Origin of the sequence: Kitasatospora sp. NPDC059812, assembly GCF_042732075.1 — a bacterium.
Classification (GTDB): Bacteria; Actinomycetota; Actinomycetes; order Streptomycetales; family Streptomycetaceae; genus Kitasatospora.
Window position 1 is genome coordinate 4,600 of record NZ_JBHWIO010000050.1, and the last position, 56,623, is coordinate 61,222.

Annotated in this window: 50 protein-coding genes (1 of these 50 cut by a window edge); 24 read left to right on the forward strand and 26 right to left on the reverse strand. The window is 72.0% G+C overall.

Annotated features, from left to right (window positions below; genetic code table 11):
- The first annotated feature begins 1,034 nt into the window (after window positions 1–1,034).
- Window positions 1,035–7,766, forward strand: a complete 6,732-nt coding sequence (locus ACFV6D_RS23595) for an RHS repeat-associated core domain-containing protein (RefSeq protein ID WP_380561030.1) — start codon at window positions 1,035–1,037, stop codon at window positions 7,764–7,766.
- Between the two features lie 175 nt (window positions 7,767–7,941).
- The gene (locus ACFV6D_RS23600; protein ID WP_380561031.1) at window positions 7,942–8,763 is read left to right on the forward strand and encodes a hypothetical protein; all 822 of its coding nucleotides are present in this window, start codon (window positions 7,942–7,944) and stop codon (window positions 8,761–8,763) included.
- A gap of 181 nt (window positions 8,764–8,944) precedes the next feature.
- On the opposite strand, the gene ACFV6D_RS23605 is transcribed toward ACFV6D_RS23600, so the two are convergent.
- The 4 genes from ACFV6D_RS23605 to ACFV6D_RS23620 all read right to left on the reverse strand — a co-directional run bounded on the left by ACFV6D_RS23605 (window position 8,945) and on the right by ACFV6D_RS23620 (window position 11,795).
- Window positions 8,945–9,079 (reverse strand): hypothetical protein, encoded by a 135-nt coding sequence (locus ACFV6D_RS23605; protein WP_380561032.1) that lies wholly within the window; start codon window positions 9,077–9,079, stop codon window positions 8,945–8,947.
- 324 nt (window positions 9,080–9,403) lie between these two features.
- On the reverse strand, window positions 9,404–10,156 hold the full coding sequence (locus tag ACFV6D_RS23610; protein ID WP_380561033.1) for a peptidyl-tRNA hydrolase: 753 nt from the start codon (window positions 10,154–10,156) through the stop codon (window positions 9,404–9,406).
- Between the two features lie 113 nt (window positions 10,157–10,269).
- Window positions 10,270–10,764 (reverse strand): hypothetical protein, encoded by a 495-nt coding sequence (locus ACFV6D_RS23615; RefSeq protein WP_208869117.1) that lies wholly within the window; start codon window positions 10,762–10,764, stop codon window positions 10,270–10,272.
- Between the two features lie 98 nt (window positions 10,765–10,862).
- Window positions 10,863–11,795, reverse strand: coding sequence for a hypothetical protein (locus tag ACFV6D_RS23620; RefSeq protein WP_063349921.1), 933 nt, complete (start codon window positions 11,793–11,795; stop codon window positions 10,863–10,865).
- A gap of 122 nt (window positions 11,796–11,917) precedes the next feature.
- On the opposite strand from ACFV6D_RS23620, the gene ACFV6D_RS23625 reads away from it, so the two are divergent.
- On the forward strand, window positions 11,918–12,289 hold the full coding sequence (locus tag ACFV6D_RS23625) for a YbjQ family protein (protein ID WP_063349920.1): 372 nt from the start codon (window positions 11,918–11,920) through the stop codon (window positions 12,287–12,289).
- Window positions 12,290–12,460: 171 nt separating this feature from the next.
- The gene (locus ACFV6D_RS23630) at window positions 12,461–13,564 is read left to right on the forward strand and encodes an NAD(P)-binding domain-containing protein (RefSeq protein WP_380561055.1); all 1,104 of its coding nucleotides are present in this window, start codon (window positions 12,461–12,463) and stop codon (window positions 13,562–13,564) included.
- A 48-nt stretch (window positions 13,565–13,612) separates the two neighbouring features.
- On the opposite strand, the gene paaE is transcribed toward ACFV6D_RS23630, so the two are convergent.
- The 8 genes from paaE to ACFV6D_RS23670 all read right to left on the reverse strand — a co-directional run bounded on the left by paaE (window position 13,613) and on the right by ACFV6D_RS23670 (window position 22,123).
- On the reverse strand, window positions 13,613–14,785 hold the full coding sequence (paaE, locus tag ACFV6D_RS23635; protein ID WP_380561034.1) for a 1,2-phenylacetyl-CoA epoxidase subunit PaaE: 1,173 nt from the start codon (window positions 14,783–14,785) through the stop codon (window positions 13,613–13,615).
- Window positions 14,786–15,349, reverse strand: coding sequence for a 1,2-phenylacetyl-CoA epoxidase subunit PaaD (gene paaD, locus ACFV6D_RS23640; RefSeq protein ID WP_380561035.1), 564 nt, complete (start codon window positions 15,347–15,349; stop codon window positions 14,786–14,788).
- A gap of 8 nt (window positions 15,350–15,357) precedes the next feature.
- On the reverse strand, window positions 15,358–16,275 hold the full coding sequence (paaC, locus tag ACFV6D_RS23645; protein ID WP_380490391.1) for a 1,2-phenylacetyl-CoA epoxidase subunit PaaC: 918 nt from the start codon (window positions 16,273–16,275) through the stop codon (window positions 15,358–15,360).
- 13 nt (window positions 16,276–16,288) lie between these two features.
- The gene (gene paaB / locus ACFV6D_RS23650; RefSeq protein WP_030056311.1) at window positions 16,289–16,582 is read right to left on the reverse strand and encodes a 1,2-phenylacetyl-CoA epoxidase subunit PaaB; all 294 of its coding nucleotides are present in this window, start codon (window positions 16,580–16,582) and stop codon (window positions 16,289–16,291) included.
- Window positions 16,579–17,712: a 1,2-phenylacetyl-CoA epoxidase subunit PaaA gene (gene paaA / locus ACFV6D_RS23655; protein ID WP_380373088.1), complete on the reverse strand. Its 1,134-nt coding sequence runs from the start codon at window positions 17,710–17,712 to the stop codon at window positions 16,579–16,581. Before paaA ends, paaB begins: the two co-directional genes overlap by 4 nt.
- 228 nt (window positions 17,713–17,940) lie before the next feature.
- Window positions 17,941–19,353 carry a M20/M25/M40 family metallo-hydrolase gene (locus ACFV6D_RS23660; protein ID WP_380424578.1) on the reverse strand — a complete coding sequence of 471 codons (1,413 nt, stop codon included), beginning with the start codon at window positions 19,351–19,353 and terminating at the stop codon, window positions 17,941–17,943.
- A 764-nt stretch (window positions 19,354–20,117) separates the two neighbouring features.
- Window positions 20,118–20,777, reverse strand: coding sequence for a response regulator (locus ACFV6D_RS23665; RefSeq protein WP_380337123.1), 660 nt, complete (start codon window positions 20,775–20,777; stop codon window positions 20,118–20,120).
- A complete protein-coding gene (locus ACFV6D_RS23670; protein WP_380561036.1) occupies window positions 20,774–22,123 on the reverse strand; it encodes a sensor histidine kinase in 1,350 nt (449 codons plus the stop codon). The genes ACFV6D_RS23665 and ACFV6D_RS23670 overlap by 4 nt, the downstream gene beginning before the upstream one ends.
- 215 nt (window positions 22,124–22,338) lie before the next feature.
- Here ACFV6D_RS23670 and ACFV6D_RS23675 point away from each other — a divergent pair, with 215 nt between their 5' ends.
- The 4 genes from ACFV6D_RS23675 (at window position 22,339) to ACFV6D_RS23690 (ending at window position 26,110) form a co-directional block, all read left to right on the forward strand.
- Window positions 22,339–23,223: a class I SAM-dependent methyltransferase gene (locus tag ACFV6D_RS23675; RefSeq protein WP_380561037.1), complete on the forward strand. Its 885-nt coding sequence runs from the start codon at window positions 22,339–22,341 to the stop codon at window positions 23,221–23,223.
- Window positions 23,224–23,348: 125 nt separating this feature from the next.
- Window positions 23,349–24,362 (forward strand): aldo/keto reductase, encoded by a 1,014-nt coding sequence (locus tag ACFV6D_RS23680; RefSeq protein WP_380561038.1) that lies wholly within the window; start codon window positions 23,349–23,351, stop codon window positions 24,360–24,362.
- Window positions 24,363–24,437: 75 nt separating this feature from the next.
- The gene (locus ACFV6D_RS23685) at window positions 24,438–25,025 is read left to right on the forward strand and encodes a TetR family transcriptional regulator (RefSeq protein ID WP_380561039.1); all 588 of its coding nucleotides are present in this window, start codon (window positions 24,438–24,440) and stop codon (window positions 25,023–25,025) included.
- Window positions 25,026–25,162: 137 nt separating this feature from the next.
- On the forward strand, window positions 25,163–26,110 hold the full coding sequence (locus tag ACFV6D_RS23690) for an ADP-ribosylglycohydrolase family protein (RefSeq protein ID WP_380561040.1): 948 nt from the start codon (window positions 25,163–25,165) through the stop codon (window positions 26,108–26,110).
- Window positions 26,111–26,197: 87 nt separating this feature from the next.
- Here ACFV6D_RS23690 and ACFV6D_RS23695 read toward each other — a convergent pair whose 3' ends face one another.
- Window positions 26,198–26,464 carry a GlsB/YeaQ/YmgE family stress response membrane protein gene (locus tag ACFV6D_RS23695; protein ID WP_063349911.1) on the reverse strand — a complete coding sequence of 89 codons (267 nt, stop codon included), beginning with the start codon at window positions 26,462–26,464 and terminating at the stop codon, window positions 26,198–26,200.
- Between the two features lie 192 nt (window positions 26,465–26,656).
- On the opposite strand from ACFV6D_RS23695, the gene ACFV6D_RS23700 reads away from it, so the two are divergent.
- Window positions 26,657–27,901, forward strand: a complete 1,245-nt coding sequence (locus ACFV6D_RS23700) for a glycosyltransferase (protein WP_380561041.1) — start codon at window positions 26,657–26,659, stop codon at window positions 27,899–27,901.
- A gap of 353 nt (window positions 27,902–28,254) precedes the next feature.
- On the opposite strand, the gene ACFV6D_RS23705 is transcribed toward ACFV6D_RS23700, so the two are convergent.
- The 3 genes from ACFV6D_RS23705 to ACFV6D_RS23715 form a co-directional block, all read right to left on the reverse strand.
- Window positions 28,255–29,286, reverse strand: coding sequence for a TIGR03842 family LLM class F420-dependent oxidoreductase (locus ACFV6D_RS23705; protein ID WP_380561042.1), 1,032 nt, complete (start codon window positions 29,284–29,286; stop codon window positions 28,255–28,257).
- Window positions 29,287–29,362: 76 nt separating this feature from the next.
- The gene (gene hydA, locus ACFV6D_RS23710; protein ID WP_380561043.1) at window positions 29,363–30,793 is read right to left on the reverse strand and encodes a dihydropyrimidinase; all 1,431 of its coding nucleotides are present in this window, start codon (window positions 30,791–30,793) and stop codon (window positions 29,363–29,365) included.
- 11 nt (window positions 30,794–30,804) lie between these two features.
- Window positions 30,805–31,647 (reverse strand): nitrilase-related carbon-nitrogen hydrolase, encoded by an 843-nt coding sequence (locus ACFV6D_RS23715; protein WP_380561044.1) that lies wholly within the window; start codon window positions 31,645–31,647, stop codon window positions 30,805–30,807.
- Window positions 31,648–32,050: 403 nt separating this feature from the next.
- Here ACFV6D_RS23715 and ACFV6D_RS23720 point away from each other — a divergent pair, with 403 nt between their 5' ends.
- The 9 genes from ACFV6D_RS23720 to ACFV6D_RS23760 all read left to right on the forward strand — a co-directional run bounded on the left by ACFV6D_RS23720 (window position 32,051) and on the right by ACFV6D_RS23760 (window position 40,725).
- Window positions 32,051–32,128, forward strand: coding sequence for a putative leader peptide (locus ACFV6D_RS23720; RefSeq protein ID WP_106981192.1), 78 nt, complete (start codon window positions 32,051–32,053; stop codon window positions 32,126–32,128).
- A gap of 194 nt (window positions 32,129–32,322) precedes the next feature.
- Window positions 32,323–32,913 (forward strand): cysteine dioxygenase, encoded by a 591-nt coding sequence (locus ACFV6D_RS23725; protein WP_380561045.1) that lies wholly within the window; start codon window positions 32,323–32,325, stop codon window positions 32,911–32,913.
- Entirely contained in the window at window positions 32,907–33,293 is a 387-nt protein-coding gene (locus ACFV6D_RS23730) for a rhodanese-like domain-containing protein (protein WP_380561046.1), read from the forward strand. The genes ACFV6D_RS23725 and ACFV6D_RS23730 overlap by 7 nt, the downstream gene beginning before the upstream one ends.
- 398 nt (window positions 33,294–33,691) lie before the next feature.
- Window positions 33,692–34,861 carry an ABC transporter ATP-binding protein gene (locus tag ACFV6D_RS23735; protein WP_380561047.1) on the forward strand — a complete coding sequence of 390 codons (1,170 nt, stop codon included), beginning with the start codon at window positions 33,692–33,694 and terminating at the stop codon, window positions 34,859–34,861.
- Window positions 34,851–35,519: an ABC transporter permease gene (locus ACFV6D_RS23740; protein ID WP_063351516.1), complete on the forward strand. Its 669-nt coding sequence runs from the start codon at window positions 34,851–34,853 to the stop codon at window positions 35,517–35,519. The genes ACFV6D_RS23735 and ACFV6D_RS23740 overlap by 11 nt, the downstream gene beginning before the upstream one ends.
- A complete protein-coding gene (locus ACFV6D_RS23745; RefSeq protein ID WP_063349905.1) occupies window positions 35,516–36,193 on the forward strand; it encodes an ABC transporter permease in 678 nt (225 codons plus the stop codon). Before ACFV6D_RS23740 ends, ACFV6D_RS23745 begins: the two co-directional genes overlap by 4 nt.
- Window positions 36,194–36,232: 39 nt before the next feature.
- Window positions 36,233–37,174 carry an ABC transporter substrate-binding protein gene (locus tag ACFV6D_RS23750; RefSeq protein WP_380561048.1) on the forward strand — a complete coding sequence of 314 codons (942 nt, stop codon included), beginning with the start codon at window positions 36,233–36,235 and terminating at the stop codon, window positions 37,172–37,174.
- A 133-nt stretch (window positions 37,175–37,307) separates the two neighbouring features.
- On the forward strand, window positions 37,308–37,934 hold the full coding sequence (locus tag ACFV6D_RS23755; protein WP_380561049.1) for a hypothetical protein: 627 nt from the start codon (window positions 37,308–37,310) through the stop codon (window positions 37,932–37,934).
- A gap of 733 nt (window positions 37,935–38,667) precedes the next feature.
- Window positions 38,668–40,725: a glycosyl hydrolase family 18 protein gene (locus ACFV6D_RS23760; RefSeq protein ID WP_380561050.1), complete on the forward strand. Its 2,058-nt coding sequence runs from the start codon at window positions 38,668–38,670 to the stop codon at window positions 40,723–40,725.
- Window positions 40,726–40,884: 159 nt separating this feature from the next.
- Here the strand turns inward: ACFV6D_RS23760 and ACFV6D_RS23765 are convergent, their stop codons facing one another.
- The 6 genes from ACFV6D_RS23765 to ACFV6D_RS23790 form a co-directional block, all read right to left on the reverse strand.
- The gene (locus ACFV6D_RS23765) at window positions 40,885–42,177 is read right to left on the reverse strand and encodes a multidrug effflux MFS transporter (RefSeq protein WP_380561051.1); all 1,293 of its coding nucleotides are present in this window, start codon (window positions 42,175–42,177) and stop codon (window positions 40,885–40,887) included.
- A gap of 264 nt (window positions 42,178–42,441) precedes the next feature.
- Window positions 42,442–42,924, reverse strand: a complete 483-nt coding sequence (locus ACFV6D_RS23770; RefSeq protein ID WP_063349900.1) for a hypothetical protein — start codon at window positions 42,922–42,924, stop codon at window positions 42,442–42,444.
- Between the two features lie 408 nt (window positions 42,925–43,332).
- Window positions 43,333–44,223, reverse strand: a complete 891-nt coding sequence (locus ACFV6D_RS23775) for an alkaline phosphatase family protein (protein WP_363366936.1) — start codon at window positions 44,221–44,223, stop codon at window positions 43,333–43,335.
- A 126-nt stretch (window positions 44,224–44,349) separates the two neighbouring features.
- Window positions 44,350–45,138, reverse strand: coding sequence for an ATP-grasp domain-containing protein (locus ACFV6D_RS23780; protein WP_363366934.1), 789 nt, complete (start codon window positions 45,136–45,138; stop codon window positions 44,350–44,352).
- 116 nt (window positions 45,139–45,254) lie between these two features.
- On the reverse strand, window positions 45,255–45,635 hold the full coding sequence (locus tag ACFV6D_RS23785) for a hypothetical protein (protein WP_380369097.1): 381 nt from the start codon (window positions 45,633–45,635) through the stop codon (window positions 45,255–45,257).
- Window positions 45,636–45,698: 63 nt separating this feature from the next.
- Window positions 45,699–46,877 (reverse strand): acyl-CoA dehydrogenase family protein, encoded by a 1,179-nt coding sequence (locus tag ACFV6D_RS23790; protein ID WP_063349898.1) that lies wholly within the window; start codon window positions 46,875–46,877, stop codon window positions 45,699–45,701.
- A 117-nt stretch (window positions 46,878–46,994) separates the two neighbouring features.
- Here ACFV6D_RS23790 and ACFV6D_RS23795 point away from each other — a divergent pair, with 117 nt between their 5' ends.
- Complete coding sequence (locus ACFV6D_RS23795; RefSeq protein ID WP_380561052.1) at window positions 46,995–47,498, forward strand: GNAT family N-acetyltransferase; 504 nt, start codon at window positions 46,995–46,997, stop codon at window positions 47,496–47,498.
- Between the two features lie 26 nt (window positions 47,499–47,524).
- On the opposite strand, the gene ACFV6D_RS23800 is transcribed toward ACFV6D_RS23795, so the two are convergent.
- Together ACFV6D_RS23800 and ACFV6D_RS23805 are read right to left on the reverse strand one after the other, a co-directional pair.
- Window positions 47,525–47,833 carry an AzlD domain-containing protein gene (locus ACFV6D_RS23800; protein ID WP_380478547.1) on the reverse strand — a complete coding sequence of 103 codons (309 nt, stop codon included), beginning with the start codon at window positions 47,831–47,833 and terminating at the stop codon, window positions 47,525–47,527.
- Window positions 47,833–48,654 carry an AzlC family ABC transporter permease gene (locus ACFV6D_RS23805; RefSeq protein WP_380561053.1) on the reverse strand — a complete coding sequence of 274 codons (822 nt, stop codon included), beginning with the start codon at window positions 48,652–48,654 and terminating at the stop codon, window positions 47,833–47,835. Before ACFV6D_RS23805 ends, ACFV6D_RS23800 begins: the two co-directional genes overlap by 1 nt.
- Window positions 48,655–48,820: 166 nt before the next feature.
- Between ACFV6D_RS23805 and ACFV6D_RS23810 the strand changes: the two genes are divergently transcribed.
- Window positions 48,821–49,402, forward strand: a complete 582-nt coding sequence (locus tag ACFV6D_RS23810) for a helix-turn-helix domain-containing protein (RefSeq protein ID WP_063349894.1) — start codon at window positions 48,821–48,823, stop codon at window positions 49,400–49,402.
- Window positions 49,403–49,423: 21 nt separating this feature from the next.
- Here ACFV6D_RS23810 and ACFV6D_RS23815 read toward each other — a convergent pair whose 3' ends face one another.
- Complete coding sequence (locus tag ACFV6D_RS23815; protein WP_380424738.1) at window positions 49,424–51,250, reverse strand: cholesterol oxidase substrate-binding domain-containing protein; 1,827 nt, start codon at window positions 51,248–51,250, stop codon at window positions 49,424–49,426.
- A gap of 541 nt (window positions 51,251–51,791) precedes the next feature.
- Here ACFV6D_RS23815 and ACFV6D_RS23820 point away from each other — a divergent pair.
- On the forward strand, window positions 51,792–52,550 hold the full coding sequence (locus ACFV6D_RS23820) for a carbon-nitrogen hydrolase family protein (protein WP_380561054.1): 759 nt from the start codon (window positions 51,792–51,794) through the stop codon (window positions 52,548–52,550).
- 258 nt (window positions 52,551–52,808) lie between these two features.
- The gene (locus tag ACFV6D_RS23825; RefSeq protein WP_063349891.1) at window positions 52,809–54,215 is read left to right on the forward strand and encodes an aspartate ammonia-lyase; all 1,407 of its coding nucleotides are present in this window, start codon (window positions 52,809–52,811) and stop codon (window positions 54,213–54,215) included.
- A gap of 125 nt (window positions 54,216–54,340) precedes the next feature.
- Here the strand turns inward: ACFV6D_RS23825 and ACFV6D_RS23830 are convergent, their stop codons facing one another.
- Window positions 54,341–54,811: an SPW repeat protein gene (locus tag ACFV6D_RS23830; protein WP_063349890.1), complete on the reverse strand. Its 471-nt coding sequence runs from the start codon at window positions 54,809–54,811 to the stop codon at window positions 54,341–54,343.
- Between the two features lie 186 nt (window positions 54,812–54,997).
- On the opposite strand from ACFV6D_RS23830, the gene ACFV6D_RS23835 reads away from it, so the two are divergent.
- Window positions 54,998–55,573, forward strand: coding sequence for a PadR family transcriptional regulator (locus ACFV6D_RS23835; RefSeq protein WP_380424746.1), 576 nt, complete (start codon window positions 54,998–55,000; stop codon window positions 55,571–55,573).
- A gap of 95 nt (window positions 55,574–55,668) precedes the next feature.
- Window positions 55,669–56,623, forward strand: the 5' portion of a protein-coding gene (locus ACFV6D_RS23840; protein WP_371520327.1) for an acyl-CoA dehydrogenase family protein. The gene runs 746 nt beyond the window's last position; the window shows 955 of its 1,701 coding nt (coding positions 1–955); it begins with the start codon at window positions 55,669–55,671; its stop codon lies beyond the right edge, outside the window.

The following is a 56,623-nucleotide window of genomic DNA, read 5'->3' on the forward strand; positions in this document are numbered from 1 at the left end:
GTGTGTTTTTTTTACACCACCCCGATTTTCTTGCGGGGGGGGGGGGGGGGGCGGGGGGGGGGGGGGGCGGGGGCGGGGGGGGGGGGGGGCGCCGCCACCCGCAGTGACCTTAGGCACCAAGGTGTGGTCTGGTCCAGCCACAAGTGTGGCGTCCAGAGTGACCCACGCGCCGTTCAACCTGGTCCGCTGTTGGGTCGCGTGCCGGGTCTCGCGCAGATGACCGGCCGGTGTTGCGACCGTCTCGGAGTATTCGGTACTCAGCGAAGGAACGGAAACGTCTGTGCCGGCGCTCTTCGCACTGGCCAAGGCGCTGTCCACCTCGGTCTGGGGATGGCCGACGGCCTTGGCCGCATTGACGGCGGCCACTTCGTCCGAGGTGAGGAAGGCGGTCGACCACGTCTGTGCCTGCGCGAGCGGTGCGGAAAGAGCTGCGCCCAAGGCTAGGGCCGATCCGGCTGCCAAGGTTCTGGAAAGTGTTCGTCGCCTGAATTGGCGCGGTGATGACACGAGATTTCTCCCTTTCGCATGGAGTGCTTGGCCCGTCGGTGCACTGCAGACGGGCATGCTGTTCGACGGGGGACACTGAGGACAAGGGCAATTTCCGCCAGGAAGTCAGAAAACTGATGAATCGTCCACATGGATCGAGCGCATATGGGGCCGTGAGATCCATCACGATCCCATCACCTACGGCGATATAGCTTCACGAGACTGCATGAGGAATCTGTAAAGTCCCCGTTTGCCTGCCGCCTACCTGATGGCAGGTCACTTTTGATTCGGTCATTCGGGACTAACAGTTGATATTTGACAGAACCCCACCTAGCGGCTCAGGCCGCCGCCGGCGAGTGGGGCGCTCAATAGCGTTCGCCGCCACACTGACACTCGCCGCCTCGGCGTTCTCCACCGCGCCAGTTGCGGCAGCTGGCCGGGCGGACTACTCGCGCATCTGGGCACCCCCCGGAACCGCGCTTCCCAAGACGCAGCCTGTCCACGGAGCTGACGCAGCACCGGTCACTGCAGCCAAACCTGCCCATCCGGTGCCGGAGACCTGGAAGCCACAAGCGGCCAAGCACGTTCCGCACGGGCAGGCCACCGTTCAACTGGACCGCGGAACGGCGGGAACGCCCGTCCAGGCCGTCGGTCTTCCCATCAAGCTCTCCGCCGCAGCGTCACCCAGACCCACAATCGACAACGGCGGAAGCCTCGCCAGCGACACGGTTCAGGTCCGGCTCGCTGATACACCCACCGCAGCCAAGGCCGGCGTCTCCGGTGCGGTAGTCTCTCTGGCTCCGCAGGACACTCCCAGCGATCTCCCGGTCCGCATCAGCCTGGACCTGGCCGACCTCGGGTCGACGTTCGGTGGTGACTACGCCTCCCGGACGCAGCTGGTAAGCCTTCCGGCGTGCTCGCTGACTACCCCCGAGGTGGCAGGCTGTCTCACCCGGACCCCAGTGGAAGCCCACTACGACGCGTCCTCCAAGCAGCTGACCGCGGATGTCTCGTTGCCCGCCTCCACAAGCGTCCGTGCGGCTCGCATGAGCTCCTTCGCCAAATCCGAGGCCGCACCGACCAACGTTGTCCTGGCCGCAGTCAGCGGGTCCTCGAGCGGCGCCGGCACGTATTCGGCCAGCAGCCTCAATCCGTCGCAAGGCTGGACGGAAGGCGGCGCTTCGGGCTCGTTCAAGTACGAGTACCCGGTCACCGTGCCCCGGGCTCTGGGCGGCAACACACCCGTCGTCGCCCTCCAGTACGACTCCTCATCCGTGGACGGCAAGACCTCGTCCACGAACGCCCAGGCGTCCTGGGTCGGTGACGGCTGGGACTACAGTCCCGGCTTCGTGGAGCGCGCGTACCGTTCGTGCGGTGAGGCAGGCATCGCCGGCTCCGGCGACGACTGCTGGGCAGGGGCAAACCTGACCATGTCGTTGGGCAGCCACTCCGGCGAGCTGGTCCAGGACGACGCGTCGTGCAACACGGCCGCTCCGCCGGCCATGGAGCAGTCCGACTGCACCTGGAGGCTCAAGGACGACGATGGCACAAGGATCCAGTTCCTGACCGGCGCCACCAACGGCACGCTCAACGGAACGTATCTGAAGGTGACAGACCACGACGGAACGGTCTTCTACTTCGGCCTCAACCACCTTCCCGGCGCAGACGGCAAGCCCACCACTCTAGGGCCCGAGAGCGGATCCGCCTGGACGCTCCCGGTCCTCTCTCCCAACTCGAGCGACCCGTGCTACGCGGGTTCCACCGGACAAGCCTCCTGGTGCCAGAGCGCATGGCGGTGGAACCTGGACTACGTCGTGGACTCCCATGGGAACCTGACCGGCTACAGCTATGCGCCAGAGACGAACTACTACCTCATCGGCGGCGGCCAGAACAACGGCACGGGCACGCTCGGCGCGTACACGCGTGGGGGCGTTCTCTCGTCGATCGCCTACGGGCAGCTGCTCTCCGACCAGTTGAACGCGAACGGAACGTATCAGAGCGCGGCAAAGGTGGTGTTCACCTCGGGTGAGCGGTGCGTCACCTCCGCCGCGGTCTGCGACCCCGCGCAGCGCAACGTCGCGAACGCCACCAACTGGCCGGACGTTCCCGTGGACAAGACCTGTGCCGCCGCGGGCACCTGCGCCAACTACGGCCCGACCTTCTGGTCCACCAAGTGGCTGTCCTCGATCGCCACCCAGGTCAGGGTCAGCGGCCAATGGCAGACGGTGGACACGTACAACCTCGACCACACCTTCGTTCAGGTCAACAACGCCACCGAGAACACCCAGATACCTTGGCTCAACTCGGTACGGCGCACCGGCCAGGACACCGGGGCCTCCGGGACTCCCATCGATCTCCCACCTGTCTCGTTCACGAGCCAACTGCTCGCGAACCGGGTGGACGGAACCAACCTGATCCCGGCCCGGCCGGCCTTCAACCGCCCTCGGATCCAGCTGATCACCACGGAGACCGGCGGCACCATCGGCGTGGACTACGGGACGCCGCTTTGCTCGCGAGACAACAAAGTGATGCCGGCCGCAGCCGACAGCAACACCATGTCCTGCTTCAACGTGAAGTGGCACCCCTCCAACGAGACGCCCGGCTCCGCTCCGGTCGATGACTGGTTCCTGCGGTACCCCGTCAAGTCGGTCACGGTCAGCCCGAACACCCCGAACTCGACGGCGCACCAGATCACCTACGGTTACGGTGACGCGGCCTGGCACCGCAACGATTCGCCCTTCGTCAGCGACATGGACCGCACTTGGGACCAGTTCCGCGGGTACCAGACTGTCACTGTGGTCGAGGGCGACGGGACCGACGGCCCGAAGTCTCAGACGACCACCACCTACTACCAGGGCATGGACGGAGACCGCACGTCGAGCGGCAGCCGCAGTGCGAGTATCACCGGCCCCAAGGGCGGCAAGGTGACGGACTCCGACTGGCTGTCCGGCGACGTGTACGAGACCGATACCTATGATCGGGCGAGCGGCACGATCCAGGAGGCGACCTTCTCCACCTCCAGCGGGCCTGTCACCACCGCCACCCACCACCGCGGCACACTGCCCGACCTGGTGGCGCGCTTCAACAGCACGACGGAGACCGCCAACTCCACGGCTCTCAAGGCCGATGGGACATGGCAGACCAGCACAAAGATGACGACCCGAGACACCGCTCACGGCAACCGGGTACTCACCGTGCTGGACAGCGCCGACGGCCTTCCCGACCTCTGCACCCGCACCGGCTACGCAGACGGCCCTGACCCTCAGGTCTTCGACATGGAGGCGGAGGTTCTCACCGTCAGCGGAGCCAACGCTTGCACAGCCGCGCCGACGGCGGCCAACACAGCGAGCTGGACCAGGAACCTCTACGACGGCCTCGGCTACGGCCAGGCCTCCGTCAAGCAGGACATCACCGCAAACCAGGTCCTGGAGAACTACGACGCCTCCGGCGCACCCGTGTTCACCACAACCAAGACCATCGCCTACGACAGCTATGGACGGGTGACGGCGAGCACCGACCCGAACGTCACCGACAGCGCGAACCCCGGAGGCGCGATCACCACCACCACCTACTCGAGCACGAGCCAGGGTGAGCTTCCAACGAGTGAAACGGTGAAGACCCCCAGTCCAGCAGGAGCGCCTGACGCTGGCGTCGGACGAGTCACGACGACCACCTACGCCCCGGCTCGCGCCCTCCCCCTGACCGTCACCGACCCGAACAACCGGGTGACGGCTCAGGCCTACGACGCACTCGGCCGGCTGGCCGCCGTCTGGCTGCCCGGCCGGACAACCGGCCAAAAGGCGAACAAGACCTTTGCCTACGCCCTTCCCGGCACGGTGAACGGGCAGGTGCAGCCGCCGACGATCAGCGTCTCCGACCTGTTGGCCAACGAGAACTACAAGCTCTCGGTCGAGATCATGGACGGCCTGGGCCGCAAGGTACAGCAGCAGGACACGCCTGGCAGTTCCGCGTACAGCGGCCGACTGATCAGCGACACGGTCTATGACTCCCAGGGTCGTGTCCGGCAGGCGAACGAGTCCTGGTACAACAACGACGCCCCGCCCGGCACGACCATCTACACCACCGCGACCAGCCAGGTCCCGCACCAGACCCACACGGTCTACGACGGTCAGGGTCGACCGATCACCACCGAGTTCGTCGCATTTGGTGTGGTGCAGAGCACGACGACCACGGCGTACCCCGGGGTGGACAGAACGGACGTCACGCCGCCGCAGGGCAGCACCCCGACCACCACCGTGCACGACGCCCGTGGCCGGACAGTCGAACTGTGGCAGTACAAGGGCAGTGCGGCGACCGGCAGCCGGGGCGACGCCGACGTCACGACGTATACCTATACTCCCGACGGCGATCCGGCCACACGCAAGGACGCCGCCGGGAACACCTGGACATACAGCTACGACCTCCGTGGCCGGGAGGTCAGTGTCGCCGACCCGGACACCGGCACGAGCACGAAGACGTACGACATGGCCGACCGACTGGTCGGAACCACCGACGCACGCGGCCAGAGCCTCAGCCTCAGCTACGACCTGCTCGACCGCAAGACCGGCTCGTTCAAGGGAACCGGCACGACCGACCCGTCGAAACAACTCACGGCTCAGACCTGGGACACGGTCGCACTCGGACAGGTCGGCACCACCACCCGGTACTCCGGCGGCAACGCCTACAGCAGCTCGGTGCTCACCTATGACACCGACTACCACCCCACCAAGTCGGCCCTGACCGTCCCCGGCAGCGAGATCGGCCAGAGCACCCCCTTCACCTACACCTACCAAGCCGCGTACGACCCGATCACCGGCGAGCTGCTCCGAGACAACCGGTCCGCGATCGGTGACATTCCTGCCGAGACCATCAACTACACATACGACGTCAACGGGCCCCTCAACAAGATCGCATCTGCGACCACGGGCGCTGTGTACGACCTGTCGTCGGACTACGACGCGTACGGCCGCTCGATCCGCTCCACGGTCAATCCATGGGGCACCCAGATCGTCTCGACAACCACCTACGACGAGTCCACCGGCCACACCCTGCAACGCCTCGTCGACAAGCAAACCGTCAAGAACGGAGCAGTCCAGCAGACCACGTACGCCTACAACACCTCCGGCCAGATCACAGCCATCCGCGACGTCCCGGACAACTCGCCCTCCTCGACCGACCTCCAGTGCTTCACCTACGACTACCTCGGCCGGATCACGGAAGCCTGGTCCGACAACGGTGCGCTCACCCAGCGAGGCGGCTCGACCGTCGGAGGCCAGGGCAACTGCGCCAACGCCTCGCCGACCAGCGGAGTCACGGGTCCCGCCAAGAGCACGGTGGGAGGACCGGCTCCCTACTGGCAAACCTACGCGTATGACCTGACCGGCAACCGAACGAACCTCACCAAGCACGACACGTCCGGCAACCCAAACGCCGACGCAACCACAGCACAAAAGTTTGGCCCTCCGGGACAGGCCAACGCTGGCGCCGGCGGGCCTCACACTCTCCAAGGCAGCCAGACCACCATCGGCGGCGTGGCCAACTCCGCGGGGGGCAACGAGTATGACGCGGCCGGAAACACCACCAAGATCACGAATCCGGCCGGCGACTACACCCTGCAGGTTGGCTTCACCCTGACGCCCGGCCAGAGTGTCGCTTCCAACAGCGCACAGCTAACCATGCAGGCCGATGGCAACCTGGTGCTCAGCTCGCTCCGTACCGGTGTGACCGTCTGGACCAGCGGCACCAATGGCAACCCTGGTGCCAAGGCCACCATGGGAGCCGACGGAAGCCTGGCGGTCGCGCGCCCGGACAACACTGTCCTGTGGGCCAGCGGTACCAGCGGAGCCAACAATGTCGCCGTGCTCCAAGATGACGGCAACCTCACGGTCTACACCGCAGACCGGCAGAAGACGCTCTGGTCAACCAGCACCAGCGGCGCCATCAACGCTGCCGGTGGCGCGAGCCTGACATGGGACGAAGAAGGCAAGCTCAGCTCCCTGACCCAGGCGGGAGCTGGCACGACGACCTACCTCTACGACACCGACGGCCAGCAACTGGTCCGGCACAACCCGCTGGCGACTACCCTCACACTCGGAACCGACGAACTCACCTTCAACGGCATCACCAAGACCCTTTCCGGAACCCGCTACTACCAGATCCCGAACGGGATCACCCTGGTACGCCAAGGCGGCAACCTCACCTACCAACTGGCCGACCCGCACGGCACCAACACACTGTCCCTGGACGCCGTCACCCTGAATGAGACGCGCCGCCCGGTCGATCCCTTCGGAAATCCCCGGGGCATACAGCCCGGAAACTGGGCCGGCGACCACGGATTCGTCAACGGTGTCAAAGATCCGACCACCGGACTGACCAACCTAGGCGCACGCGAGTACCAGCCCGCGACCGGACGCTTTCTCAATCCCGACCCTCTGCTGGATCCTTCCGATCCACAACAGTGGAACGGGTACTCCTACAGCACCAACGACCCGGTCAACAGCTCCGACCCGACGGGCATGCTTCCTCGCCACAAGTTGAAGGGTCCAGGCGGCAGGTTCGTCAAGGATCCCAACCGCAAGCCCACGCCACCGTCGGATGGAAAGCACGGCAACTCCCACAACAGTACCCGCAAGAATTACCTGTACCAGTTGCGCGACAAGGCCGGCAATCTGGTAAAGACTGGAATCACCAATTCCCCTAAAACTCGCTACACGAAGCCCAAGCTAAAGAAGCTCGGCGCAGAGAGCATGACAATTCTCTCCACCGGAAAGCGGAAGGCGATGCAGCGAATGGAGGATGCTTTTCATCGCCTGACACCGGGTCCAGCGGACGACACCAACATTGCCAGAGCCGCAAAGAAGCGAATTGCAGCCGCTGCCGCGAGAGCACTCGATGCGCGGCAGGCCGCAGCCCAATCCGCGGCGAACGCCAGCGCAGCAGCCAGTGGAGACACGGCCGCGGCCGTCGCCCGGGACGCAGGTTCGATTAAAATCGAATCACTCGGTCGACTGTGTATGGTCGGTGCTGTCCTCTGGGGTGCAAAGGAGGTCTACGACGCCCCCAAGGATCAGAAACTCGACGTGGCTGGCCGCAATATCGGGGCCTTGGCAGGCGGCGTCTACGGCGCCGAGACCGGAGCCGCAATCGGCACCATGATCTGCCCTGGGGCCGGAACCGTAGTTGGCGGCCTGGTCGGCGGCGCCGTGGGAGCCGTCGCCGGCAGCAAAATCGGATCCTCCATCGTCAGCGGTGGAAGGAAGCTCTGGCACGCTCTGTTCTAGCAAGTCTGGCGGCACATCGCCATGAGGCAGTAGTACGCCGCCAGGAAACCACTCGTCATCATTGAGGGAGGGCGACAGCCGACCAGTTGGCTGCCGCCCTCCTGCCACCCGATAGCATGCACACCCTCGGCTCCTGCTACCGCTCCCGATCCAACAGAATGCGCGGGTATCATCCGTGACCATCAACCATTTGGTTGTCGAGCTGGAGAACGGCGACGTTCTCGTAAATCCTGACCAGCGGGACCTCATCTCCGCTCTGAACTCGATGAGCGCACCCGACAACGAATTTATGGTGATCTCCTGGGAATCCGACCCAGCGGAGGCCAATTCTGGGGTCTTTATCCAAGTCCTCATGCATGACCCGGAAAGCTGGCAAGTGGAATACCGTGAAGGATCCCATGATCGGTATTTCCAGGCAGCCGACCACCAGCCTCGAAAGCGGACCGAAGAACTGCTCTGGGGGTGGATCTCGGGAGGAACAGAATGGCTTCGTGCCCGACAAGCGATCTCATGGGTGAAGCTCGACCCATCCGACAATCAGGGAGGTTCGGACGAAGACGGGGAGGATTCACAGACCTTCTCCAAATCGCCCCACGAGACACGTCTCGTCAAAGTCGCCCACGAGCCGACATACCGTACCGCCACTATCGGCACATACCGTGAAGGACTGTTCTTCGCAGACATCGTTTCGTCCCCAACCAGCACCGATGAAGTGGTCCTTCTACATCTCTTCGACGCTGACGGGAACCACACTCGATCAGCGCTCAAGCCCGCTGCAGACCTAGAGCAGGCCAAGGCCCTCCTCAAGTCGACGCTGGCCGGCCTGGAGGGGCTCAGGTACGAAGACATCCACATCCGTCCCTTCAGCATCGAGAACGAGGGCCACACCTGGGGACTTCTCGATGAGACAGCGCTGCGCGACGGTGAAGAGTGGTACGAACTGGAACCCCAAGGCCTCGCCTTCCACGCCCCGTGGAACGGCGAGTACGACACCTGATCCATCGACCTCGATTCGTCAGAGTTCGCGAGTCGCCCACTACCTGGCCGGTTCACCCTTTTTGTCCCTCACGGCCTGAGGCGGGGCTTTCGCGTGTCGCTGCGGTTGCGCTCGGGTTCCACGGCACCGAGAGTTGGTGGTTGTCCTCCTTCCTGGCCTCCGTCGGGATAGTGGCGGTGGGTCAGGTTGGAGTGGCCAGTTTACCGAGGCCGTACGAGCAGGTGGTGAAGGCGTCGCGCCGGGGCCAGGTGCGGGACAGGGTCAGCCAGCGGCGGCGGGCGTGCCGGGTGAGCTTGACTGTCCTTCCTGGGTACATCTACCGCCACCACGTGAAGCACCAGTACACCGTCGAGGCAAAGGTCTTCAGACGCCCGCGCCGTGGCACGAACCCGCGACTACCCCGTGAAGGAAATCAACAGTAAAGCGGTCCGCACCTGGGGGGGAGGCCATGAGGACGACCGGCGCCGGAACGACGTCAAAAACCGCGCCTGCACGCCGGGGCACCTACCCGTCTTGCCCAGTAGAAGGAGCGTCATCTTCCCCCGCCCCCTCCGAGAGGACCCGCCGGAGGCACGCGACTGCCGGGAACGCGTGCGCACCTCACCCGCTACGCTGCCGTGTTGGGGTCAGCGTGGTGCGTTCACGGGCGCCGTAGGCGCGGGGTGGGGCAGTAGCGCTCGCCGCCTTCGAGTGCAACAGTTACCCCGGGGGCGATCTCGGTGAAGCCCGCGTCGCGGACCAGCGGCAGACCGCTGGCGACCAGCGCCTCCCACGTCTCCGCCGGGGCCGTCCGCACCGCGAGCGCGAATCCGGCCTCGGCCCACTCCTTGCGCTGCGCCTCGTCCAGCCGCCACCAGGCCAGCTGGGCGGCGTGGCCGGTCTGCGCCATCGTCTTGCCCGCGCTCATCTCCAGCTCCGGGTTGAGCCACAGCACCGGCAACCCGGGCTCAGGGGCGCCGACCTCGGCGGTCTCCTCCAGGTCCGTCCCGGAGACCTGGAGCTTGGCGAGGTCCTTCGGCCAACCGTCCAACGGCACCGGCGGGAACACCCGCACCTCGGCCTCCCGTCCGCTCACCGTGATCCCCGGCAGTTCGCCCGCCCGGCGCCACTCCCCGCCCCGGGCCCGCCGGACCACCTTGCGGATCCGGGCGTCCTCCCAGGCCTCGACCCGCTCCGCCCACTCGCCGTCCGCGTCGGTCACCCGCGAGTCGGACAGCAGGGTGAGCACCGCCCGGGCCGAGGTCTCCAGCGCGTCGGTCCGCCCGGGCGGCGTGGCCTTCTCCAGCCGGACGAGCAGCGGCAGCACGTACTGCGGCCGCGCGTCACGGTCCGCCGGGGCCGGGGAGTCGTCGGAAGCGGGAGCGGGAGCAGGGGTGTCGAACGGAGAAGTCACCCGTCCAGCATGCCAGCCCCGCCACCCCGGTGATCACGCGGTGCCGGGGGCCCGTACGCCCCTGCCCCTGCCAACCCCCGCCCCCGCCCCCGCACACCACCGCACACCACCGCTCAACGCAGCCGCTGCCGCAGTTCGTCGACGGCCGACCGGATGCTCGCGCTGTAGGCGTCCTCGGGGAGCGCGTCCAGGCTGCGCACGGCGCGTTCCAGCTGCTCGCGCGCGAGGTCGGGCTCGCCGAGCTTGAGGTGGTCCGAGGCCAGGTTGAGGTGCAGTGAGGGGTAGAACGCGCGCACCTGGAGGGCGGACTCGTAGGTCTGGGCGCGCTCGGCGGTCAGCGAGTCGGCGGCGGCCAGCGCCCGCCGGTCCCACTCCAGCTCGTCCTGCGGATCGTCCTGCAGGTCGGCCAGGTAGTGGGCGAGGACGCAGCGGTGGAAGACGTCGCCCCGCTCGCCGAGCGCCGCCCAGAGCGCCTCGAAGCTGGCCCGTGCCTCGGCCGTCCGCCCGTGCTGGGCGGCCTGGACGCCGTCCAGTCCGAGCGCGATCCGGGTGAACACCTGGTCGTCCCCGCCTGCCGGACCCGCACGCACATCAGACGTATCGGACATGCCCGCAGCCTAGTCGCCCACCCGTCGCGGCGCCCGAAAAGCCTTTCGAACCACCCCAACCCGGCCCGAAAACCGGACCGGACCAGCCCGGCGGCCGGTCAGCGCCGGTAGCCGCGCTGCGGGTCCCGCGCCTCCGCGTCCTCGTACGTCAGGAACCAGCCCTCCGGGTGCGTGGCCGCCAGCAGCACCTCGGTGCGCTGCTCGGCGCCCAGCTCCGGGTCACCGTCGTCCGGTCCGTAGACGCCGAACAGTTCGTCGTGGCAGCCGTCCCAGTCGTAGTCGTACAGGTCGGCCGGCAGGTCGCCCATCATGTCGGCCACCGACTCGGGCTGCGCGCCGAGCAGGGCCCGGGCGTCCACCAGGGCCATCCGCAGCCCGATGTCCTCGGCCAGACAGCGCGGCAGCGGCCATTCACCGAGCGCGAGGTCGTCGGCCAGGTCGTCGAGGGCCCGGGCCATGGCGCGGCGCCAGTTCCGGTGCAGCCGCCAGGTGCGCTGGGGCAGGCGGGCGTAGAGCGACCAGTCGGCGTCCTCGCCGTCGACGACCGGGTCGTCACCGTGCTCGTCGAAGTCGTCGTAGGCGGCGTCGGCCAGGCCGATCAGCTGGGCGTGCAGGAGGCAGGCGGTGCGCGGGGTGAGGGTCCAGTCCGCGCCGGCGCCGCCGTCCTCGTCCTCGTCGCCCTCCAGCGGGAACAGCTCGGCGAAGTCCGGCGCGAAGTCCTCGGTGACGCTGATCTCCAGCGTGCCGCCGATCGCCTCGACCCCGGGGATCGCGGCCACCAGCCGGTCCGGGTGCAGCAGTGCGCCGAGCGCCGCGTTGGCGTCCTCGGAGACCTCGCGCAGCAGCTCACGGCGCTGGCCGGCCGGGTCGATGCCCTCGAACACCAGCTCCTCGACGGCCCTGATCGCGGCGGCGCGCAGCGCCGGCCAGTCGGTGATCCGCAGGCCCAGCACCACCGTCGCCTCGATCTCCTGCGCGCCGGAGTCCTCCGCCGCGCCCGGCCCCTGTGGATGATCGCTTCGCTCGCCCATGGGGCTACGGTACGGCCTTTCGGCCGCCCGATCACCGGTCTGAACCAGCTTCTGGACCCCTTCTCGGCCATCGCCCGGCCCCGCCTCGATCACTCGGACGTACGACAGGGCAGGATGGGCCCATGGCTGACATCAACGAGTACGGCGGCGGGCAGGGCCCGAACGCCGACGTCCTGGTCGTAACCACCAACGACATCCCCGGCTTCCGGGTCGATCATGTGATCGGCGAGGTCTTCGGGCTGACCGTGCGCAGCCGCCACATCGGCAGCCAGATCGGCGCCGGACTGAAGTCGCTGATCGGCGGCGAGCTGCGGGGCCTGACGAAGACCCTGGTCGAGAGCCGCAACGAGGCGATGCAGCGGCTGATCGAGCAGACCAAGGCGCGCGGCGGAAACGCGGTGCTGATGATGCGCTTCGACGTGACGGAGGCGGCGGACGTCGGCACCGAGGTCTGTGCCTACGGCACGGCCGCGGTGATCTCCCCGGCCGCCTGACCCGGCGCCCGCGCGGGGCGCCACGCGGCGGGACGGCAAGCACCCCGGGACCGCAAGCACCCGCAGACGCGGGAACACCCGCCGCACCCCCGATGTTTCACCGGCGTGACTGTTTACGGTGCAACCAATGGCAGGCAGCGGCACGCGGACGCCCTGGTAGTGGACATCGAGGTGGTGGACGTCCTCACGGTGGACGTCCTGGTGGTGGGCGCCGGACAGGCCGGACTGTCCGCCGCCTACCACCTCAGCCGCCGCGGCTTCGCCCCCTACCGGGCGGACGCCGACGGCGGCTTCGTCGTGCTCGACGCCAACCCCGCGCCGGGCGGCGCCTGGGCGCACCGCTCACCGTCCCTGCGGATGGCCACCGTGCACGGTTTCCATGACCTCCCGGACGCCGAACTCCCCGCGCCCGACCCCGAGGCCCCGGCGCGCGAGGTCGTGCCGGGGTACTTCGCGGCGTACGAGGCCCGGCACGCGCTCCCGGTCGTACGCCCCGTCGCGGTTCGCGCGGTGCGCGCCGAGTCGGACCGCCCGGACTCCCGGCTGCTGGTCGAGACCGACCACGGCACCTGGTCCACCCGCGCGCTGATCAACGCGACCGGCACCTGGACCCGCCCCTTCCTGCCCCACTACCCGGGCCACTTCGCCGGTCGCCAACTGCACTACGCCGACTACCGCGGCCCCGGGGAGTTCGCCGACCGGCGCGTCCTGGTCGTGGGCGGGGGCGCTTCGGCGATCCAGGTGCTGTCCGAGGTGGCGGCGGTCGGCGAGACGGTCTGGGTCACCCGGACCCCTCCCGTCTACCACGAGGGTCCGTTCACCCCCGAGTACGGACGCGCGGTGGTCGCCAAGGTCGAGGAACGGGTCCGGCAGGGCCTGCCGGTGCGCAGCGTGGTGAGCGTCACCGGGCTCGGCCCGTCGGTCGCCTACCGGCGTGCCGAGGAGCTGGGCGCGCTGCACCGCCGCCCGATGTTCGACCGGCTCACCGAGCACGGCGTCGCCTGGGGGGAGGAGGAGCTGACGGTGGACGCGATCGTGTGGGCCACCGGCTTCCGCCCGGAGGTCGGCCACCTGGCCCCGCTCGGGCTGCGCTCCCCCGGCGGCGGCATCGCGCTCACCGGCACCCGCGCCACCGCCGACCCTCGCGTCCACCTGGTCGGCTACGGCCCGTCCGCCAGCACCATCGGCGCCAACCGGGCCGGTCGCGCCGCCGTCAGCGACCTCGTCCACCTGCTCGGCGATCCGGCCAGGCTGCCCGCCCCGGCCGTGGTCTGAAGCAGTCAGGAGGGGAAGCAGGAGGGGAAGGGTGCGGCGGCCGGCCGCTCAGCGGTCGTAGTCGACCGTCACCCGGTCGGTGAGCGGGCGGGCCTGGCAGGTGAGGACGTAGCCGGCAGCCAGCTCCTTCTCCTCCAGCGCGAAGTTGCGGCGCATCTCGACCTCGCCCTCGGTGACCAGCGCGCGGCAGGTGCCGCAGACCCCGCCCTTGCAGGCGAACGGCAGGTCGGGGCGGGAGCGCTGGGCGCCGTCCAGGATCGAGCGGTCGCACGGCAGGGAGAGCGTGCTGCCGCGCCCGTCCAGGACGACGGTGACCTCGCTGTGCGGGCCGTCGGCCGCTCCCGCCGCGCCGTCCCGGTCCTCCGGGCGCTCGGACACCGGCTCGTCCTCGGCGTGGAACAGTTCCTGGTGCACGCGCTCGCCCGGCACGCCCAGCCCGGCGAGCAACTCCTTCGCCCCGACGACCATCCCGAACGGGCCGCACAGCCACCAGTGCCCGACGCTCCCGGCATCCACCAGCGCCGCCAGCAGCGCCCGCACCCGCTCCGGGTCCAGCCGCCCGCTGAGCAGTTCCGCGTCACGGGTCTCCCGGGACAGGACGTGGACCAGCTGGAAGCGGCCGAGGTAGCGGTCCTTCAGGTCGGCCAGCTCGTCCGCGAACATCACGGTGTCGCTGCGCCGGTTGCCGTACAGCAGGGTGACGGTGGAGCTGCGGTCGGCGGCCAGGACGGACGCGGCGATCGACAGCATCGGGGTGATGCCGGAACCGGCCGCGAGCAGCACGTGCTCGGCCGGAACGCCGAGGTCGGGGGTGAACAGGCCCGACGGCGTCAGCACGTCCACCTCCTCGCCCGGCCCCGCGTCCCGCACCAGCCACCGGGAGAACAGCCCGCCGGGCACCTCCCGGACGGCGATCCGCAGCGGCCCGCCGACGGGGGCGCAGATCGAGTACGAGCGGCGCTCGTCGACGCCGTCCACCACCTTGCGCAGCGTCAGGGTCTGCCCCGGCCGGAAGGCGAAGTCCACCGCGAGCCCGTCCGGCACCGCGAAGGTCACCGCCACGGCGTCGTCGCAGAGCCGCTCGACCCGCTCGATCCGCAGCCGGTGGAAGGTCGGGCGGCGGGCGGGGCGCACCGTGGAGACCGCGGCCTCAGCGGGGGCGTCGGCGTCAGCGTGCGCGGCGGCGTCGGCCTGGGAGGCGGCGTGCGAAGCGGCGGGCATTCAGATCTCCTTGACGCGTTCGAACGGCTCCCGGCAGGCGCGGCAGCGCCAGAGCGCCTTGCAGGCGGTGGAACCGAAGCGGGACAGCTCCTCCGTGTCCACGCCGCCGCAGCGCGGGCAGGGCACGGGAGCGGCTGCGGCTGCGGCTGCGGCTGCGGCAGTGCCGGCCAGAGCGGCGGCGGGGGCGGTGGTGCGGGTGGGACCGAGCGCGAGCGGGACCGCGCCGGCCACGCCGGCGGCGGAGGCCGGCCGCGGCGGGGCGATGCCCGCCTCGGCGAGTTTGCGGCGGCCCTCGGCCGTGATCAGATCGGTCGACCACGGCGGATCCAACCGCAGCCGGACCCGGACGTCCCGGTACCCGGCCACGCGCAGCCGGCGGTCCACGTCGGCGGCCATCTCGGCCACGGCGGGGCAGCCCGAGTAGGTCGGGGTCAGCCAGGCGGTCACCGCGCCGTCGTCCACCTCCACCTCGGCCAGCACGCCCAGGTCGGCCAGGGTCAGCATGGGCAGCTCCGGGTCCGGCACGGCCGCCGCGACCTCCCAGGCCGTCCCGCGCTCCGTCACCGCCGCGCTCACCACGTCGCCCCCGGGTGCGCGCGGGCCAGCACCTGGAATTCGGCGAGCAGCGGGCCGAGCGCCTCGGTGTGCACGCCGTCCCGGCCGGCCCGGCCGAGCACGGTGGCCAGCGGCTGCCCGTCCGGTACGGTCAGCCCGGCCTCGGCGAGCACGGCGCCGAGCGAGCGCAGCACCGGCTCGCGCAGCGCCGCCGGATCGGCGCCCGTCCGCAGCTCCACCGGGTGGGCCGTGAACAGTTCCTCCAGCAGCGGCCAGAGCGCGTCCAGCCCGGCCTGCATCCGCGCCGAGGAGTACGGCGTGCCGTCACCGAGCCGAAGCGTCCAGGCGGTGGCGTACTCGCGGTGGTACGCCAGCTCCTTGACGCCCCGGGCGGCGACCGCCGCCAGCACCGGGTCCGGGTGCGCGCTCAACGCCTCGTACAGCGCGCAGCGCGCGGTGGCGAACAGCAACAGCCGGGTGACCGAGTGGGCGAAGTCGCCGTTCGGGACCTCGACCAACCGGACGTTGCGGAACTCGTGGTCCTCCCGCCAGTACGCCAGGTCGTCCTCGGTGCGGCCGGAGCCGTCCGACTGGCCGGCCCGGGTGAGCAGCAGGCGGGCCTGGCCGAGCAGATCGAGGCCCAGGTTGGCGAGCGCGACCTCCTCCTCCAGCTCGGGCGCCCGGGTGCACCACTCGATCAGGCGCTGGGAGAGGATCAGGGCGTCGTCGCCGAGCATCAGGCAGTAGGCGGCGAGGTCTGCGCCGTCCACCCCGGCGGGCACGGCGGTGTCCACGCCGAGCAGCGGGTCGGCGAAGCCCGTCCCGTACGCCCAGCGGCCCTCGCCCTCGGGGCCGGGCGCGGCTTCGGCGAGGCCGAGGTAGACGTGGTCGTCGGGGTCGGCGCCGGCGCCGGCCTGCGTGCTGTGGTCCTGCATGGCGGTTCCCCCGTCAGATGTGCGGGACATCCTCGGGGATGTCGTAGAAGGTCGGGTGGCGGTAGACCTTGTCCCCGCTGGGCTCGAAGAACGGGTCACGCTCGTCCGGGGTGGAGGCGGTGATCGCGTCCGAGCGGACCACCCAGAGGCTGACGCCCTCGTTGCGGCGGGTGTAGAGGTCGCGGGCGGCGAGCAGGGCCATCCGGTCGTCGGCCGCGTGCAGCGAACCGACATGGACGTGGTTCAGCCCGCGTCGGGGGCGCACGAACACCTCGTACAGCGGCCAGCCGGCCTTGGACTCGGTCACTTTCCGTTCTCCTGTTCCGTGGGCTCGCCCGTACGCCCGGGCTGCCCGGGTTCGGCGGACTGTCCGGCTCCGGGCAGCGCGGGTTCGGGCAGCACGGGTTCGGCGGACTGTTCGGCGCGGCGCTTGGCCGCGTAGGCGACGGCCGCCTCACGGACCCAGGCACCGTCCTCGTGCGCCGTCCGGCGGCGTTCGACCCGCTGGGTGTTGCACGGGCCCTGGCCGTGGATGACCCTGGTCAGCTCGGACCAGTCCGGCTCGCCGAAGTCCCAGCCGCCGCGTTCCTCGTTCCAGCGCAGCTCGGGGTCCGGGAGCGTGACGCCCAGGTGCTCGGCCTGCGGGACGGTCATGTCGACGAAGCGCTGACGCAGCTCGTCGTTGGTGTGCCGCTTGATCCGCCAGGCCATCGAGCGGGCGGTGTTCGGCGAGTCGGCGTCCGGGGGCCCGAACATCATCAGAGACGGCCACCACCAGCGGTCCACCGCGTCCTGGACCATCCGGCGCTGCGCCTCGGTACCACGCATCAGTGTCATCAGCAGCTCATAACCCTGACGCTGGTGGAACGACTCCTCCTTGCAGATCCGCACCATCGCGCGGGCGTACGGGCCGTAGCTGCAGCGGCAGAGCGGGACCTGGTTGCAGATCGCGGCGCCGTCGACCAGCCAGCCGATCACGCCGACGTCGGCGAAGGTGAGGGTCGGGTAGTTGAAGATCGAGGAGTACTTCTGCCGGCCGGAGATCAGCTTCTCGGTGAGCTCTGCGCGGTCGACACCCAGGGTCTCGGCGGCGGCGTAGAGGTAGAGGCCGTGGCCGGCCTCGTCCTGGGCCTTGGCGAGCAGGATCGCCTTGCGGCGCAGCGAGGGGGCGCGGGTGAGCCAGTTCCCCTCGGGCTGCATGCCGATGATCTCGGAGTGGGCGTGCTGGGCGATCTGGCGGATCAACGTGGCCCGGTAGGCGTCGGGCATCCAGTCCCTGGGCTCGATCCGCTGCTCGGCGGCGACGACCGCCTCGAACCGGTCCTCCTGCGCCTGCGCGGGGACCGCCTCGGCCACCTCTGCTGTCACCACGATCACCTCTCGTGTCCCGCGCCGGCGCCCACGGCGCCAACCGACTGACCGTTCGGTCGGTACCATTCTGCGCGGCGAGACGGAGGGATGGCAAGGGATGCGGGCGAGGGGTGGGGTTTCGGGCGGTGAGCAGTGGGCGCAGGCGGCGGGCGGGCGACAAACAGATAACAGCTAACAGATTTCATTATCTGTTAGCTGTTATCTGTTAGCTGTTACTTGTCACCCGTCTTCTGTTCTCTGTTTTCTACTCTCTGCTCTCTGCTCGCCGATAGCCCCCGGCCGTCGGCGGCCCGCTCAACCCTCCGTGCGGTCGCGCAGCCTCGGCAGCGGTACGGCGAGGAGCGCGGCCAGCAGGGCGATCCGGGGTGCCAGCTGGTCGAGCCGGATGTGCTCGTGCCGGGCATGCGCACCGGCACCGACCGCGCCGAAGCCGTCCAGCGTCGGCAGCCCGCGCGAGCCCGGCAGGTTGGTGTCCCCCGCACCGCCCGCCGGTCCGCCGTCCAGCTGCTGCCCGAGCACCGCCGCGAGTGAACGAACGTGCCGCAGCAGCGGGTTGCCGGTGCGCTCGGGCCACGCCGGACGGCTGGACAGCACCTCGGTCCGGACCCTGGCCCCCGGACGAAGCGCGGTGAGCCGAGCCAGGTTGTCGAGCGTACGGCGCTGTGCCTCGGCGGTGGAGAACCGCAGGCCGAGCTCGGCCTCGGCCCGGCCCGCGACCACGTTGGCCCGCGAACCCCCGCTGATCCGACCGGCGTTGAGCTCCGTCCCCGGCTGTCCCGCGAGGCCGCGGACGACGACGAGCTGGTCGACGAGTTCGTCGACCGCCGACACCCCGTCGTGGGCGTCGTTGCCCGCGTGGGCCTCACGCCCGGTGACGGTGAGCCGGACCCGGGTGCTGCCGCGCCGGGCCGTCTTCAACCGGCCGTCGGGGTGCGGAGGTTCGAGCCCCAGGACCGCGGCCGCGCCGCGCAACTGGCGCTCGACCAGGCGCCGTCCGTCCGGACTGCCGACCTCCTCGTCGGAGACGACGACCAGCCGGACGGCGCGGTGCGGCCGCTGCCCGAGGTCGGCGAGCAGGGCGAACGCGCCTTCCAGGATGGCGAGTCCGCCCTTCATGTCGACGACGCCGGGGCCGCTGAGCAGACCGTCCTGCTCGGTGACCGGCCAGTCGGCGAGGGTGCCGACCGGCCAGACGGTGTCGTGGTGGCCGACGATCAACAGGTGCGGCAGGGTCTCGTCCTGCCCCTCCCAATCCAGGACGAGGTGGTCGCCGGCCGGCCCGGGCTCGCGTCGCGCGGTGGCACCGGTGGCACTGAACCCGGCGCTCAACTCCTCGGCGAGAGCGTCGAGTCTGGGTACGTCTCCGCTGGGTGACTCGATCCGGGCCAGGTCCGTGCACCGGCGCCGGACGGCCCCGGCCAGCGTACGGGCGCGAGTACTGAGGGCCTGCGGCAGGCCGGGGAGCGCGGCGGTCGCGGCAGCGGTGGCCGAGGCTGTGACGGTGGCCGTGGCCGTGGCCGTGGCCGTGGCATGAGCGGTGGTGGTAGCGCTGGTGGTAGCGGTAGCGGTGAGGGCCTCACCGTCAGCAGCGGCCGGGAGGTCGACGGGGGCGCGGTCCGAGGCAGGGGCGGGCGCGGGGGCGGAGTCACCGTCGGGGGCGGCGGCGGCACTCGGCGCGGCGGGCGACCCGACGATCTGGGGACTCAACGTTCGCCTCCGCGGCCGCTGCCGGTATTCAGCGGCCGGACCGGCCGACCACCCCAACCCGGCTGCCAGGCCCGGCTGGACCGCGCCGATCGACCGGGATGGTGCCCGGCCCTTCGGAACGGACCGTCTGGCCCAAGTGCGGTGGAACGGCTGGGCGGCGTGCTTGGCATTACGTCCTCCTCGCTCGATCCGGTGGCCCCGGTCCGCCCGGGGCCCCGTGGACGGCGGCTTCCTGACGGCGGGCGCAACGGGCCGGACCGCCGCAGGGAAGCCGAGATGTGAGCCTAGAAGAACCGTTCGGCTTCCTGCGAGGTGGCCCTGCTCCCAGCGTGCCGGGACCGGGCCCTCAACCTCGGACACCCGTCGGAGAACAGCGGCGGGCGCGCGGCGCGCGGGCCTGGATCGGCGCGCGGGCGCGGTCGCCGGATCGCGCCCATCTCCACCATGGACCCGCCGCCCGGGTTCGGCAGCGCAAACCGCCAAGGCGCGGGATTTCCACGCCGGATGGGTGACAACGGCTCAGCGCGCGGTACGAACCGGGAGCACGCGACCGGCTCAGGGGGAGCCCGGTCCGACGCCCCGGGAACACTCGCGTGAACACCGGACGACATGACGCCCCACCCGCCACCGTGCGCACCACCGGGCGTCGGGCATCGGCAGGACCAGCGACCACACGAGCCACGACGGCACCGCCCTGCACTGCCCCGCACCGCCCGGCACCAACTGCAGGGCACCGACTCAGGGCACCGCTGGCAGGCTCCGACTCAGGCGCCGTCCTCGACCAGCCCGGCATCGCGCGCGAGCAACGCGGCCTGGACCCGGTTGCCGACGCCCAGCCCGGTCAGGATCCGGCTGACGTGCGCCTTCACGGTGCTCTCGCGCATCCCGAGGACGCCCGCGATCTCCGCGTTGGAGAGCCCGTCGGCGAGTTCGCGCAGCACGTCCGTCTCGCGCGGCGTCAGCCCGGCGACCCGATTGCGGGCGGCGACCGACCGGGGCGCACCGGTGCGGTGGTAGCGGTCGATCAGGCGCCGCGCGGCCGCCGGGTGCAGCATCCCCTGGCCGGCGGCGACGACGTGGACGGCCCGCGCGATCTCGGCGGGCGGGGTGTCCTTGAGCAGGAAGCCGTCGGCCCCGGCGGCGAGCGCCTGGTACACGTACTCGTCGAGGTCGAAGGTGGTGAGCGCGATCACGCGCGGGGCGTCGGGCAGTTCGCGCAGGCGCCTGGTGGCGGCGATGCCGTCGAGCCGGGGCATCCGGATGTCCATGAGCGCCACGTCGATCCGCTGGCTGCGGGCGAGTTCGACGGCCTGCAGTCCGTCGGTGGCCTCGGCTACCACGGTGAGGGCCGGGTCCTGGGCGAGCAGGTCGACGAGACCGAGCCGCACCAGCGCGTCGTCGTCGACCACCATCGTGCGGATCATGCGTCGTCCTTCGGCTTCGGGGTCGGGGAGGGAGCAGGGGTCGGGGAAGGCCCGGATCCGGGGTCGCGTCCCGTGCCTGGGCCCGGCCTTGGGACGGGCCCAGGCACGGGTTTTGGCGCGGGTTCTGGCACGGGTTCTGGCACGGTCTGCGGCGGGCGCTCCGGTGCGGGCAGGCGGGCCGCGAGCCGGAAGCCGCCACCGCCGTCCGGTCCCGCGTCGAGGTGGCCGCCGAGCGCGTCGACCCGTTCGGTGAGCCCCACCAGACCGTACCCGCCGCTGGTGCCCGGCCCGTTCGGCGACGCCTCCCCTGGGCCGTTGCGGACCTCGACGGTGGTGGCCGGGGCGCCGTAACGGACCCGGACGGTGACGGGCGCGGCGTGCGCGTACTTGCGGGCGTTGGTCAGCGCCTCCTGGACCAGACGGTGCACGGCCAGCCGGTGGGTGGTGGGGACGGTCTCCGGATCGCCGGCGAGGGCCAGTTCGACCTGCTGCCCGGCCGAAGTGGCCTCGCCGACGAGTTCGGTGAGATCGCGCAGCGCGGGCGCCGGGACGCGCTCCGCCCGGGGCGGTACGGCCGGCACCTCCTCGGCGGCCGGTGCTGTCGGCGGGTCGGCCCGCAGGGCGCCGAGGACGTCGCGCAGGTCGTCGAGCGAGTGTGCGGCGGTGGTGCGCAGCAGTTCGAGGCGGTGGGTGAGCCGGTCCGGGTCGGCGGCGACGGTGCCGGCGAGGGCCTGGTCGCGCAGCACCCCGGCGTGCAGCACCAGCAGGCTGAGACGGTGGGCGAGCACGTCGTGCATCTCCCGGGCGATCCGGGCCCGTTCGGCGGCCCGGGCCCGTTCGGCGCGCAGTTCGCGCTCCCGGCGCAGCACGTCCACCTGCTCGTGCAGGGTGCGGATCAGCACCCGGCGGCCGTGCAACCACAGGCCGACGGACAAGGTCGCCGCCTGGACGAGGAGTTGGGATCCGGTGGTGCCCGCCCAGCCGACCAGCGAGTCGGCTCGGGTCGCGCTCACCACTGCGATGAGGGCGCCGCCGGCCACCGCCGGGCCGGTCCGGCCGAGGGAGGCGAGGTAGTAGACGCTGAACAGTCCGGGAAAGGCGCGGTTGAACAGGCCGCCGGTGAGCACCGGCAGGACGGCGGAGGCCATCGGGTAGCGGCGGGCGAACAGCAGGGAGAGCGGGGCGACGGCGGCCACGACGGTCCGGGGCATCCTCAACGGCTCGTCGGCGTGGATCCACTGGGAGAGGCCCTCCTCGGCGGTGAGCGCGAGGATGCCGAGCAGCAGCAGGGTGTCGCTCCACAGCCGGCGGTCCGGGCCGTACCAGCCCAGCAGGCCTGTGCGCATCGGGCCGCTCCCGTCCTCTCGCATCGGGCTCCCTCCGCGCTCTCTCCGTCCGTCCGTCGCCCGTTCCTCCGTCCGTCCGGCTCGATTCGATGCTACGGGCGGGCGGCGGGCGGGTGCCCCCTTCTCCCAGGTACCCGTGCCCTCGACTTTCGTCGGGGGTACGCGTCGCTCGTCGGCCGATTCGGGGTGCGGCCAGGCTACCTAGCGTCGACGGCATGACCACCGAAAAGCTCCGCCCCCGCCCCCACCTCGACTCCATTGGCCCGCAGCGTAGTTCACGTTCCGCCGGGGACCACCTGCTGTTCCTCACCGAGGCCCTGCGCACCTTCCACGAGACCGGCGCGCTGGCACCGAGCGGCGAGGACCTGGTGAACGCCCTGGTGGTTCCGGTCACCAGCCGCCCGAATCGGCCGATCTCGGTGCTGGAAGTCGGCGCCGGGACAGGCGTGGTGACCCGCCGGCTGGCCCAAGTACTCCTCCCGGGCGACCGGTTGCACGTCGTCGAGGCGAACCCGCGCTTCGCCGACCGGCTGCGGGAGGACCCGGTGCTGGCCGCACGACGCCCGGGCGTCGCCCTGCGGCTGTCGGCCTGCCGGGTGGAGGAGCTGCCCCAGGACGAGACCAGCGAGACCAGCGAGACGAACCAGACGGGCCGAGCGGGCGGGGCCGGCGAGACGGACGACCGGTACGACGTGATCGTGTCGGGCCTCCCGTTCACCAACTTCGAGCCGGCCCAGGTGCGCCACCTCCTCGACCTCTACCTGCGGCTGCTGCTGCCCGGGGGCGAGCTGACGTACTTCGGCTACCTCGGCACGACGACGGCTCGCACCCTGTCCTCGGGGCCCCGGCAGAGCGCCCGCCACCGGGCAGTGGTGCGACTGCTGCGGCGGTTCAAGGCGGCGTACGGGCTGGGCGAGCGCACGGTGTGGCGCAACCTGCCGCCGGCCCGCGCCTACCTGCTCCGGGCGCCGGGCGGACGGGAGGACTGGGGGCTGGCCTCGCCCCCAGAGCCCCCGGCAGGCGAGGCCACAGCCGACGAGGCGCCCTCGCGTACGAGAACCGCAGCCGGGCGGCCGATCGAGTCGGCAGGTGACAGATAACAGGTGACAGCTTTCAGATAACAGATAACAGACGACAGCGAACAGATTTTGAAATCTGTTCGCTGTCGTGCCATAGTGAACTCCGGGTCACCCCGCCTATCGCCGCACCCACCCCTGGAGTCCCCGTGGCCACGACCTCCCGCCCCACACAGCGCACCCTCGGCACCTCCGGACCGGTCACCTCCACCCTCGGCCTCGGCTGCATGGGCATGTCCGACCTGTACGGCCCGGCCGACGAGGCCGAGAGCATCGCCACCATCCACGCCGCGATCGACGCCGGGGTCACCCTGCTCGACACCGGCGACTTCTACGGCATGGGCCACAACGAGCTGCTGATCCACGAGGCCCTGCGCGGCCGCGCCCGCGAGAGCGTGCAGATCAGCGTGAAGTTCGGCGCCCAGCGCGGCCCGGACGGCCAGTGGCTCGGTTACAACGCGAGCCCCGCCGCCACCAAGACCGCCCTCGCCTACACGCTGCGCCGCCTGCGCACCGACCACATCGACGTCTACCGCCCCGCCCGCCTGGACCCGAACGTCCCGATCGAGGAGACCGTCGGCGCCATCGCGGACCTGGTGAAGGCCGGCTACGTCCGCCACATCGGCCTGTCGGAGGTCGGCGCCGACACCCTGCGCCGCGCCGCCGCCGTCCACCCGATCAGCGACCTGCAGATCGAGTACTCGCTGATCTCCCGCTCGATCGAGGACGCCATCCTCCCCACCGCCCGCGAGCTCGGCATCGGCGTCACCGCCTACGGCGTGCTCTCGCGCGGCCTGCTCAGCGGCCACTGGGACCAGGGCCGCGCCCTGGCCGGCACCGACTTCCGTGGCCACAGCCCGCGTTTCCAGGGCGACAACCTGGCCCACAACCTCGCGCTCGTCGAGGCGCTGCGCGCGGTGGCCGCCGCGAAGGGGGCGAGCGTCGCCCAGGTCGCCATCGCCTGGGTCGCCTCGCGCGGGGAGGACGTCGTTCCGCTGGTCGGCGCCCGCCGCCGCGACCGCCTCACCGAGGCACTGGGCGCGCTGGACGTCACCCTCACCGCGGCCGACCTCGCGGCCATCGAGGCGGCCGTCCCCGCCGGCTCCGCAGCGGGCGACCGCTACGCTGCCGCCCAGATGGCACACCTGGACAGCGAACACTGACCAACCGGAACCGGCCCGACGGCCGGGGACGGCAGCAGCACCCTCGACCGCACGACCCTAAGGACGGACCTCCCCGTGACCACGGACACCACACTCACCGCCGAGCAGATCCTGATCGCGGCGGAGGACGTCCTCCGGCGGTTCGGCCCGGCCAAGGCCACCGTCGTGGACGTCGCCCGGATCCTCGGCGTCAGCCACAGCAGCGTCTACCGCCACTTCCCGAGCAAGGCCGCGCTGCGCGAGGCGGTCACCCAGCGCTGGCTCGACCAGGCGCACCACCAGCTCGCCTTCATCTCGACCGAGCCCGGCTCGGCCGTCGAGCAGCTGCACCGCTGGCTGGTGACGCTGTTCGCGGCCAAGCGGAAGAAGGCGCTGGACGACCCGGAGCTGTTCGCCACCTACATGGTGCTGGTCAAGGAGAACAGCGGCATCGTCGAGACGCACATCGACACCCTGGTCACCCAGATCGCCCAGATCGTCCAGGACGGCATGGAGAGGAAGGAGTTCAAGCTCGCCCACATCCTCTCCACGGCCCGCGCCGTCTTCGACGCCACCAGCCCCTTCCACGACCCGGCGTACGCGTCCTCGTGGTCCGAGCCGACCATCGAGGACCGTTTCGAGGCCCTCTGGAAGCTCATCCTCGGCGGCCTGCTCGCCAAGTGACGGACCTCCGACGCCCGGGCGCCCCTGACCCGGGCACCGACGGCCGGGCCCGCCGACACCGGAGCGAAACCCGGTCGCCGGCGGGCCCGGCCGTCCGGCAGACTGCCGCGCACGGTTGATCTCACCTGGAGGACGACATGCGTCCGGCCCATCCGACCCCTCCGCCCCGCCCGACCCGTCCGGCCCTGGACAGTCTGCAAGGGCTCGCCCTCGGCGACGCCTTCGGCGACCGCTGGTTCTCGGCCCCGCTCGACGAGGCGCCCGCCGCGCTGGCCGCCCGCCGGCTCCGCCCGGCGCCCTGGCACTGGACCGACGACACCGCGATGGCGCTGGTCCTCGTCCGCCACCTGGCCTCCTGGGGCGAGGTCCGGCAGGATGCGCTGGCCGGCGAGTTCGCCGAGGAGTACGCCCGTGAGTACGGGCGCAAGTACGGCCCGTCGATGCACCGGGTGCTACGTGAGATCGGCGCCGGCGGGGACTGGCGCGCCATCACCTCGCGCCAGTTCGAGGGTCAGGGCTCGTACGGGAACGGCGCCGCGATGCGGGTCGCCCCACTGGGCGCCTGGTTCGCGGACGACCTGGACTCCGTCGCCCGGCAGGCCGAGCTCCAGGCGCTCGCCACGCACTTCCACCCGGAGGCGGTCGCGGGCGCGGTGGCGGTCGCCCTCGCCACGGCACTCGCCGTCCGCAGCCGGGGCCAAACCCCGCCCGGCCGTGCCGAGTTGCTGACCGAGGTGGCCGGTCGCCTGCCCGACAGCGAGGTGCGCTCCGGTCTGCGGATCGCCGCCCGGCTGCCCGGACACACGAGCGTCCGACAGGCCGCCAACGTGCTCGGCTCCGGGTTCATGATCTCCGCCCCGGACACCGTCCCGTTCGCCCTCTGGTCCGCCGCCGGGCACCTGGACTCACTGCCCGAGGTGATCTGGCACGCCCTGGAGGGCTGGGGCGACATGGACACCACCTGCGCGATCGCCGCCGGTGTGGTCGCCGCCCGCACCGGCCTCGCCGAGGTGCCGACCGCTTGGCTGGCCGCCCGCGAGGACCTGCCGGAGCGGGTCACGGAGGCGTCGGCACCGACGCGCTGAGCCGAGCCGGCCGCCCCGTGGGCCTGGCCGGCTCGGCTGCGCGACACCGTGTCCGCGTCGGCGCGGGGCCGGTTCCCGGCGCCCGGGCTAGCGTCGGGAACTGCCGAACACCAGCCGGTAGATGATCAGCAGCACCAGGGCGCCGCCGATCGCCGACACCCAGGTCGCCATGTCGAAGAAGTGCGCCGTCACCGACCTGTGCAGGAAGTGCGAGGCGATCCAACCGCCGACGAAGGAGCCGGCGATACCGATCAGGGTTGTCACGATCATGCCGCCCGGGTCCTTTCCCGGCAGCAACAGCTTGGCCAGTGCCCCCGCCAGCAGGCCAAGCACGATCCACGCGACGATGCTCATCTGTCCCTCCCGTCCACGGCGCGACGGCCCCGTTCCGCCGCTCTGCCAGGAAGGACGCCGCCCACCACCGCCCGGTTCCGGCGCCGCGGGAGCACCGGCCCGAACCGGCCACCCCGAACCGGCCACCCCGGGCCGGGCCGCTCCGGGCGAGGCACCCTCCCGGCGGGGCGCCCGAGCCGGGATACTGCGGCCATGCGCATCCTGATCGCCACCGCCGGATCCCGGGGCGACGTGGCCCCGTTCACCGGGCTCGGCGTCCGCCTCCAGGCGGCCGGCCATCAGGTGGCCGTCGCAACCCACACCACTTTCGCCGCCTCGGTGCGGACCGCAGGGCTGGAGTTCCGCCCGCTGCCGGTCGACCCGCGCGCCGAACTCGCCTCCGCCGAGGGGCGGCGCCTGCTCCAGGCCGGCACCGGACCGCTAGCCGTCCTACAACTGCTGCAGCTGGGGCGGAAGTTCATGCCGGAGCTCGCCGACGGCATCGCCGACGCCACGGCACTCGGCACCGACCTGCTGCTCACCACCAGCACCACCAGCCCGCTCGGCCAGGTCGCAGCCGAGGCCGCAGGCATTCCCAGCATCGGCCTGCACCTCCAACCGCTCTCCCCCACGCGGAAGTTCGCGCCCGCCGTCACCGGCGCCCGCTCACTCGGCCGCCCGGGCAACCTGCTCGCGGGGCATGCCGTCCAGGTCGCGACCGACCAGCTCTTCGCCCCCGCCGCACGCAGGCTGCGGCGCCGCCTCGGCCTGCCGCCACTCGACGCCAGTCGTGCCAGGCGCAAGTGCCCCGTCCTGCACGGGTTTTCGCCTGCCGTCGTCCCGCGACCCGCCGACTGGCGCCCGGGGCTGGACGTGGCCGGTTACTGGTGGCCGGTACGGGATCCGGGCTGGCGGCCCCCGGCCCGACTGCTCGACTTCCTCGCCGCCGGACCGCCGCCGGTCTTCGTCGGCTTCGGCAGCCTGGTCGCCCCCGACCCCGGAAGGCTCACCGCGACAGTGGTCGCCGCGGTCCGCGCCGCCCGGGTCCGGGCCGTCTTGCAGTCGGGCTGGAGCGACCTCGCCGCCGGCGAGGCGGAGGACGTCCTGACCATCGGCGACGCCCCGCACGACTGGCTGTTCCCCCGCATGGCCGCCGTGATCCACCACGCCGGAGCCGGCACGACCGCCGCCACCCTGCGCTGCGGCACGCCAGCCGTCCCGGTACCGGCGCAGCTCGACGCCCCGTTCTGGTCTGACCGGCTCACCCGCCTCGGCGTCTCCCCCGGGCCGGTACCACTGCGCGCCCTCACCGCCGCACGCCTCGCCGCCGCCATCCGCCAGACTCTCGACGACCCCCGCTACCGCGACCAGGCCCGGGCGGCGGCCGCCACGCTCGCGGCCGAGGACGGCGCGGCGAAGGTGCTGGCGGCCGTCGACCGGGCAGCGGCCGGCGGATGACAGCGGGCAAACGGCAGTGAACAAGTGACGGCGAACAGATAACAGATAACAGATTTCGAAATCTGTTATCTGTTCGCTGTCATCCGTTTGCTGTTATCCGTTCGCTGTCACTTGTCAGCCGCCCACCCCCATCCGCCCGTCGCACCCGCCCGCCGGGCGCCCGAGGCCGCGCCCAGCGCGAGGTACAGCACCGAGGCCGACCCGGAGCGCCAGGAAGTTGCAGGTGGTCCAGGTGCGCCGTGCCACCGGGACCGGCCACAGGTCGTCGTCGGTGTAGCCGTTGGACGGCAACTCTCCTGCGGCCGGGTAGAGTTCAACCCAGCCATGGGCAACTCCCCTCTGCGCGAATGGCGTTACGCCTGAGGTGGGCGGGACAGGTACGGGATGATGTCGGTCCCGTAGGCGTCGATGGTGGCCTCGACGGCGTCGTGCATGGCGTAGACGGCGAACTGGTCGACGCCGAGGGAGCGGAGGTGCTCCAGGCGGGCGAGTTGGGCCTGCGGCGGGCCGATGAGGCAGAAGCGGTCGACGATCTCGTCCGGCACGAAGGCGGTGTCGGGGTTCCCGGCCCGGCCGTGGTGGCTGTAGTCGTAGCCCTGGCGGCCCTTGATGTAGTCGGTGAGGGCCTCCGGGACGAGGTCGGAGTGCGCGCCGTAGTGGCTGACCAGGTCGGCCACGTGGTTGCCGACCATCCCGCCGAACCAGCGGCACTGCTCCCGGGCGTGGGCGAGCGCGGCGGGCGAGTCGTCGGCGGTCACGTAGGCGGGGGCGGCGACGCAGATGGTGACGGCGTCCGGGTCCCGGCCGGCCTCGGCCGCGGCGGACCGCACCGCCTTGATCATGTACTCGGCGAGGTACGGGTCGGCCAACTGGAGGATGAATCCGTCGGCCTGACGACCGGTCAGGGCGAGTGCCTTCGGCCCGTACGCGCCCATCCAGATGGGGAGTTCGGCGCCGGGGCCGACCCACGGCAGGTGCATCTCGGTGCCGTCCACCTCGACCGTCCGCCCCTCGGCCAGTTCCTTGATGGCGTGCATGGCCTGGGAGAGCCGGGCGAGGGTGGCGGGGCGGCGTCCGGCGACCCGCATGGCGGAGTCGCCACGGCCGATGCCGCAGACGGTGCGGTTGCCGTACATGTCGTTGAGCGTGGCGAACAGGGAGGCGGTGACCTCCCAGGTGCGGGTGGAGGGGTTGGTGACCATCGGTCCGACGGTCAACTGCCGTGTCTCGGCGATGATCCGGCTGTAGATGACGAACGGTTCCTGCCACAGGACGCAGGAGTCGAAGGTCCAGCCGTGGCTGAACCCGGCCTGTTCAGCGCGGATCATCCGGTCGATGAGCAGGCGGGCGGGCGGGTCGGTCTGCAGGACGAGGCCGATGTCCATGGGTGGCTCCGGGGAGGGTGGTTCCGCCGCCCGGGCCATCGTGCGCACGGGCCCGGGCGGCGGTGCGGGAGAGTGGTCAGGTCAGGTACTGACAGGTGTCGCGGCGCAGGAACGTGCCGTGGCCGGCCCGGCCGAGCCAGGTTTCGCCGTCCAGCACGACGGTGCCGCGCGAGAGCACGGTGCGGGCGCGGCCGGTGAGTTGGCGGCCCTCGTACGCCGAGTAGTCGACGTTCATGTGGTGCGTGGCGGCGGAGACGGTCTGCACGGCGGTGGGGTCGTAGACGACGAGGTCGGCGTCGGCGCCGGGCGCGATGGTGCCCTTGCGCGGGTGCAGCCCGAACATCCGGGCGGGCGTGGTGCAGGCGATCTCGATCCAGCGCCGACGGGTGATGTGCCCGTCCACGACGGCCTGGTGGAGCAGGTCCATCCGGTTCTCCACGCCGGGCAGGCCGTTGGGGATCTTCGAGAAGTCGCCGCGGCCGAGTTCCTTCTGCCCGGTGAAGCAGAACGGGCAGTGGTCGGTGGAGACCACCTGGAGGTCGTTGGCGCGCAGTCCGCGCCAGAGCGCCTCCTGGTGCTCGCGCGGCCGAAGCGGCGTGCTGCACACGTACTTGGCGCCCTCGAAGCCGTCGGCACCGGTCTCGGCGAGGTTGTCGGTGGAGAGGAACAGGTACTGCGGGCAGGTCTCGCCGAAGACGTTGAGCCCGGCGTCGCGGGCCTGGACGAGCTCGGCGAGGGCGGCCGCCGCGGAGACGTGGACGACGTAGAGCGGGCTGCCGGCGACCTGGGCGAGCTTGATGGCCCGGTGGGTGGCCTCGGCCTCCAGGAGTTCGCGGCGGACCTCGCCGTGGTAGCGGGGTGCGGTGTGCCCGGCGGCGAGGGCCTGTTCGACCAGGACGTCGATGGCGATGCCGTTCTCGGCGTGCATCATGGTCAGCCCGCCGTTGACCGCGCCGCGCTGCATGGCGCGCAGGATGCGGCCGTCGTCGCTGTAGAAGACGCCGGGGTAGGCCATGAAGAGCTTGAAGGAGGTGGACTCGCCGGAGTCGACGAGGGCGTCCATCTCCTTGAGGACGCTCTCGTTGACGTCGGAGACGATGGTGTGGAAGGCGTAGTCGACGGCGCAGTTGCCGTCGGCCTTGGCGTGCCAGGTGTCCAGGCCCTCGCGCAGCGAGCCGCCGACGGACTGCACGGCGAAGTCGACGATGGTGGTGGTGCCGCCCCAGGCGGCGGCCCGGGTGCCGGTCTCGAAGGTGTCGGAGGCCGAGGTGCCGCCGAAGGGCAGTTCCATGTGGGTGTGGGCGTCGACGCCGCCCGGGATGACGTAGTGGCCGGTGGCGTCGATGACGGTGTCGGCGCTCCAGGCCTCGGCGGCGGAGCTGCCGGTGGCGGCGAGGGCGGCGATGCGTTCGCCCTCGATGAGGACGTCGGCGTGGAGTTCGTCGGCGGCGGTGATGACGAGGCCGCCGCGGACGATGGTGCGCTGGTGCGGGTCGCGGGTGGTCATCGCGCTGCTCCTCAGGCCTCGGCGAGCGGTCCGTAGGCGTCGGGGCGGCGGTCGCGGTAGAACGCCCACTGCTGGCGGACCTGTTCGATCAGGCCGAGGTCGAGGTCGCGGACGACGAGCTCCTCCTCCTTGTCGGAGGCGACGTCGCCGACGAACTGGCCGCGCGGGTCGACGAAGTAGGAGGTGCCGTAGAAGTCGTTGTCGCCGCACTCCTCGGTGCCGACGCGGTTGATGGCGGCGACGAAGTACTCGTTGGCGACGGCGGCGGCGGGCTGTTCCAGCTGCCAGAGGTAGGCGGAGAGGCCTCGGCTGGTGGCGGAGGGGTTGTAGACGATCTGCGCTCCGGCCAGGCCCAGGGCGCGCCAGCCCTCGGGGAAGTGGCGGTCGTAGCAGATGTAGACGCCGACCTTGCCGACGGCGGTGTCGAAGACGGGCCAGCCGAGGTTGCCGGGCTTGAAGTAGTACTTCTCCCAGAAGCCCTTGACCTGCGGGATGTGGTGCTTGCGGTACTTGCCGAGGTAGCTGCCGTCGGCGTCGATGACGGCGGCGGTGTTGTAGTAGACCCCGACCTGTTCCTCCTCGTAGACCGGGACGACGATCACCAGGCCGAGTTCACGGGCGAGATCCTGCATCCGGCGGACGGTGGGGCCGTCGGGGACGGCTTCGGCCCAGCGGTAGTGCTCGGCTTCCTGGACCTGACAGAAGTACGGGGCGTTGAAGACCTCCTGGAAGCCGATGATCTTCGCGCCCTGGGCGGCGGCCTCGCGGGCGTACCGCTCGTGAAGGGCGATCATGCTCTCCTGGTCGCCGGTCCAGCGGGTCTGGACGAGCGCGGCACGGACGATCTGCGACATGGATACCTCCGCAACTCCGCTGCCCGGCCATGGGGTCGGGCCTGCGGTCTGAGGGTTGACGGGGCGGGCGGGTCTCGTCTGCGGACCGCCGGGGATCCGCAGGGGTCTACGTGCGTAGAAAGCGGTCTGTAGACCGTAGGCCGGGCCTCGGTGGCCTGACAATACGTTGGCGGTAACGCATCTGGGGCGATCTCGTGACGCGGACACGCGGAAGGTCCTGGATGGGATGAAACGATCATTTACCCCGCAAGTGGGGTCCTTACGCATGCGAGTGCCGTTCGGCGGTTCCGGTCCAGAACGGCTCGACGGCCGGTCGGCCAGGGTGGGGTAGCGCGGCGCAGCCGGCGGCGGCCGGCCCCATCCGGCTTGACTTCGTCCGGTTGGCTCGGGAAGGATCCGGCGCATGGACACCGGCACCACTCTGGTCTGCCGCCTGCACGTCGATCTGCGACGCCAGGCGAGTTCCATCTGTGCCTGTTGACCCTGACTCTCCCCGCCGCCCCCGCCCTGTGACGTCTGCCAGGGCCCGCGCCGCGCACCCGCACCCAGCGTTCTGATTCCCGCCCCGCCCGGCGCACCCGCGCGTGCCGTGCCGCTCCGTCGGCCCGTGCCCTCGCCCGCCGCCGGACCAGGGCGCACCCCGCCGACGTTCCCGCTGCACCCGAGGACGCCCCCATGAGCCTGAACCTCGCCCCCGACGAACCCGCTGCCGCCCAAGCCCCGACCCCGGCAGCGGCAGCGGCACCAACACTGGCATCGGCACTGGCCAGAACAGCCAGGGCCACCGCCACCGCCACCGCGGAGGCCCGCGCGCCGCTCACCCCGAGCGCCCTGCGCGCCGTCGTCCGAGAACTGGCCGAACAGCCCGACCAGTGGATCCACCTCGTCCGGCTCTCCACCGAGGAGCGCTGGTACCAGCGGCTGGTGGCCGACGACGACCACGAGGTGTGGCTGATCAGCTGGCTGCCCGGCCAGTCCACCGGCTTCCACGACCACGGCGGCTCGCGCGGCGCGTTCGCCGTCGCCCTCGGCGAGCTGGAGGAGCTGTCCCTCGGCGGGCCGGAGCAGGGCCTGCTGATCCGCCGGGTCCCGGCCGGCACCGCCCGCGCCTTCGGCCCCGAGTACGTGCACGACGTGCGCAACACCGCGTCCGGCCCGGCCGTGACCCTGCACGCCTACTCGCCCCCGCTGGGCTCGATGGCGCACTACGACCTGCGGGCCGGCGGGCTCGTCCGCACCTCGGAGGAAGGACCGGAGCAATGGTGACCACGATCGACGACCTGGTGGAGCGGGCCCGCGAGGGCGTCCACCGTCCGCGCGCCCGGGAGGCGTACCAGTCTCAGCTGGACGGCGCGCTGCTGGTGGACATCCGTCCGGCGGCGCAGCGGGCGACGGAGGGGGAGATCCCCGGCTCGCTGATCATCGAGCGCAACGTCCTGGAGTGGCGGCTGGACCCGACGGGCAGTCACCGGATCCCCGAGGCGTCGGGTTACGACGTCGAGGTGATCGTGGTCTGCTCGGAGGGGTACGCCTCCAGCCTGGCGGCGGCCTCGCTGCGCGAGCTGGGGCTGCACCGGGCGACCGATCTGGACGGCGGCTTCGTCGGCTGGGCGGCCTCCGGGCTGCCGACGCGCCGGGGCGGCTGAGAGCCTGGAGGGCTGGGGCGCTCGGCGGCTGACGGGCTGATCGTCCGGGGCGCGAGCCCTCGACCCGCCGTCAGGGTGTCCGCGCCCCGACCCTCTGACCTGCCGAAACGTCGGGCGCCCGGTCGGCCCAGGCCGTCCGGCGGCGGGCTCTGGGCCCCGTGCCGGGTGGTAAGTGAGAGACAGGAGATGATGCAGGTCATAGTCTGATCAGAGTTTCCGCCGGTCCGAAGCTGGGCAGCCACGCGGGCGGAAGAACGCCCGGGCGGTCGATCCGACAGACGCCGTCACGGCAGCGGCCGGTACGGCCCACGCCGTCGCCGCTTGTCGACAAACCGCCATCAACCGTACGACCGAAACAGGCGCCGCCTCCCCGGGGCGCCCTGACGAGGAAACTCCCCGTGATCAGATTCGAGGGCGCCGGCAAGCGCCACCCCGACGGCACCATCGCCGTCGAGGGCCTGGACCTGGACGTCCCGACCGGTCGGATAACCGTCCTGGTCGGACCGTCCGGGTGTGGCAAGACCACCCTGCTGCGCATGGTCAACCGGATGGTCGAGCCGACCTCGGGCCGGGTGCTGCTGGACGACACGGACGTCGCCGAACTGGAGCCCGCCAAGCTGCGCCGTGGCATCGGCTACGTGATCCAGCAGGCCGGCCTCTTCCCGCACCGCAAGGTGATCGACAACGTCGCCACCGTGCCCTACCTGCTCGGCTGGGACCGCAAGAAGGCCCGCGCCCGGGCCGCCGAACTGCTGGAACTGGTCGGGCTCGCGCCCGAGACCGGCAAGCGGTACCCGTTCCAGCTGTCCGGCGGCCAGCAGCAGCGGGTGGGCGTGGCCCGCGCCCTCGCGGCCGACCCGCCGGTGCTGCTGATGGACGAGCCGTTCAGCGCCGTCGACCCGGTGGTGCGCGCCGGGCTCCAGGAGGAACTGCTGCGGCTCCAGTCCGAGCTGCACAAGACGGTGCTGTTCGTCACCCACGACATCGAGGAGGCCGTCCGGCTCGGCGACCAGGTGGTGGTCCTGCGCGAACACGGCCGGATCGCCCAGCTCGCCGACCCGCACACCCTGCTCACCACCCCCGCGGACGACGGCGTGGCCGCCTTCCTCGGCCGCGACCGGGGCCTGCGCGGCCTCGCCCTGCGCCCCGCGACCACCGTCGCCGTCCGCCCGGTGGCCGACGGGCTGCGCTACGGCGGCTGGGAGCTGGCGCTGGACGACGAGCGCCGCCCGATCGGCTGGATCGACCGCGACGCCGCCACCGCCGAGCTGCACCCGGTCTCCGGCTACCGGCCGGACACCGACACCCTGCGCACCGCGCTGGACGCCGCCGTCCTCTCCCCCGCCGGGGCCGCCGTGGCCCTGGACGCCGACGGGCGGGCCACCGGCACCGCGAGCCGCGAGGCCGTCCTCGCCGCGCTGTCCACCCCCGTGGCCACTCCCGTGGCCATCCCGGTGGCGGACGCGGCGGCCGGCGCGGCGGCCGGTGGCGCCGTGGACGCGGCGGGCGGTGCGGCAGCCGGCGCGGCGGCCGGTGACCTCACGGACGGGGCGGCCGGTGGACGGTGAACCGATCGTCCGCTGGTACTGGATCGGCGACCACCTCGGCTACCTCGGCGGCCTGCTCGCCGACCACGCCGTGATCGCCCTGCTCCCGGTGCTCATCGGCCTGCTGCTGGCCGTCCCGCTGGGCCTGGCCTGCACCCGCTTCCCCCGGCTGTACCAACCGCTGTCCGCCGTCTTCAACGTCGTCTACGCGCTGCCCTCGCTGGCCGTGTTCGTGGTGCTCATCCCCTACACCGGCCTCGCCACCCAGGCCACGGTGATGATCCCGCTCACCTTCTACGCGCTCGCCGTGCTGCTGCCGACCACCGTGGACGGCCTGCGCGCCGTCCCGGACCCGGTCCGGCAGGCCGCCACCGCGATGGGGTACGGGCCGTGGCACCGGCTGACCTCCGTCGAGCTGCCCGCCGCCGTGCCGTACCTGATCGCCGGACTGCGGGTCGCGGCGGTGTCCAGCATCTCGCTGGCCAGCGTCGGCGCGCTGATCGGGCGCGGCGGGCTCGGCTACCTGTTCATCGACGGCTTCCAGCGCACCTTCCCGACCCCGATCGTGGCCGGCATCGCGCTGATCGCCGTCCTCGCGCTGGCCGTCGACCTGCTGCTGGTGGGCGCCCGCCGGCTGCTCGCGCCCTGGGCCGTCCGGGAGAAGGGAGCCGGTTCGTGAACTGGCTGAACTGGCTGGGCGACTTCTTCTCCGCCCCCGACCACCGCAGCGGCCCGGACTCGATCGTGCACCGGATCACCGAGCACCTGGTGCTCTCCGGCGAGGCCCTGCTGTTCGCGGCGCTGCTCGCCGTGCCGCTCGGGCTGCTGATCGGCTACACCGGGCGCGGCGTCACGCTCGTGACCGCCTTCGCCGGTGCCACCCGCGCCCTGCCGACGCTCGGCCTGGTGACGCTGGCGGTGCTGCTCGCCGGGGTCGGCGACACGGCCGTGCTGATCCCGCTGGTCGCGCTCGCCGCGCCGCCGCTGCTGGTGGCCGCCGTCGAGGGGGTGCGCGGCACCGACCCGGACGTCCGGGACGCGGCGCGCGGCATCGGGCTGACCCACCCGCAGGTGCTGTGGCAGGTCTGCCTGCCGTCCGGGGCGCCGACCCTGCTGGCGGGCTTTCGCACCGCGACCGTCCAGGTGATCGCGACCGCCACCGTGGCCGCTTACGTCGGACTGGGCGGCCTCGGCCGCTACGTCATCGACGGGCTGGCCACCCGCAAGTACGCCGTCACCGTCGGCGGCGCGCTGCTGGTGGTGCTGCTCGCGGTCGGCGCCCAGCTGTTCTTCGCCCTGCTCGCCCGGTACGCACTCCCGCCCGGGATGCGCGCCCAGCGCCGGGCCCGCTGAACCTCGTTCCCCATCCTCTCCGGAAGGACATCTGTCACCATGTCGACAAACCACGGAAGCAGGCGCGCCGTCGTCCTCGGCACGCTCGCCGCGCTCGCCCTCGGCGCCACCGCCTGCGGCTCCTCCGGCGGCGGCGACCCGCTCGGCGGCGGCTCCGCGACGGGCTCCCCCGCCGCCTCGGGCGCGGGCGCCGGCTCGACGGTGGTCGTCGGCTCGGCGAACTTCCCGGAGAACGTGCTGCTCGGCTCGATCTACTCGCAGGCCCTCAAGGCCAAGGGCGTCAAGGTCGAGGAGAAGTTCAACATCGGCAGCCGCGAGGTGCTCTACGGGCAGCTCCAGAGCGGCAGCCTGAGCGTCCTGCCCGAGTACAACGGCTCGCTGCTCGCCTACCTGGACACCAAGTCCACCGCCGCCACCACCGAGGAGGTGAACGCGGCGCTGACCAAGACGCTGCCCGCCGCGCTGGGGATCCTCGACTCCTCCCCCGCCGAGGACAAGGACTCGCTCAGCGTCACCCAGGAGAACGCCGACAAGTACGGCCTCAAGAGCATCGCCGACCTGACCGCCAAGGCGGGCGAGTTCACGATAGGCGGTCCGCCGGAGTTCAAGTCCCGCCGCGAGCAGCAGCTCAAGGACGTCTACGGGCTGAACTTCAAGGAGTGGAAGCCCACCGGCGACGCCACCGCGAACGCGCTCAAGGACGGCACCATCCAGGTCGGCAACGTGTTCACCACCGACCCGAAGATCCCCCAGCTGAAGCTCGTCCCGCTGACCGACCCGAAGAACCTCTTCGGCGCGCAGAACGTCACCCCGCTGGTCAACAAGGCAGGCGTGAACCCCACCGCGACGGCGGCCCTCAACGCGGTGTCGGCCAAGCTCGACACGGCGGGGCTGACGGCGCTGATGAAGCGCGTCGCGATCGACAAGGACGACCCGTCGGCGGTGGCCAAGGACTGGCTGAAGGCCAACGGCCTCGGCTGACCACGCCTCGGCGGGCGCCTTGCGCGCCCTGCGGACGCGGCGGGTCAGCGGCCCGGGAGGTCCCCCCTCCCGGGCCGTCCGCGCTCGCGGGAGGATCTTCCCGTCAACGCCGCGGACATGACAGTGTGACGCCATGCGCACTCGTCTCCTCGCCGCCACCCTCACGGCATTCGCCGCGGTGAGCCTCGCTGCCTGCTCCAGCTCCGGACCGGGCCTCCACCCGGCCACCGCCGCGGCCGGCTCCCCCACCACCCCCGCCGCCGCCTCGGCCCCCACCCCCGGCACCGCCTCGACGCCGCCGACGCCCGAGTCGCCCTCGGCCTCCGCGCCCGACCCGGCCGCCTCCCCCTCGACGCCCGCGGCCCCCTCGACGCCCGCGGCCCCCTCGGCGCCCGCACCCGACAGCCCCTCGGCCCCCGCCCCTGACGCAGGCTCCCCCGGAGCCCCTGCCCCGGCCAAGCCCACGCCCCCCAGCGACGCCGGCCTGCCCGGCAAGCCGGGCACCGACCTGACCGGCAAACTGGTCGCCGCGCTGGACGCGATCGACCCGGCAATCGTCGGCGGCAAGCCGGACCAGGCCGTGGACCGGGCCCGCAACCAGTGCCAGGCGCTGTTCCAGTTCCCCAAGGACAAGTCGAAGCTGGTCGAGCTGGCCAACCAGCGCTTCACCTCGCCCGACCACCCGCAGGGCTTCGGACCGGACACCGCCGCGAAGATCAACGACGCGCTGCGGACCACCCTCTGCCCGCCGCCGGCGTGACCCGGAACGGCCACCCGAACCGCCCGGTGTCCTGAGCACCGGGCCGGCGGGGGGGGGGGGGGGCCCCCCCCCCCCCCCCGCCCCCGCCCGCCCCCCCCCCCCGCGCCCCCCCCGGGGCGGGGGTACTCGCACGCCCCGCCCCGCGCCCCCGGGGGCCGCGCTCCCGCCGACGGGCGCGCGGCCACGGCACCTTCATTCTTCGGCGGCGCCATTTTTCGGTGCATCCGCCCTTCGGCAGCGCGGCCACCCCGCACCACCGGCCACCTCCGCCGCACCGCCCACCTCCACAGCCCCGGCCGCACCGCGCACACCCGGCCGATCGGGCGGCCCTTCGGCCACGGGGGCGGTGTGTTGACGAACTGTTAGGTCTCTTGACAGACCAGTGGTCTAGTCCAACCATAAGCATGTCGATCCGACCGGGATGCACTGTGGGGGTGTGACCACCGGCGGCTGAGGCACTGCCCTGCCCTGCCCTGTCCCGCACCACCCCCGCTCCGTACGGCGTGCGCACACGCGTACCCGCCACCCGCCTCCGCGCGAGTCGGTGGGCTTCCGCGCGCCCGCACCCCCGGACACCCGCACATCCGGACACCCAGCAGTCCCGCACGTCAGCACACCCGCACACCCACACGTCCGCACGTCCGGGCCCGCGCGGCCGACCCCACACGGCCGTCGTGCCCCGATCATGCGCGTATCCCCAACGTCCTGCCCCACCACGTATGTTGGAGAATCCATGCGTCTACGCAGAACCATCCAGGCGGCCCTGACGGCCTGTGCCACGCTGGCCGCGTCGGCCGGCCTGGTCGCCGCCGGGACGGGCTCCGCCCAGGCCGCGACCCCGCTCCCCAGCCGGGTCTTCGCCCCCTACTTCGAGTCCTGGACCGGGCAGAGCCCCGCCGCCCTGGCCGCCCAGTCCGGGGCCAAGCACCTGACGATGGCGTTCCTCCAGGCCGCCACCAAGGGCTCCTGCACCCCGTACTGGAACGGCGACACCTCAAAGCCGGTCTCCTCCTCGACCTTCGGCGCCGACATCGCCGCCATCCGGGCCAACGGCGGGGACGTGATCCCCTCCTTCGGCGGCTACACCGCCGACAACACCGGCACCGAACTGGCCGACAGCTGCACCGACGTCAACCAGATCGCGGCAGCCTTCGAGAACCTCGTCACCACCTACGACGTCAGCCGGATCGACCTCGACATCGAGGACAACTCGCTGACCAACACGGCCGGAATCGACCGCCGCAACAAGGCGATCAAGATCGTGCAGGACTGGGCCGCCTCCAACGGGCGCAACGTCCAGTTCTCCTACACGCTGCCGACCACCACCACCGGGCTGGCCTCCAGCGGCCTCGCCGTGCTGAAGAACGCGGTCAGCAACAACGCCCGGATCGACGTCGTCAACATGATGACCTTCGACTACTACGACGGCGCCACCCACGACATGGCGGCCGACACCCAGACCTCCGCGCAGGGCCTCTACAACCAGCTCGCCAAGCTCTACCCGACCAAGACCCCCGCCCAGCTGTGGGGTTCGATCGGGATCACCGAGATGCCCGGCATCGACGACTACGGCGCGGCCGAGACCTTCACCGTGGCCAACGCCACCACCGTCTACAACTGGGCGGTGTCGAAGGGCATCAACACGCTGTCCTTCTGGGCGCTCCAGCGCGACAACGGCGGCTGCCCGGGCAAGGCGGGGGACGACTCCTGCTCCGGCATCAGCCAGAACACCTGGGACTTCACCCACATCTTCGCGCCGTTCACCAGCGGATCGACGGTGACCAACGACTTCTCCGTGGCCGTCAACCCCAACTCCGCGACGGTCACCGCTGGTTCGTCCACGTCCGCGGCCATCGCCACGGCGGTGACGGCGGGTTCGGCGCAGAACCTCAATCTGTCGGTCAGCGGCGCCCCGGCCGGCGTCACCGCCACCGTCACCCCCGGCAGCGTCACCGCCGGCACCGGCGCCACCCTCAACGTCACCACCACCTCGGCGGTGGCGCCCGGGAGTTACCAGCTGACGGTCACCGGCAGCGCGGCCTCCGGCAGTCACACCGGCGTTTTCATCCTGAACGTCACGGGCACCCAGCCCGGCAACGACTTCTCGGTCGCGGTGAACCCGAACTCCGGCACCGTGGCCGCTGGTTCGTCCACGTCCGCGGCCATCGCCACGGCGGTGACGGCGGGTTCGGCGCAGAACCTCAACCTGTCGGTCAGCGGCGCCCCGGCCGGCGTCACCGCCACCATCACCCCCGGCAGCGTCACCGCCGGCACCGGCGCCACCCTCAACATCGCCACCACCTCGGCCGCCACGGCGGGCAGCTACCCGCTCACCGTGACCGCCACCGGGCCGTCCGGCACCCACACCGCCACGTACGCGCTGACCGTCACCGGGACGACCCCGCCGCCCACCGGCCTGGTCAACGGCGGCCTGGAGACCGGCAGCCTCGCCCCGTGGACCTGCCAGAGCGGCGGCGCCGTGGTCTCCACCCCGGTCCACTCCGGGTCCTACGCGCTCCAGGCGGCGGCGACCGCCGGCCAGACCGGCGAGTGCTCGCAGACCGTCACGCTGAAGGCCAACACCAGCTACACGCTGAGTGGTTGGGTGCAGGGCAACTACGCGTACCTCGGCGTCAGCGGTGACGCCACCGCCAGCTCCTGGACCAACGCCTCCGGCTGGACCAAGCTGACCGTCCCCTTCACCACCGGCGCCTCCGGCACCGTCACCGTGTACCTGCACGGCTGGTACGGCCAGGGCAACGCCTTCGGCGACGACTTCTCGATCGCCTGAGCTGCGATTGACGGCTGATGGCTGACGGCGACGGCTGACGGTCAACAGGGAACGGATAACAGATAACAGCTGACAGATTTCATTATCTGTCAGCTGTTATCTGTTCGTTGCCCGCTGTTCGCTGTTCGCTGTTCGTCGCCGGCCGGCGGCCGTCCGCCGTCAGCTCCCCGCCACCACCTCGGCCTCCGCCGTCTTCATCCGCCCGGGCCGGCACAGCGTCACGTACGCCGCCATCGCCAGCACTCCGCTCGCCAGGACGACCACCGCCAGCAGCACCGCCGACGGCCGGCCGCCGAGACTGCTCAGCGGTGCGACCACCGCCCCGCACAGGAAGTTGCCGGTGCCGAGCAGCGCCGACGCCGTCCCGGCCGCCCGCGGCTCGACCAGGCTGAGCGCCTGCGCGGCCGTGTTCGGCAGGACCACACCCATGCTGCCCATCATCACGAACAACGGCGGGCAGAACCCGACCAGCCCGAAGTCCCAGACCGCCGTCAGCAACACCAGCGCCACCCCGGCGACCACCGCCGTCGCCAGCCCGGCCAGCATCAGCCCCCGCGGAGCGAAGCGGCGCGCGAGTACCCGTCCGTTCAACTGCGTCATGACGACGATGGCCAGCGAGTTCGCCCCGAAGAGCAGGCTGTAGGTCTGCGGCGAGACCTGGTACACGTGCTGAAGCACCGTGGACGACCCGCTGATGTAGCCGAACAGCGCACCGAAGGCGAAGGCGCTGGTCAGCGCCAGCCCGAGGAACGGCAGGTTGCGCAGCAACCGCCCCATCGTGCGCAGCGCCGCGCCCACCCCGCCGGTGCCCCGGGCCTGCGTCGGCAGCGTCTCGCGCAGCGCCCCGAAGGCGGCCAGGGTCAGGAGCAGCCCGAGCGCGGTCAGCGCGCCGAAGGTGCCGCGCCACGAGGTGAACCGCATCAGTTGCGCGCCGACGATCGGGGCGAGGATCGGCGCCAACCCGGATATCAGCGCGATGGAGGCCAGGAACCGCAGCATCGCGACGCCCTGGAAGCGGTCCCGGGCGACGGCCCGGCCGATGACCAGCCCGGCGGATCCGGCCGCGCCCTGGATGAAGCGGGCGATGATCAGCACCGTCAGGCTCGGCGCGATCACGCACACCACGCTGGCCAGGGTGTAGAGGACGAGCCCCGCGAGCAGCGGCGGGCGGCGGCCGTAGCGGTCGCTGAGCGGTCCGAAGAGCAACTGCCCGGCCGCGACCCCGAACATGGAGAAGGTGAGGGTGAGCTGGACGGCGGCCGGTTCGGCGACCAGGTCGTCGGCGATCTCGGGCAGCCCGGGCAGGTAGAGGTCGGTGGTGAGCGGGCCGAGCGCCACGAGGCCGCCCAGGACGGCGATGGTGGCCCGGCCGGGGCGGGACTGGCCGGTGGTGGGGGCGGCGGAGGGAGCGGTCGACGTGTCGCCGGCAGGGCCGACGGTCGGGCCGGGCATGGGGCTCCTCACGGAACGGGGGACGGGACGGGGGCGGGACGGGTTTGTCCACGCCCCGTCCTATCGCAGCCCAGGCCGTTTCCGACAGCGGGGGTCCTCCCTCTGGTCCACCGTCGGCCACCCCGGCGGCACTCGCGCACGACGACGGCCCGCCCGCACCTGTCGGTGCCCGGCGGGCCGATCGGAGCCTGTCGGCGTACTCGGAGCCTCACGGCGTGCGCGGTACACGGCACCCGGCTCGGTGCACGGTGCTCGGTGCTCGGCTCAGTGCTTGGTGGGCCGCTCCGAACGCAGGGCCGCCTGCACCGCCGCGCCGTCCTGCCACGCGTAGAGCTGGTTGCCGGTGAGCGTCACGTTGTAGTGCCCGCAGGTGCCACTGGCCTTGGCCGCGACGCCCTCGGGGAACCAGCCGGCCTTGAGCGACAGCGGCACCGAGTGCGCGGACTTGCCGGGCAGGCCGGTGCTGCAGCCGACGGGCAGCCGTCCTTCCGGAAGGGTGGCGCGCAGCAGGCGGTCGTCGCCGGTGGTGGACATCAGGTACTTCACCGAGGAGGCGTTGTCGGGCAGCCAGGTCGGCATCGAACGGCGCTCGGCCTTGGCCTGGCTGCCGGTGTCGTAGGTGGCCTGCTCCTGGTGGCGTCCGTCGTACCAATCGGACACCCTCGGGCCGATTGCCACGGCGGCCACGGCGACGGCCATGCCGGTGCCCGCGACTCCCAGTGCGACCTTGCTCACGATGCCCTTCATGCCCGTCTGTCCTCTCCGTCTCCGGTTCCGGTCCGGTCGGCGAGGTCTGCCGTCCGGGTGTATCCATCGTGGCCCGTGCCACGCCTCCGGAGCGTCACCACGAGGTCGCGACCTTGTCTCCATCCCACGGGGTACCGTCTCCACCTTCAGAGGTATGTCCAGCGACCCGGTCTCGGGGTTACACGGTGGGGCGCCCAGGCTGGCACACCGTCTTCAAGTGCCGCCCGGGCCTCGATCGAGCGTCACTCAAGCCGGTCTCCGGCGCAGCCCGGCCTGCTGCACCCGGATGCATCAGCGCGCCCCTGAGGCGTCGTCGGGCCCGGTGCCGGCAACGGTGCCGGCCGCTGGTCGGAGCACTGGTCGGAGCACTGGTCAGAGCACCGGCCGGACCGCCGATCAGAGCACCGGTCAGATCGGTACCGACACCGCCTCCGGCACCGGCCGGGCGACCGGGAAGGGCCGGCCGTCGAGGGTCCAGTGCGGGTCGATGGGGCGCAGCAGCGAGGCATACACCTGGGCGGCGACGTCCGGGTGGCGGATCTCCCCGGTGGGCGGGCCGGCCGGGATGCCGTGCCCGGCGCAGGCGACCCAGGCCGTGCGCTCCTCGACGGTGCGGCCGCCGTGGCCGCCGGCGTCGACGTGGCCGTGGTCGGTGACGACGATGACGGTCCACTGCTCGTCGGCGTGGTCGGCACGGCCGCGGACGGCGTCGAGCAGTCGGCCGAGGCGTTCGTCGGCGGTGCGCATGGCCGCCCGGTACTCGTCGCCGCAGCCGAGGAAGTGGGCGGTCTCGTCGACGGCGCCGAGGTAGACGAAGGAGGCTTCCGGGTCGGCGGTGCCCAGGACGTGGACGGCCTCGCGGGTGACCTCCTCGTCGACGGCCTCCCAGGCTTCGGGGGTGTCCTCGGCCGGGGCGATGTACGAGAGTCGGCCGGGGGCGCGGAACAGCGGGCCGCCGGACTCGTTGATCATCAGCGGGTCCCAGCCTGCCGCGACGAAGGTGCGGCGGCGGTCGCCGCGGGCGAGCCGGGTGGCGAAGTCCGGGAACACGTCGAGCCGGTTGCCGCCGAGGTGGTTGCCCCAGACACCGTGCTTGGCGGGCTCGACGCCGGTGACGATGGTGGCCCAGCACGGCCCGGACATGGTGGGCGTGGTGTCCGCCACGGTCACCGGCACCAGGAACCCGGCCTCGGCGAGTTCCTGGAGGCGCGGCATCGGCACGTGCTCCAGGTAGTCGTGGCGGACGCCGTCGATCCCGACGACGAGCACCCGGGGGCGGGGCCACTGGGCAGCGGACATGGCGGGGTTCCTTTCGGTCGTACACATCCGGCCGCGCCCGCCGAGGGCGCCGCCGACCGCGCCATGCTCCACCTCCCGCCGTACCGCCCGGCGTCCACCCGCCGAACGCGGGGTGTCCGCCGGGTGTCAGGCGGCCGTACGGACGAACCGGCGGTCGGCCTGGGCGAGTTGGGAGACCGGTCCGGCGGCGCGCAGCACGACGTCCAGGACGCGGTCCGGGTCGGCGGCGTAGCAGTGCGCGAACCACGGCAGGTTCGCCTCGACGACGGCCCAGTGCTCGGCCGGGTCGTACGGGTCCGCGATCGGGCCGACGTCCAGGGCGACGGCGCTGGGCAGGGTGTCGCCGACTGCCGCGAGCAGGCGCCGGGCGAAGGCGCCGGCCTCGGCGGTCAGCGGTGCCGGGTCGAGCCGGCCGAAGCGGGCGTAGCGGCTGCCGGTGAGCACCTCACCATCGCGGACGAACAGCCGGTACTCGGCGGCGAAGGTCACCGGCTCGCTGACCAGGACGGGCGTGTCGGGGCCGATCCGGTCGCCGGTGCGCGGCAGGCGGGTGCCGTCCGGGTAGACCGCGGGCGGGAGCGACTTGTCGGCGGGTGGCTTGACGAATGCCGGGCGGCGCAGCGTCCACGCCTCGGCGAGGGTGGTGAGCTCGATCCGGCGCCGGGTGAACTCCTCGGGCAGGCGGGTGAGCCAGTCGTCGTCGGGTTCGAGCAGGGCGAGGCCGAGCGGTCCGGCGATCCGGGCCGCGGAGAGCGGGCCGCCGTACCAGTGGACGGGCCGCCCCGCGAGGCGCTCGACCGTGGCCGGGCCGTCCAGGACGGCGGTGTCGAGGCCGCGCCGGGCGGCGGCCTGGGTGAGCAGCGCGGTGGTGCTGGTCCGCTGGGCGGAGCTGAGCAGCACGTGGTCCGTGCGCACCTCGCGCGCCGTCGCTGCCGGGTGGGGCACGGTTGCGGGCGCCCCACCCGGACGCGCCCTACCCGGGCCTTCCTCACCCGGGCGCACGCCAACCGGGCCCGGCGCGGCTGGGCGCGTCACGACTGGGGGCGGAACTCGTGGACGACCTCGATGCGGCCGACGATGTTCCGGTTGAGCTCCGGCAACTCCTCGGCCGGGATCCAGAGTTCGAGGATCGTACGGCCGCCCGCCTGCCGCACCGGATAGCGGGCGAGGAAGGCGGTGTCGACCTCGAAGCGGGTGACGTAGCCGACGCCGGAGGCGGGGACGTTCCAGTCGCGGGCGATGCGGATCGCGTAGTCCTCGTTGAGGACGGGGTAGAAGATCGGCTGCTCGGGCAGCCGGGGCGGCCAGGCGCGCCGGCCGGACGCCTCGACCAGGGCCAGTTCCTCGGGGCCGGTGGGGCGCCAGAGGGTGGTGGTCGGGGCGGTGCCGGGCGTGGTGGGCTTGCTGTTCACGGTGGGCACGGTAGCCGGGCCGCGACGGTCCCGGCCACCGGAATTCCCGAGGTGGACGGCCCGTCAGTGGTAGGCGGACTCGCCGGTGATGGCCTCGCCCAGGATCAGGGTGTGGATCTCGCTGGTGCCCTCGTAGGTGAGCACCGACTCCAGGTTGTTGGCGTGCCGCAGCACCGGGTACTCGGTGGTGATGCCGTTGGCCCCGAGGACGGTCCGGGCGCTGCGGGCGATCTCCAGCGCCGTGCGGACGTTGTTGAGCTTGCCGAAACTGATGTGCGGCGGGCGGGCCGCGCCCTCCTCCTTGAGCCGGCCGATCCGCAGGGCGACCAGGTAGGCCTTCTCCACCTCCAGCATCATCTCGACGAGCTTGTGCTGGGTGAGCTGGAATCCGGCGATCGGGCGGTCGAACTGGATCCGGCTCTTCGCGTAGTCGAGGGCGGCGGTGTAGCAGTCGCGGGCGGCGCCGACGGTGCCCCAGAGGATGCCGTAGCGGGCCTCGTTGAGGGAGGAGAGCGGTCCGCGCAGGCCGGTGACGCCCGGCAGGACGGCGTCGGCGGGCAGCACCACCTCGTCGAAGGCGAGTTCGCTCGTGACGGAGGCGCGCAGGGAGAGCTTGCCGTGCACGTCGGTGGCGGTCAGGCCGCGCGCTCCGCGCTCGACCAGGAAGCCGCGCACGCCCTCCTCGGTCTGCGCCCAGACGACGGCGACGTCGGCGATGCTGCCGTTGGTGATCCACATCTTGCTGCCGGAGAGCACCCAGTCGCCGCCCTTGCGCACCGCGCGGGTCCGCATGTTCGCCGGGTCGGAGCCGAAGTCCGGCTCGGTGAGGGCGAAGCAGCCGATCAGCTCACCCGCGGCCATGCCGGGCAGCCAGCGCTGCTTCTGCTCCTCAGAACCGAAGGCGTGGATCGAACGCATCGCGAGCGAGCCCTGCACCGAGACGAAGCTGCGCAGCCCGGAGTCGGCCGCCTCCAGCTCCATGCAGGCGACCCCGTACGCCACCGCGCCGGCGCCCGCGCAGCCGTAGCCGTCGAGGTGCATGCCGAGCACGCCGAGGGCGCCGAGTTCGGGGGCGAGTTCGCGGGCCGGGAAGACGCCGCGCTCGAACCAGTCGCCGATGTGCGGGCGGATCCGCTCCTCGGTGAACCTCCGGACGGTGTCGCGGATCAGCCGCTCCTCGTCGGAGAGCAGGTCGCCGACGGCGAGCAGGTCGGACGGGTCGATCCGGGTCGGCTTCGTCATCGAAGCTCCTTGTAGTGTCGGCGGGATATCGACGGGATCCCGGTCTCGGCGCAGTACCGGCGAGTATGGCGCAACCGCCCGGGCGGCGGGCGGGCGCGAGCGAGTGAGGAAGACGACATGGCGGGCGAGGCGTACGCGGTCGGTCAGGTGGCGGCGGAGGAGCTGGACGGCGCGGCGGAGGAACTGGCCGGGCTGCTGGTGGACACCGTCCACGGTGGCGGGTCGCTCGGCTTCCTCGCGCCGCTGGGGCGGGCCGAGGCCGTCGCGTGGTGGCGGGCGCTCGCCCCGGAGGTCGCGGCGGAGCGGCTGCTGCTGTGGACGATCCAGCTGCGCCCGGCGGTGCCCGCGAACGGGCGGCACCGGGGTGAGGTCGCCAAGCTGATGGTGCATCCGGCGGACCGGGGGCAGCGGCTGGCCGGGCGACTGCTGGCGGTGCTGGAGGAGCGGGCGGCCGAGCTGGGGCTGCGGCTGCTGGTGCTGGACACCGAGACGGGCAGCCCCGCCGAGCGGCTGTACGAGGCGGCCGGGTGGACCCGGGTCGGTTCGGTGCCGGACTACGCGACCGACCCCGCGGGGGTCGCGCACCCGACGACGATCTTCTTCAAGGCGCTGGGCGGCTGACGGGCGCGCCGCTCACCCCACCCCGCTCACCCCACCCCGCACAGCCGCAGCAGCGCCGTCGTCGCCGCGCCCGCGATCACCACCGCCGGAAACGGCGCCCGCCGCAGCGCGAGCACACCGGCGACCAGGACGCCGGCCGGACGGGCCCAACCGGCGAAGCCCTGGCCCTGGGTGAGGGCACCGGTGGCGACCAGGGCGACCAGCAGGACGGCCGCGGCGACGGCGAGCAGGTGCCGCACACGCTCCGAGAGGGCGAGCCGGTGGCCGAGCAGCGGCCCGGCAAGGCGGAAGGCGTACGTCCCGACGGCCAGCAGCAGCACGGCGTACAACGGCATCATCGGGCTTCCTCCCGCTCGACCACCGGGACGCCCGGTTCCTCGACCGACGCCCCCTTCCGCGACTCCCGCGGCTCCCGCAACTGCAGCGAGTTCTGCGGCTCCCGCACCTCACGCCCCTCCCGCACCTCACGACCGTCACGCCCCTCGCGCGTTCCGGGCCACCCGGCGAACAACAGCCCGACGAGGGCGAGCAGGACGGGCAGCCCCGCCGGGACGAACGGCGTGGCCGCGACCGCGACGACAGCGCCGGCCACGGCGGCGGTACGGACCCGGCGGTCCGCGAGCGAGGGCAGCACGAGCGCGAGCAGCACGGCGGGGAAGGCCGCGTCGAGGCCCAGCGCGTCCGTGTCCCCGATCAGCCCTCCGGCCAGGGCCCCGAGCACCACCGAAACGTTCCACACCACGAACAGCGCCGGCCCGCAGAGCCAGAACGCAGCCCGTCGCCGCCGCCCGTCGTCCTGCCGCAGGACGAACGCGGCGGTCTCGTCGGTGATCAGCTGCGCGCCGAACAGCCGCCGCCACCACGGACCGTCGAGCACGTCGGCCACGGCGAAGCCGAAGGGCAGCAGCCGGGCGTTGAGCACCAGTCCGGTGGCGACGGCGGCGAGCGCACCGCCACCGGACAGCACCACACCGACGGCCGCGAACTGGGAGCCGCCCGCGAAGACGAGGACGGAGAGCGCGACCGGCACCCACAGGGGCAGGCCGCCGGAGGCGCTGATCGCGCCGAAGGAGGCGCCGACGAGTGCGTCGGCGAGGCAGACGAGAGCGATGTCCCGAAGGGTGGCATGCTCCAGTGTTCGGAGTAGCGAACGCATGTCCACCAGCGTGAACCCATCGCCCGCCGTTCGTCAAGGCGAACGATTGGACCGACAGAGCGAACGGCGGGCAGGTGCGGACAGTCGCCCTCACGAGTGGCAGCATGAACGGCACCAGCCGCACGGGGGCCGGAGAAGGAACCAGGAGAGAGCGTGAGTGGCAAGCATGAGTGACCGGACCACCCCGAGCGCGGGTTCCGGCGCGGATCTGATCGGCCTGATCTCCGTCTCCATCCGGCGCGAGCGCGAACGCGGCGGGCTGTCGATGGCGGAGCTGGCCCGGCGCGCGGGCATCGCCAAGTCGACGCTCTCCCAGCTGGAGTCGGGCGCGGGCAACCCGAGCGTGGAGACGCTCTGGGCCCTCGCCGTCGCGCTGAACGTACCGTTCAGCCGCCTGGTCGACCCCCCGCGCCCGGCGGTCAGGGTGATCCGGGCCGGCGAGGGCCCGGTGACCCACTCCGAGCGCGCCGACTACGCGGCGACCGTACTGTCCTCCTGCCCGCCGAACGCCCGGCGCGACATCTACCGGATCGAGGCGCAGCCGGGCGAGACCCGGGCCTCCGACCCGCACATGCCCGGCACCGTCGAGCACGTGCTGGTCGGCTCGGGCCGGGCGCTGGCCGGACCGACGGAGGCCCCGGTCGAGCTGGGCCCGGGCGACTACGTGAGCTACCCGGGCGACGCCCCGCACGTCTTCCGCGCACTGGCTCCGGACACCCTTGCGGTGATCGTCATGGAGCACATCTGACGTTCCGTCAAATGTGCTCCACTACTTCAACAACCCGTCCAGGAAGGGGTTTCCAAACACCCGGTGCGGGTCGTGCCGGTCCAGGACGGCAACCGCCTCGTCCCAGCCCGGCCCGCCGCCGTCGCGCAGGCTCGCGGGGATGACCCGGCCGAGCAGGTCCGGGTCGGACCAGGCCGCGTCGGCGGTGTACGCCCAGCCCTTGGACCACTCGACCCGCAGGCCCGCCCGGGTGCCGTCGAAGGTGCGCAGCAGCCACTGCTCCAGGTCGCGGGCGAAACGTTCCAGCCCCGGGGTGCCGGGGAAGGCCAGGACGTCGAGCCAGATCGCGGTATCCCACTCCGGGCGGTCCGCCCGAGGACGCAGCGCGGACAGCAGCGGCGGCCGCGCGCCGGGGACGCCGGAGGAGGTCGGGTCGTCCACGCCGGTGACCCGGATCTCCACCGCGCCGTTCACCGGGAACTCCCCCCGGGCCTGGTAGTCGGCCAGCAACTTCCGGTAGTAGGCGGCGAATTCGCTGACCACCCACTGGAGGTCGGCACGCTTGGCGAGGACCGCGTAGCCGTTGGCGGTCACCCTCAGGGTGGTGGGCCGGACGTACTGCAGCAGGCTGCGCGACGGGCCCCAGAGGTCGGAGCGCAGGCCACCGGCGAGCAGGTGGGTGATCAGGTCGCCGCTGAGCAGGTCGCGCAGCAGTCCGCCGGAGAGGAGGACGTCCGTGAGGTCGCCGGTGAGCGCCACCTTGGCGATCAGGTACTGGAGTTGGCCGAACAGCGGGGCCGATCCCCAGGCGCCGGCGAGGATCTGGCCGGCGAGCCGGGCGACCGGTTCCGGAATGCTGTCCGAGAAGGGGTAGTTGTAGGGCTGGTCGACGGGCAGGGAGCCCAGCGGCTTGGCCGGGGCGACACTCCAGGTCTTCAGCCAGGGGTACTCGGTGTAGGCGAACCAGATCGCCTCGACCCGGCCGTCGCGCTCGACGAAGTCGGCGAGGGTGCGCGGGCCGCCACCGCCGAGCAGGCCACCCAGGAGCCCACCGCCGCCCAGGATCCCGCCGCCGCCTCCGGTGCCGGGGCGGGCGAACAGTTCACTGGCCGGGATGTCGAGACGGCTGACGCAGCGCAGCGGCCGGTCCGCGCCGGCCCGCAGCACGACCTCGGTGAGGAAGGCGCGGCCCAGGTGCACCAGGAAGGCGGCGCTGTCGGCCTCCGCGCGCTCGAAGGTGCGCAGGGTGTAGCGGCCGGTGGCCGGGTCGAGGACGACGGCGGTGAGCCGGACGACCTGGTTGCTGACCGAGCCGTAGCCGTGCCCCTCCGGCCGGAGTTCGTGGGCGGCGGGTACGGCGGTGCCGTGGCCGCCGATGGCGAGCACCCCGCCGACGGTGAGTTCGCCGGGTGCCGGGCACGCGGTCAGGCCGAGGCCCCGGCCGGCCAGGTGGGCGAGCAGGTCCTCCATGGTGGCGCCGGTCTGGACCCGGACGGTGGTCGGCGAGTCGGCGGTCATCGCGGTGAGGTGGCGGCTGGTGTCCACGAGCAGGACGCGGGCGCTGTCCGGGGTCCCGTTGGCGACGGTGAGCGGCGCCCAGGTGTGCCGGTAGCCGGTGGCGCGCAGGCGCCAGCCGTTGGCGTGCGCCCAGTCGGCGAGCGCCGGCACCTCCTCGGGCGTGCGGGGCGCGCAGGTCCACAGCTGGTCGGTGCGGATCTCGCCGGACCAGTTCTGGAAGACCCGCTGGTACAACTCGGTGCCGGCGGGCAGGCCGGGCGGCACCGGGGTGGCCGCCTCGGCGCTGTCCGGGCCGATGGTGCCGCGCAGCAGCCAGGCCGCGCCGCCCAAGGCGGCCGAGGCGCCGAGCATCTGCCGCCTGGTGAGGCCGCCGCCCCTGGCGTTTCCACGAACCTTCCCGCGCCCGTTCCCCGCGTCCGTGTCCGCGTCCGCGTCCGCGTCCGGGGCCGTCCTCGGCTCCGTCCCCGACTCCGACTCCGTCCCCGGGTCCGTCCCCCTGCGGTCTTCCGTGCCCCCGGTCATGCCCCGCCCTGTCGTCGTCATGAGTCCGCCCCCACTAGCCGGTCACCCGCGCCGAGCGGCGGTGATGCCGCGCAGCGATGATGCCGAGCAGCAGCAGTGATGCCGAGCAGCGGCGATCCGGGTGGGGCCGGTGTGAATCCGGCCTGGGCAGGAGCGTACGAAGTGGCGTACGGCAGTTTGAAGCACTCCACGCAGCTATTCATCCATTCGGGTGATCATGTTCCGGGCCGCGGCCGCTCCGGGCGCAGCGCGGAGCGGTGCGTGCGTCCGCCCCGGGCGGCTCCGTCCCGGCTGCCACGCGAAACCCTTGTCCACCGCCCGGACCTGCGCATACGTTGATCTTTTCCACCTCGTGCCCGGAGACACCGCCATGCCCGCACCCCTGATCGCCGCCACCACCGCCCCCACTGCCACCGTCACCGTGGCCGTCGCCCAGCCCGCCTGCGCCGACGCCGGCCGCCCGGACACCGTGGCCGTGAACGTCGAACGGCACGCGCAGGCCGTACGGGAGGCCGCCGCGCGCCTGGTGGTGTTCCCCGAGCTGTCCCTGACCGGTTACGACCTGGCCGCACCCGCGCTCGGCCCGGCCGATCCGCGCCTCGCCCCGCTGGTCGCCGCCTGCGCCGCGACCGGCACGACCGCCCTGGTCGGCGCGCCGGTCACCGAGCCCGACGGGGGCGAGTCCATCGCCACCCTGGCCGTCACCGGTGAAGGCGTCGCCGTCGTGTGTCGGAAGACGCGGCTGCACGGCGCCGAGCACGACCGGTTCACCCCCGGCCACGGGCCCGCCGTCCTGGAACTGGACGGCCTGCGGTTCGGCCTCGCGATCTGCGCCGACGCCGCCGATCCCGCGCACGCCGAGGAGACCGCCGCGCTCGGCATCGACGCCTACGTCGCCTCCACCCTGTACGGCGCGGGGCCCGCGCAGGCCGCCCGCCGGGACGGGCACCTCCGCGACCGCGCCGCCACCCACGGGGTGTGGGCCGTGCTGGCCACTTCCGCCGGGGCGAGCGGCGAGCAGCCGCAGACCTCGGGCGGCTCCGGCTTCTGGGCGCCGGGCGGCGCCCTGGTCGCCCAGGCCGGCACCGCGCCGGGCGAACTGGTCCGCGCCGAGCTGCCCCGGCGGTGACGACGGGCGCGGCCGAGCTGCCCCGGCGGTAACGACCGGACGCGACGGTAACGACCGGATGCGGCCGGGCGGACCCGGCGGCAACGACGGGCGCGGCCCGGCCGTAACCGTGGATGCGGCCGGGCCGGAACAACGAGCGTGGCCGGGCTGCAACACCGGATGCGGCCGGGCGGAAATACCCGGGGCCCGCGCGCGGCTGTGGTGATCGGAGACCGCTCGGGGCCGGACCACCGGCCCGTTCAGGAGGTGCAGCGCGTGATGGGTGACGAGCAGGAGAACCAGCGGGAGTACCGCGTCGAGCACGACTCGATGGGCGAGGTCCGGGTGCCGGCCGCCGCGAAGTGGCAGGCGCAGACGCAGCGGGCGGTGGAGAACTTCCCGGTGTCCGGCCAGCGGCTGGAGCGCGCGCACATCGCCGCGCTGGCCGGGATCAAGGCCGCCGCGGCCCGGGTGAACGCCCGTCTCGGCGTCCTGGACGAGGACACGGCGGCGGCGATCGCGGCGGCGGCCGAGGAGGTCGCCGAAGGGCGGTGGGACGACGAGTTCCCGGTGGACGTGTTCCAGACCGGTTCGGGCACCTCGTCCAACATGAACGCCAACGAGGTGATCGCCACCCTGGCCGCCGAGCGGCTGGGCCGCCCGGTCCACCCGAACGACCACGTGAATGCCAGCCAGTCGTCCAACGACGTCTTCCCGTCCTCGATCCACATCGCCGCCACCGCCGCCGTCACGCACGACCTGATCCCGGCGCTGGAGCACCTGGCGGAGGCGCTGGAGCGCAAGGCCGCCGAGTTCGCGCAGGTGGTCAAGTCGGGCCGGACGCACCTGATGGACGCCACGCCGGTCACCCTCGGCCAAGAGTTCGGCGGCTACGCCGCTCAGGTGCGGCACGGGCGGGAGCGGCTGCTGGCGACGCTCCCCCGGGTCGCCGAACTGCCCCTCGGCGGCACGGCGGTGGGCACCGGGATCAACACCCCGCCGGGCTTCCCGGCGGCGGTGATCGAGGAGGTCGCCCGCACCACCGGCCTGCCGCTGACCGAGGCCCGGGACCACTTCGAGGCGCAGGGCGCCCGCGACGCCCTGGTCGAGCTGAGCGGGCAACTGCGCACGGTGGCCGTCGGCTTCACGAAGATCGCGAACGACCTGCGGTGGATGGGCTCGGGCCCGCGCACCGGCCTCGGCGAGATCAACCTGCCGGACCTGCAACCCGGTTCGTCGATCATGCCGGGCAAGGTGAACCCGGTGCTCCCCGAGGTGGTGCTGATGGTCGCCGCCCAGGTGGTCGGCAACGACGCGACGGTCACCCTGGCCGGCGCGAGCGGCAACTTCGAGCTGAACGTGATGCTCCCGGTGCTCGCCCGCAACGTGCTGGAGTCGGTGCGGCTGCTCGCCAACAGCGCCCGACTGCTGGCGGACCGGACGGTGGACGGCATCACCGCCAACGTCGAACGGGCCCGGGAGTACGCGGAGTCCTCCCCCTCGGTGGTCACCCCGCTGAACCGCTACCTCGGGTACGAGGAGGCGGCGAAGGTCGCCAAGCAGGCGCTGGCCGAGCGGAAGACGATCCGACAGGTCGTGCTGGAGCACGGCTACGTGGAACAGGGCAAGCTCACCCGGGAACAGCTCGACGAGGCCCTGGACGTCCTACGGATGACCCGCCCGTGACGGCCACCCACCCGCCCATGACGGCCAACGACCCACCCGTGACGGCCGCGGCTCCCTGACGACGTGCGCCGGGGCGCGGAGGACGGTTCGGCCCTCCACGCCCCGGACGCGGACTGTCAGTGACGTCAGCCCTTGGCGCGGCCGGCCCGGCCGAGCCGCATCGCTGCTCCGTTCGCCGTGATCGTGGCCATCGAGATCGCCGCGAGACCGAGCAGGAACATCACGGCACCGACGATGACGCAGGTGACGATGTTCCTGCCCTGCGCGGCCGATCCGGAGACGAGCCAGGGAGAGACGATCGTCCACGCGCCGAGCACGGTGGCCGCCCAGGCCCTCGCGTGGGTGCGCTCGTAGGCCGACCCGTATCCCGCCATCAGCACGCAGTAGGCCAGGCCGACGATCAGGCAGGTCACGGTCAGCGTGTTGAAGGCGGTGAAGCCGACGATCCATGGCGATGCCGCCAGGAACAGGCCGGCCAGCACGGCCAGGGCCTCCGTGGCCTGGGCGCGCGGGGTCGAGGTGATCCGCTCGTAGTGCTCCCGGAGTTCGACGATGTCCGGGTGATGCTCCATGCCCATCGGAATCTGGGTAGACACCGATACCACCTCCTATGGTTCGGAACATGGAGGGCTCTTGCCCCGTACCCATTCTGGCGCTTATCCGATGATTTGCGCCCTTTGGCCACAAATGATCGATAACCATCCGATCACGCCGGTGACCTGCGTCTCACCACTCCGGACCCCCATTGCCTATGCAATTCGTTGCATAGCAGGATGCGGGACATGGCACTGGAGCACGCGATCCTCGTCTCACTGCTGGAGCAGCCGGGCTCGGGCTACGAACTGGCCCGGCGCTTCGACCGCTCCATCGGGCGCTTCTGGACCGCCACCCACCAGCAGATCTACAAGGTGCTGCGGCGGATGGAGGCCGACGGCTGGGTCGCCGCCGAGGAGGTCGCCCAGGACGGCCGGCCGGACAAGAAGGTCTACTCGGCGGCCGACGCCGGACGGGCCGTGCTCGCCGACTGGCTGCGCGAACCGGTCGAGCCGGAGTCCGTCCGACACGAGCTCGCGGTCAAGATCCGCGCCGCCGCCTTCGACGACCCGGCCGCGCTGATCTCCGAGGTCGAACGGCACCGCGAGAGCCATGCCGCCCTGCTCGCCCGCTACCTGCACGGCGAGCAGCGCGACTTCCCCGACCTCACCGCGCTCGACACCCGGCAGGAGCTCCAGCACGTGGTGCTGCGCGGCGGCATCGAGTACGAGCGGATGACCCTCGCCTGGCTCGACGACGTGCTCGCCACCCTGCACCGCCTCGCCGCGGGTGACAGACAACAGGTAACAGATAACAGAATCTGAAATCTGTTAGTTGTCATCTGTTATCTGTTTGCTGTTCGCCGCCACCCAGCAGCCACCACCCGCCGCCCCTCACCCTCGACCCCCGGGAGCCCGTGATGCTCTTCAACCCGCGTACGTACGACCCCGCGCAGTTCGACGAGCCGACCCGCCGGCTGCTGCGCGCGACCGTGGACTGGTTCGAGTCCCGCGGCAAGAAGGCGCTGATCGACACCTACGTCGACCGCACCTGGTACGCCGACTTCCTCGAATTCGCCGCCAAGGAGGGCCTGTTCGCGGAGTTCCTGACCCCGTCCGCGGCCGACCCGGGCAAGCGCTGGGACACCTCCCGGATCGCCGAGCTGAACGAGATCCTGGGCTTCTACGGCCTCGGCTACTGGTACACCTGGCAGGTCACCATTCTCGGCCTCGGGCCGGTCTGGCAGAGCAAGAACGAGGCCGTCCGGGCCCGCGCCGCCAAGCTCCTGACGGAGGGTCACGTCATGGCGTTCGGGCTCTCCGAGCGCACCCACGGCGCCGACATCTACTCCACCGACATGATCCTCACCCCGGACGGCGAGGGCGGTTTCACCGCGACCGGCTCCAAGTACTACATCGGCAACGGCAACGTGGCCGGCCTGGTCTCGGTGTTCGGCCGCCGCTCCGACGTCGAGGGCCCCGAGGGCTACGTCTTCTTCGCCGCCGACAGCCGCCACGACGCGTACCACCTGGTCAAGAACGTCGTGAACGCCCAGATGTACGTCAGCGAGTTCCGGCTGGAGGGCTACCCGGTGCGCGCCGAGGACGTGCTGCACACCGGGCAGGCCGCCTTCGACGCCGCGCTGAACACCGTCAACGTCGGCAAGTTCAACCTCTGCACGGCCTCGGTCGGCATCTGCGAGCACGCGATGTACGAGGCCGTCACGCACGCCCACAACCGGGTGCTGTACGGCCGGAAGGTCACCGACTTCCCCCACGTGCGGCGGGAGTTGACCGACGCGTACGCCCGCCTGGTGGCGATGAAGATGTTCAGTGCGCGGGCCGTGGACTACTTCCGCACCGCCTCCCCCGAGG

What these genes read in the sequence shown, in the direction of transcription:
- ACFV6D_RS23605 (WP_380561032.1), bottom strand. Translation starts at nt 9,079, where the DNA reads ATGTACCCAGGAAGGACAGTCAAGCTCACCCGGCACGCCCGCCGCCGC.
- ACFV6D_RS23615 (WP_208869117.1), bottom strand. Translation starts at nt 10,764, where the DNA reads ATGTCCGATACGTCTGATGTGCGTGCGGGTCCGGCAGGCGGGGACGAC.
- ACFV6D_RS23620 (WP_063349921.1), bottom strand. Translation starts at nt 11,795, where the DNA reads ATGGGCGAGCGAAGCGATCATCCACAGGGGCCGGGCGCGGCGGAGGAC.
- ACFV6D_RS23625 (WP_063349920.1), top strand. Translation starts at nt 11,918, where the DNA reads ATGGCTGACATCAACGAGTACGGCGGCGGGCAGGGCCCGAACGCCGAC.
- paaE (WP_380561034.1), bottom strand. Translation starts at nt 14,785, where the DNA reads ATGCCCGCCGCTTCGCACGCCGCCTCCCAGGCCGACGCCGCCGCGCAC.
- paaC (WP_380490391.1), bottom strand. Translation starts at nt 16,275, where the DNA reads ATGCAGGACCACAGCACGCAGGCCGGCGCCGGCGCCGACCCCGACGAC.
- paaA (WP_380373088.1), bottom strand. Translation starts at nt 17,712, where the DNA reads ATGGTACCGACCGAACGGTCAGTCGGTTGGCGCCGTGGGCGCCGGCGC.
- ACFV6D_RS23665 (WP_380337123.1), bottom strand. Translation starts at nt 20,777, where the DNA reads ATGATCCGCACGATGGTGGTCGACGACGACGCGCTGGTGCGGCTCGGT.
- ACFV6D_RS23670 (WP_380561036.1), bottom strand. Translation starts at nt 22,123, where the DNA reads ATGCGCACAGGCCTGCTGGGCTGGTACGGCCCGGACCGCCGGCTGTGG.
- ACFV6D_RS23675 (WP_380561037.1), top strand. Translation starts at nt 22,339, where the DNA reads ATGACCACCGAAAAGCTCCGCCCCCGCCCCCACCTCGACTCCATTGGC.
- ACFV6D_RS23690 (WP_380561040.1), top strand. Translation starts at nt 25,163, where the DNA reads ATGCGTCCGGCCCATCCGACCCCTCCGCCCCGCCCGACCCGTCCGGCC.
- ACFV6D_RS23695 (WP_063349911.1), bottom strand. Translation starts at nt 26,464, where the DNA reads ATGAGCATCGTCGCGTGGATCGTGCTTGGCCTGCTGGCGGGGGCACTG.
- ACFV6D_RS23700 (WP_380561041.1), top strand. Translation starts at nt 26,657, where the DNA reads ATGCGCATCCTGATCGCCACCGCCGGATCCCGGGGCGACGTGGCCCCG.
- ACFV6D_RS23705 (WP_380561042.1), bottom strand. Translation starts at nt 29,286, where the DNA reads ATGGACATCGGCCTCGTCCTGCAGACCGACCCGCCCGCCCGCCTGCTC.
- hydA (WP_380561043.1), bottom strand. Translation starts at nt 30,793, where the DNA reads ATGACCACCCGCGACCCGCACCAGCGCACCATCGTCCGCGGCGGCCTC.
- ACFV6D_RS23715 (WP_380561044.1), bottom strand. Translation starts at nt 31,647, where the DNA reads ATGTCGCAGATCGTCCGTGCCGCGCTCGTCCAGACCCGCTGGACCGGC.
- ACFV6D_RS23720 (WP_106981192.1), top strand. Translation starts at nt 32,051, where the DNA reads ATGGACACCGGCACCACTCTGGTCTGCCGCCTGCACGTCGATCTGCGA.
- ACFV6D_RS23725 (WP_380561045.1), top strand. Translation starts at nt 32,323, where the DNA reads ATGAGCCTGAACCTCGCCCCCGACGAACCCGCTGCCGCCCAAGCCCCG.
- ACFV6D_RS23730 (WP_380561046.1), top strand. Translation starts at nt 32,907, where the DNA reads ATGGTGACCACGATCGACGACCTGGTGGAGCGGGCCCGCGAGGGCGTC.
- ACFV6D_RS23750 (WP_380561048.1), top strand. Translation starts at nt 36,233, where the DNA reads ATGTCGACAAACCACGGAAGCAGGCGCGCCGTCGTCCTCGGCACGCTC.
- ACFV6D_RS23755 (WP_380561049.1), top strand. Translation starts at nt 37,308, where the DNA reads ATGCGCACTCGTCTCCTCGCCGCCACCCTCACGGCATTCGCCGCGGTG.
- ACFV6D_RS23760 (WP_380561050.1), top strand. Translation starts at nt 38,668, where the DNA reads ATGCGTCTACGCAGAACCATCCAGGCGGCCCTGACGGCCTGTGCCACG.
- ACFV6D_RS23765 (WP_380561051.1), bottom strand. Translation starts at nt 42,177, where the DNA reads ATGCCCGGCCCGACCGTCGGCCCTGCCGGCGACACGTCGACCGCTCCC.
- ACFV6D_RS23770 (WP_063349900.1), bottom strand. Translation starts at nt 42,924, where the DNA reads ATGAAGGGCATCGTGAGCAAGGTCGCACTGGGAGTCGCGGGCACCGGC.
- ACFV6D_RS23775 (WP_363366936.1), bottom strand. Translation starts at nt 44,223, where the DNA reads ATGTCCGCTGCCCAGTGGCCCCGCCCCCGGGTGCTCGTCGTCGGGATC.
- ACFV6D_RS23790 (WP_063349898.1), bottom strand. Translation starts at nt 46,877, where the DNA reads ATGACGAAGCCGACCCGGATCGACCCGTCCGACCTGCTCGCCGTCGGC.
- ACFV6D_RS23795 (WP_380561052.1), top strand. Translation starts at nt 46,995, where the DNA reads ATGGCGGGCGAGGCGTACGCGGTCGGTCAGGTGGCGGCGGAGGAGCTG.
- ACFV6D_RS23800 (WP_380478547.1), bottom strand. Translation starts at nt 47,833, where the DNA reads ATGCCGTTGTACGCCGTGCTGCTGCTGGCCGTCGGGACGTACGCCTTC.
- ACFV6D_RS23805 (WP_380561053.1), bottom strand. Translation starts at nt 48,654, where the DNA reads ATGCGTTCGCTACTCCGAACACTGGAGCATGCCACCCTTCGGGACATC.
- ACFV6D_RS23810 (WP_063349894.1), top strand. Translation starts at nt 48,821, where the DNA reads ATGAGTGACCGGACCACCCCGAGCGCGGGTTCCGGCGCGGATCTGATC.
- ACFV6D_RS23815 (WP_380424738.1), bottom strand. Translation starts at nt 51,250, where the DNA reads ATGCTCGGCGCCTCGGCCGCCTTGGGCGGCGCGGCCTGGCTGCTGCGC.
- ACFV6D_RS23820 (WP_380561054.1), top strand. Translation starts at nt 51,792, where the DNA reads ATGCCCGCACCCCTGATCGCCGCCACCACCGCCCCCACTGCCACCGTC.
- ACFV6D_RS23825 (WP_063349891.1), top strand. Translation starts at nt 52,809, where the DNA reads ATGGGTGACGAGCAGGAGAACCAGCGGGAGTACCGCGTCGAGCACGAC.
- ACFV6D_RS23835 (WP_380424746.1), top strand. Translation starts at nt 54,998, where the DNA reads ATGGCACTGGAGCACGCGATCCTCGTCTCACTGCTGGAGCAGCCGGGC.